40 protein-coding genes, 1 tRNA gene and 1 pseudogene are annotated in these 40,734 nt (G+C 46.7%); 12 read left to right on the forward strand and 30 right to left on the reverse strand.

Annotation, left to right across the window (positions count from 1 at the left end; translation table 11 throughout):
- Window positions 1-92 precede the first annotated feature (92 nt).
- The 4 genes from O3C43_13775 to O3C43_13790 all read right to left on the reverse strand — a co-directional run bounded on the left by O3C43_13775 (window position 93) and on the right by O3C43_13790 (window position 2,421).
- Window positions 93-497 (reverse strand): BlaI/MecI/CopY family transcriptional regulator, encoded by a 405-nt coding sequence (locus O3C43_13775; GenBank protein MDA1067561.1) that lies wholly within the window; start codon window positions 495-497, stop codon window positions 93-95.
- Window positions 498-617: 120 nt separating this feature from the next.
- Complete coding sequence (locus tag O3C43_13780) at window positions 618-866, reverse strand: hypothetical protein (GenBank protein ID MDA1067562.1); 249 nt, start codon at window positions 864-866, stop codon at window positions 618-620.
- 691 nt (window positions 867-1,557) lie between these two features.
- The gene (locus O3C43_13785; GenBank protein ID MDA1067563.1) at window positions 1,558-2,073 is read right to left on the reverse strand and encodes a fused MFS/spermidine synthase; all 516 of its coding nucleotides are present in this window, start codon (window positions 2,071-2,073) and stop codon (window positions 1,558-1,560) included.
- A 6-nt stretch (window positions 2,074-2,079) separates the two neighbouring features.
- Window positions 2,080-2,421: a hypothetical protein gene (locus O3C43_13790; protein MDA1067564.1), complete on the reverse strand. Its 342-nt coding sequence runs from the start codon at window positions 2,419-2,421 to the stop codon at window positions 2,080-2,082.
- A 291-nt stretch (window positions 2,422-2,712) separates the two neighbouring features.
- Here O3C43_13790 and O3C43_13795 point away from each other — a divergent pair, with 291 nt between their 5' ends.
- Window positions 2,713-2,946: a hypothetical protein gene (locus tag O3C43_13795; protein MDA1067565.1), complete on the forward strand. Its 234-nt coding sequence runs from the start codon at window positions 2,713-2,715 to the stop codon at window positions 2,944-2,946.
- Between the two features lie 16 nt (window positions 2,947-2,962).
- Here the strand turns inward: O3C43_13795 and menB are convergent, their stop codons facing one another.
- Genes menB through metG form a run of 4 tightly spaced genes read right to left on the reverse strand, consistent with a single transcriptional unit; the run spans window position 2,963 to window position 8,505 of the window.
- Entirely contained in the window at window positions 2,963-3,790 is an 828-nt protein-coding gene (menB, locus tag O3C43_13800; GenBank protein ID MDA1067566.1) for a 1,4-dihydroxy-2-naphthoyl-CoA synthase, read from the reverse strand.
- Window positions 3,791-3,817: 27 nt separating this feature from the next.
- The gene (gene menD, locus O3C43_13805; GenBank protein MDA1067567.1) at window positions 3,818-5,533 is read right to left on the reverse strand and encodes a 2-succinyl-5-enolpyruvyl-6-hydroxy-3-cyclohexene-1-carboxylic-acid synthase; all 1,716 of its coding nucleotides are present in this window, start codon (window positions 5,531-5,533) and stop codon (window positions 3,818-3,820) included.
- A 5-nt stretch (window positions 5,534-5,538) separates the two neighbouring features.
- Window positions 5,539-6,966: an isochorismate synthase gene (locus O3C43_13810; GenBank protein ID MDA1067568.1), complete on the reverse strand. Its 1,428-nt coding sequence runs from the start codon at window positions 6,964-6,966 to the stop codon at window positions 5,539-5,541.
- A 9-nt stretch (window positions 6,967-6,975) separates the two neighbouring features.
- On the reverse strand, window positions 6,976-8,505 hold the full coding sequence (gene metG, locus O3C43_13815) for a methionine--tRNA ligase (protein ID MDA1067569.1): 1,530 nt from the start codon (window positions 8,503-8,505) through the stop codon (window positions 6,976-6,978).
- 230 nt (window positions 8,506-8,735) lie between these two features.
- Here metG and ispH point away from each other — a divergent pair, with 230 nt between their 5' ends.
- A complete protein-coding gene (gene ispH / locus O3C43_13820; protein ID MDA1067570.1) occupies window positions 8,736-9,602 on the forward strand; it encodes a 4-hydroxy-3-methylbut-2-enyl diphosphate reductase in 867 nt (288 codons plus the stop codon).
- On the opposite strand, the gene rdgB is transcribed toward ispH, so the two are convergent.
- From rdgB to O3C43_13835, 3 genes are read right to left on the reverse strand one after another with little or no spacing between them, the layout of a single operon-like run.
- Window positions 9,599-10,204, reverse strand: a complete 606-nt coding sequence (gene rdgB, locus O3C43_13825; GenBank protein MDA1067571.1) for an RdgB/HAM1 family non-canonical purine NTP pyrophosphatase — start codon at window positions 10,202-10,204, stop codon at window positions 9,599-9,601. The genes ispH and rdgB overlap by 4 nt on opposite strands.
- A complete protein-coding gene (ribD, locus tag O3C43_13830) occupies window positions 10,201-11,307 on the reverse strand; it encodes a bifunctional diaminohydroxyphosphoribosylaminopyrimidine deaminase/5-amino-6-(5-phosphoribosylamino)uracil reductase RibD (GenBank protein ID MDA1067572.1) in 1,107 nt (368 codons plus the stop codon). The genes rdgB and ribD overlap by 4 nt, the downstream gene beginning before the upstream one ends.
- The gene (locus O3C43_13835; protein MDA1067573.1) at window positions 11,304-11,942 is read right to left on the reverse strand and encodes an MBL fold metallo-hydrolase; all 639 of its coding nucleotides are present in this window, start codon (window positions 11,940-11,942) and stop codon (window positions 11,304-11,306) included. Before O3C43_13835 ends, ribD begins: the two co-directional genes overlap by 4 nt.
- A gap of 140 nt (window positions 11,943-12,082) precedes the next feature.
- On the opposite strand from O3C43_13835, the gene leuB reads away from it, so the two are divergent.
- Together leuB and alaS are read left to right on the forward strand one after the other, a co-directional pair.
- Complete coding sequence (gene leuB / locus O3C43_13840; protein ID MDA1067574.1) at window positions 12,083-13,183, forward strand: 3-isopropylmalate dehydrogenase; 1,101 nt, start codon at window positions 12,083-12,085, stop codon at window positions 13,181-13,183.
- Between the two features lie 106 nt (window positions 13,184-13,289).
- Window positions 13,290-15,941: an alanine--tRNA ligase gene (gene alaS, locus O3C43_13845; protein MDA1067575.1), complete on the forward strand. Its 2,652-nt coding sequence runs from the start codon at window positions 13,290-13,292 to the stop codon at window positions 15,939-15,941.
- 3 nt (window positions 15,942-15,944) lie between these two features.
- Here the strand turns inward: alaS and O3C43_13850 are convergent, their stop codons facing one another.
- Both O3C43_13850 and O3C43_13855 read right to left on the reverse strand, forming a co-directional pair.
- Window positions 15,945-16,271 carry a zinc ribbon domain-containing protein gene (locus O3C43_13850; GenBank protein MDA1067576.1) on the reverse strand — a complete coding sequence of 109 codons (327 nt, stop codon included), beginning with the start codon at window positions 16,269-16,271 and terminating at the stop codon, window positions 15,945-15,947.
- 18 nt (window positions 16,272-16,289) lie between these two features.
- Window positions 16,290-17,528 carry a GTP-binding protein gene (locus tag O3C43_13855; GenBank protein ID MDA1067577.1) on the reverse strand — a complete coding sequence of 413 codons (1,239 nt, stop codon included), beginning with the start codon at window positions 17,526-17,528 and terminating at the stop codon, window positions 16,290-16,292.
- Between the two features lie 345 nt (window positions 17,529-17,873).
- On the opposite strand from O3C43_13855, the gene O3C43_13860 reads away from it, so the two are divergent.
- On the forward strand, window positions 17,874-18,428 hold the full coding sequence (locus O3C43_13860) for an NUDIX hydrolase (GenBank protein MDA1067578.1): 555 nt from the start codon (window positions 17,874-17,876) through the stop codon (window positions 18,426-18,428).
- Here the strand turns inward: O3C43_13860 and O3C43_13865 are convergent.
- From O3C43_13865 to O3C43_13900, 8 genes are all read right to left on the reverse strand, one after another.
- A complete protein-coding gene (locus O3C43_13865; protein MDA1067579.1) occupies window positions 18,413-19,051 on the reverse strand; it encodes a phosphoribosylanthranilate isomerase in 639 nt (212 codons plus the stop codon). The genes O3C43_13860 and O3C43_13865 overlap by 16 nt on opposite strands.
- Complete coding sequence (locus O3C43_13870) at window positions 19,048-20,148, reverse strand: DegT/DnrJ/EryC1/StrS family aminotransferase (protein MDA1067580.1); 1,101 nt, start codon at window positions 20,146-20,148, stop codon at window positions 19,048-19,050. Before O3C43_13870 ends, O3C43_13865 begins: the two co-directional genes overlap by 4 nt.
- A 140-nt stretch (window positions 20,149-20,288) precedes the next feature.
- Window positions 20,289-21,818, reverse strand: a complete 1,530-nt coding sequence (cobA, locus tag O3C43_13875) for a uroporphyrinogen-III C-methyltransferase (GenBank protein MDA1067581.1) — start codon at window positions 21,816-21,818, stop codon at window positions 20,289-20,291.
- Entirely contained in the window at window positions 21,815-22,669 is an 855-nt protein-coding gene (hemC, locus tag O3C43_13880; protein MDA1067582.1) for a hydroxymethylbilane synthase, read from the reverse strand. Before hemC ends, cobA begins: the two co-directional genes overlap by 4 nt.
- 91 nt (window positions 22,670-22,760) lie before the next feature.
- Complete coding sequence (gene ilvC, locus O3C43_13885; GenBank protein ID MDA1067583.1) at window positions 22,761-23,786, reverse strand: ketol-acid reductoisomerase; 1,026 nt, start codon at window positions 23,784-23,786, stop codon at window positions 22,761-22,763.
- 39 nt (window positions 23,787-23,825) lie between these two features.
- Window positions 23,826-24,320: an acetolactate synthase small subunit gene (gene ilvN / locus O3C43_13890; GenBank protein MDA1067584.1), complete on the reverse strand. Its 495-nt coding sequence runs from the start codon at window positions 24,318-24,320 to the stop codon at window positions 23,826-23,828.
- Between the two features lie 18 nt (window positions 24,321-24,338).
- Window positions 24,339-24,416 (reverse strand) — tRNA-Val (locus O3C43_13895).
- Between the two features lie 103 nt (window positions 24,417-24,519).
- The gene (locus tag O3C43_13900; GenBank protein ID MDA1067585.1) at window positions 24,520-25,548 is read right to left on the reverse strand and encodes an aspartate-semialdehyde dehydrogenase; all 1,029 of its coding nucleotides are present in this window, start codon (window positions 25,546-25,548) and stop codon (window positions 24,520-24,522) included.
- Window positions 25,549-25,942: 394 nt separating this feature from the next.
- Here O3C43_13900 and O3C43_13905 point away from each other — a divergent pair, with 394 nt between their 5' ends.
- From O3C43_13905 to O3C43_13920, 4 genes and pseudogenes are all read left to right on the forward strand, one after another.
- Window positions 25,943-27,103, forward strand: a complete 1,161-nt coding sequence (locus tag O3C43_13905; protein ID MDA1067586.1) for a HAMP domain-containing sensor histidine kinase — start codon at window positions 25,943-25,945, stop codon at window positions 27,101-27,103.
- A 609-nt stretch (window positions 27,104-27,712) separates the two neighbouring features.
- The gene (locus O3C43_13910) at window positions 27,713-28,084 is read left to right on the forward strand and encodes a hypothetical protein (GenBank protein MDA1067587.1); all 372 of its coding nucleotides are present in this window, start codon (window positions 27,713-27,715) and stop codon (window positions 28,082-28,084) included.
- Window positions 28,085-28,307: 223 nt separating this feature from the next.
- Window positions 28,308-29,015, forward strand: a pseudogene (locus O3C43_13915) (IS4 family transposase).
- Between the two features lie 195 nt (window positions 29,016-29,210).
- Window positions 29,211-29,561, forward strand: coding sequence for a hypothetical protein (locus O3C43_13920; protein ID MDA1067588.1), 351 nt, complete (start codon window positions 29,211-29,213; stop codon window positions 29,559-29,561).
- Window positions 29,562-29,586: 25 nt separating this feature from the next.
- On the opposite strand, the gene O3C43_13925 is transcribed toward O3C43_13920, so the two are convergent.
- Window positions 29,587-30,177 (reverse strand): DUF4202 domain-containing protein, encoded by a 591-nt coding sequence (locus tag O3C43_13925; protein MDA1067589.1) that lies wholly within the window; start codon window positions 30,175-30,177, stop codon window positions 29,587-29,589.
- A gap of 59 nt (window positions 30,178-30,236) precedes the next feature.
- Here O3C43_13925 and O3C43_13930 point away from each other — a divergent pair, with 59 nt between their 5' ends.
- Together O3C43_13930 and O3C43_13935 are read left to right on the forward strand one after the other, a co-directional pair.
- On the forward strand, window positions 30,237-30,554 hold the full coding sequence (locus O3C43_13930; protein MDA1067590.1) for an SUMF1/EgtB/PvdO family nonheme iron enzyme: 318 nt from the start codon (window positions 30,237-30,239) through the stop codon (window positions 30,552-30,554).
- A gap of 48 nt (window positions 30,555-30,602) precedes the next feature.
- A complete protein-coding gene (locus tag O3C43_13935; GenBank protein MDA1067591.1) occupies window positions 30,603-31,175 on the forward strand; it encodes an SCO family protein in 573 nt (190 codons plus the stop codon).
- Window positions 31,176-31,238: 63 nt separating this feature from the next.
- Here O3C43_13935 and O3C43_13940 read toward each other — a convergent pair whose 3' ends face one another.
- The 4 genes from O3C43_13940 to O3C43_13955 all read right to left on the reverse strand — a co-directional run bounded on the left by O3C43_13940 (window position 31,239) and on the right by O3C43_13955 (window position 34,534).
- On the reverse strand, window positions 31,239-31,406 hold the full coding sequence (locus O3C43_13940) for a hypothetical protein (GenBank protein ID MDA1067592.1): 168 nt from the start codon (window positions 31,404-31,406) through the stop codon (window positions 31,239-31,241).
- A 375-nt stretch (window positions 31,407-31,781) separates the two neighbouring features.
- Window positions 31,782-32,984: a hypothetical protein gene (locus O3C43_13945; protein ID MDA1067593.1), complete on the reverse strand. Its 1,203-nt coding sequence runs from the start codon at window positions 32,982-32,984 to the stop codon at window positions 31,782-31,784.
- A 227-nt stretch (window positions 32,985-33,211) separates the two neighbouring features.
- Window positions 33,212-33,691 carry an MOSC domain-containing protein gene (locus O3C43_13950; GenBank protein ID MDA1067594.1) on the reverse strand — a complete coding sequence of 160 codons (480 nt, stop codon included), beginning with the start codon at window positions 33,689-33,691 and terminating at the stop codon, window positions 33,212-33,214.
- Between the two features lie 15 nt (window positions 33,692-33,706).
- Complete coding sequence (locus tag O3C43_13955; protein MDA1067595.1) at window positions 33,707-34,534, reverse strand: inositol monophosphatase family protein; 828 nt, start codon at window positions 34,532-34,534, stop codon at window positions 33,707-33,709.
- Window positions 34,535-34,733: 199 nt separating this feature from the next.
- Here O3C43_13955 and O3C43_13960 point away from each other — a divergent pair, with 199 nt between their 5' ends.
- On the forward strand, window positions 34,734-35,930 hold the full coding sequence (locus O3C43_13960) for a DNA polymerase IV (GenBank protein ID MDA1067596.1): 1,197 nt from the start codon (window positions 34,734-34,736) through the stop codon (window positions 35,928-35,930).
- 44 nt (window positions 35,931-35,974) lie between these two features.
- On the opposite strand, the gene O3C43_13965 is transcribed toward O3C43_13960, so the two are convergent.
- The 4 genes from O3C43_13965 to O3C43_13980 form a co-directional block, all read right to left on the reverse strand.
- A complete protein-coding gene (locus O3C43_13965; protein MDA1067597.1) occupies window positions 35,975-37,210 on the reverse strand; it encodes a transporter substrate-binding domain-containing protein in 1,236 nt (411 codons plus the stop codon).
- Between the two features lie 127 nt (window positions 37,211-37,337).
- Window positions 37,338-37,556 (reverse strand): hypothetical protein, encoded by a 219-nt coding sequence (locus O3C43_13970; protein ID MDA1067598.1) that lies wholly within the window; start codon window positions 37,554-37,556, stop codon window positions 37,338-37,340.
- A gap of 352 nt (window positions 37,557-37,908) precedes the next feature.
- The gene (locus tag O3C43_13975) at window positions 37,909-39,114 is read right to left on the reverse strand and encodes a hypothetical protein (protein ID MDA1067599.1); all 1,206 of its coding nucleotides are present in this window, start codon (window positions 39,112-39,114) and stop codon (window positions 37,909-37,911) included.
- A gap of 43 nt (window positions 39,115-39,157) precedes the next feature.
- Window positions 39,158-40,734: Ig-like domain-containing protein (locus O3C43_13980; protein MDA1067600.1), on the reverse strand; the 1,577-nt coding region annotated here is incomplete at its 5' end.

Consider the following 40,734-nt stretch of genomic DNA (forward strand, 5'->3'; position numbering starts at 1 on the left):
TCAATTGGCAGTTCACCAACGAAAAAGCCCGAATCAAACTGACTCGCCTTTATCCGAATTTATAGATGGTACAGGGTACTAGTGGATATAGGTCATTCATGGTTATCGCCTTTCACCGGCTCAGCTCGTTCTGAAATCAACTGCTTGATTTCATCCAACTCTTCCCTGCTTATTTTCTCAGATTCAACCAGGTGCGAGACGATGGGACTCGAGGCACCATCCAATAGCGTGACCAACTCATCTATCATTCGGCTTACGATGCTGTTTCTTTCCACCGCCGCTTCAAACAACCAGGCATTGCCCAGTTTCTTTGTCTTTTTAAGGGCTCCCTTTTTCTCAAGCCGACCGGCAATCGTTTGGACAGACGAGTATCCTGGATCATTCTCATTTTTCGACAGGATCTCGGCTGCTTCCCGCACGGTTAGCTTACCTTTGGTCCAGAACGGCCGCATGACCTGCAACTCGAGTTTCGATAAGGTTTGGTTTTTTCGCTTCATACAACAATTGTTGTAATCAATAACAACAAACGTTGTATTTCAAGAAAAATATTTAGTTTACGGAAAAAACGTCACGCTTCCAGATACCCAAATAGGCCGGATCCATTTCGGTGCAGTTGGTCAGAAGCAATAAGGGCCCTGGCTCAGATTTCGGGAATGGCCTTTTTCGATGGGACAAGTCAGGCACAGTCCGACAGCCCGGCCCTTATGGTCTTTGACGACCTCCACTTCCAGGAGACGGGCGGCGGCGCAATACTTGCCCGGCCAGCGTCCGATCCGCCGTTCCTGTTTATCCGTGTCTATGGTTTTGTTTTTGTGCCCGCGCAATGCCGTGTCGATAGTGACCAGTTTCTCTGTCAGACGGTTCATTTGGCGCTCCCAAAAACAGCTCTGTTTCGCACTCGACGCACGTCCTACCAATAACGCCTCGATGTCCTCGTCGGTGAGTTTTCCCAGGGAGGCGACAACGCGCTGGCGGGGTCCGCGCCCGGTGCGAAAGCTCTCGCACAGAGTCCAATACTCATAGACTTTTCCATCCATGCGCTGGCGATTCTTGCGAAGAAACATGCACGCAATTTAGCACAAAGAATTACCACCCGAAAAGAGGCTGTTCTCCACTACAAGTGCTCAAACCCTCTCCACACCAGACAATCCCAGCTTTCAAAGAGTGGACCCAAGCCATAACGCTTGAAAAAACCTTTTTTTCAAGACAACTGCGGAACTTGGGCTAAAAATGGAATGGTGGATTGCACTATTTGCGAGGGGGATACTTACCTGGATCATTGCCTTTTCTGTAACGGAGATTCCGATGGAGTTTGTTCTGAATGCAAAGGGAGCGGAGAGTATTTTATCGGTGAAATATGCACTTCTTGTTTAGGTTCCGGAAAGTGTTTCATGTGCTCAGGAACAAAAATGATGATGTGCCTGGTTTGTAATGATGGAACTATTGATCTGGCACTGCCACCGCATTACGAATCCATAAAGCTTTTTTAATCGCTGATAAAAAATTCGATCAGATTTCTATCACCATAGAAAGTAGCAGCTCTAGCCTGCGGTGGATCTATCGAATTATTACACTAAACAAGTCGCTAAAATCATCGGTCCACACAATCAGGTTTTTATATGCGGGAAAGGGAGTCAGTGAACGAAGAACATCCTCATCGAGGACAAAGGGCTTGTTGTCCGTCATAAGGATCCAATCCGAGGAGTAAGCACCGAACTGATCGTCATCTTCGTTGACTACAAAGACTGCAAATTTCTCTAGCTCCTTGGTCAACCCCATAACGACAGGTTTCAAATCCAAATGCCGATTAGATACGTGGATGGCCAGAATGCCGTCAGGATTCAGATGACGTAAATAGAGCTGGAAAGCTTCGACAGTCAACAGATGCACAGGAATGGCGTCGCCACTGAATGCGTCCAAAACCAACACATCAAAATTCTGTGGCTGTTCATTTTCCAGACTGGTACGGGCGTCACCGATACTGTATTCCAACTCGGCCTTACTGTTTTTCAAATAAGCGAAATGGATTTCCGCTATTGTTTTTACGTCGGAATCAATTTCATAAAACCGCATGACGTCCTATTCCCATCCATAGGTAGCAATTGTACCAATACCCATTCCGATGACGCCTATGCGCATCCCAGGAGCGGCGGTGTTTCCGTCCTCACGGGCTAGCCGTTTGGGATGATGACGAATCGAAAAATCCACCCCGCTCCCCAGGCTATAGTATGTCGTCGGACGATACCGACGTTTCAGAGTATGAAACTGTAACCCATGCACAATATCGCCATGATAGAGCTCGTTTCGATGGGTCGGAGCACCGGACTCGAGGCAGACAAAACCAGATACGGCAGACAGATCGTAACGAACAGCAACAGGAGAAGCCGAGTAGTTGGAGCGTCGCCGCCTACCGGCTTCCATGATTCGGTGGGCGTAATCGGGAGAAAGAAAAAAGCCGCAACAATCAGGGCAAAATGAAGAAAAGCAAAGTTTCGAACCGACATTTTTCGCGAGACGAAATGCGCGTAGGCATAGCCAGCTACAAGCATCATCTGGAAAAAAAGCATACAAGTAGTCCAAACCGATGGACTACCCCCAAACCATGGCAAGATTGCCTTACTGATGATCGGCTGTACCTGAAAAATCAGAAAGGCACTTAAGAAAATAGTTATCCCGTAGCGCGCCATCGTTTACGTTGAAGCCTTCAAGACAGTGCAACATTTCTGGAGGAAAGCGAAAGTCGACTTTCCCGGCGACCGTTCTATCAAGCCGAACCTGGCGGTTCGTCTCGAAAATAAATCTGAAAAAGTGAATACGCCTGAACCAGGGACAAAAAGATTGGCCGGAATAGTCACAGCTCCAAGCTCACTCGGAAACGTGCAAATCATTGCGGCCATAAATGAAGAGCAACAAACAAATGGCAAAAACAAACCTGCCATACCATGAGCCAATCTGCGTACTCTCAGGGGAGCCAAGGGAACTTTTCAAAAGCAGGTTTTCTTTTCTCAAGAAAAGCCTGTTTTCCTTCTGAACCCTCCTCGTTCATGTAGTAAAGTAAGGTTGCATTGCCAGCCAGTTCCTGAATCCCTGCCTGTCCATCAAGTGCTGCATTGAAGGCAGACTTCAGACAACGAATAGCAAGCGGACTTTTTTCCAAAATTTCTCTGGACCATTGAACACCCTCAGCTTCGAGTTCTTCAATTGGCACGACCTTGTTTACCAGGCCCATATCAAGCGCCTCTTGAGCATTATACTGACGACATAAATACCAGATCTCTCGAGCTTTCTTCTGTCCAACGATACTCGCCAGATAACTCGACCCAAATCCACCGTCAAAACTCCCTACCTTGGGTCCGGTCTGCCCGAAGATTGCATTGTCGGCAGCAATTGTCAGATCGCAGATCACATGCAATACGTGCCCACCCCCGATAGCGTAACCGGCAACCAGGGCAATAACCACTTTAGGCATGGAGCGAATAAGCCTTTGCAGATCCAGCACATTCAAACGTGGCACGCCAACTTTATCGATATACCCGGCCTTCCCACGGATGCCCTGATCGCCGCCCGAGCAGAATGCAAACTTTCCATCCGTGTGTGGTCCAGCTCCTGTGAGTAAGACTACACCAACCTTGGGATCTTCCCGGGCATCGGAAAAGGCTTCGTACATTTCAAAAACGGTGGTCGGCGTAAATGCATTCCTCCGGTGAGGACGATTGATCGTCACCTTGGCAATGCCATCGGCCTTTTCGTAAATAATATCTTCGAAGTCTTTAACACGTTTCCAGTTCATGATTAGTAAAAGGTGGGATTAATTTTGTTACAAAGAGGCACTGATAGTTTTAAAAAGCTCTAGACGGAATTCAGAATCTTTTTTTCGATTAGTTTCAATTTCAATAACTCTAATTCCCGAATCAGGGAGTAGATCTAGATGATCCTTCAGCTCGGTGATAGACGATAATTTTTTGTAAGTGCAACCTGTGCTTTCAACCAAGGGCTTGAAATCGACTTCCTGCGGGGTGGCAAAAAACTCTTCGAACGGAGGTTCAAATTGCGAAATGGGAAGATGATTAAAAATTCCCCCACCCTGGTTATTTATCATTATTACAGTTAAGTGCCCTTTAAACTTAGGTCGAATTAGCAAACCATTGGAATCGTGCAGAAATGCCAGATCTCCGGTGAGAAGAATCGACGGTTTGTTCTCATAAGCTACACCCAAGGCGGTGGATAAGGTACCATCAATGCCGTTCGCACCCCGGGATGCATACACTTGGAACTGTTTATCGTTTGCAGACCAGAAGTATTCTACATCCCGTACCGGCATACTGCTGGCGACAAATATTGGAGTATTGTTTGGCAGCAATTGCGGGAGTAACCAGGCGACGACGCCTTCAAAATCCTTCGCGACGGGCTGACCAACGGTGTTATCAAAAGCCATCCGGATCTTAAAATCAGCGCTGAGCCAATTATCTGAATAATCCGAACTCTCAGACTTTATAAAATTGAAACACGCATTCACATCTGAAACGGGCACATCAAATACGCGCTCAACCGTTCCTGTTGGATCAAGGTTCTTGCCCGTACGATGAATATGATACATTGAAGCCTTCGATTCGGTTAACCAGGCACGGAGCACTTTACTGGTTGGCAAAGGACCGAGAGCGATTACCTGTTCGGGCCTTAATGAATTCCTTAAATCTGTGTTTCGCAGCAAAAGGTCATAGGTAGTTACCAGGCGACTTTGTAAGCTTGCAAAATTCCTTACCGACGAAAGTCCATCTGCCAACACGGGCCAGCCAGAGGCTTCACTCAATTGAGCTACTGCCTCGCAATAAGCCAATGGATTTTCGGGAGTATCAGTTCCACAAATGATAATTCCGCGATTTGTAGAAACCTGAATGGCTTCGACTTTAGATCGAGGCGGCCGTGGTGAAACACAAATACCGTCAAAAAAAGATTCTTCAATTTCAACAGCACACGCAGAACCATCTTCGATGGGCGGAAGAGGATCTCTGAAGGGACAATTCAGATGGACCGGGCCCTTGAGAGCTTCAGAAAAAGCATGAGCCAATTCTATTTTCATCGAATTCAAATCTTCTAAATCCGGGGATGGAATTTCCATTTCCGTCTGAAAAACCGGAAAGTCTCCATAGAGGCGGATCTGATTAATAGTTTGTCCCGCGCCACAATTTCTAAGCTCTGGTGGCCTATCGGCGGTAAGTACTATTAAAGGAACACCCGCTTCCGAGGCCTCAATGAAAGCCGGAAAATAATTCGCACCAGCGGTACCCGAAGTGCAAACAAGAGCAACAGGCTTGTGAGTCTTCTTGGCTATCCCCAATGCAAAAAAACCGGCTGACCGCTCATCAAGAATGGGGATGGCATCTATTCCTTCGTGGGCTGCAAATGCCACTGTTAAAGGAGTAGATCGCGAACCTGGCGATATGACGACATGCCGAAGACCGCAGCGATACAAAGTTTCAACCAAAACGGAAGACCACAGAGTATTTGTATTCGCTGAGTTGATGCTCGTCATATTAATCAATCCATCGTTTGACGCATCGCATTAAACTTAAGATCCGTTTCATCTTTTTCGCTTTTGGGTTCTGATCCACGGACAATCCCTGCTCCCGAGAATAATCGCAAGGTGTTCTCCCTTAAAATTCCTGAGCGAATCCCCACAATAAATTCACCATCACCTAGTGCATCGAACCAACCAACCGGTCCGGCATAGGGCCCACGCACAAACGATTCATAATCACTTATTTTCCCACAGGCACGTTCACGTGGAGTTCCACCAACAGCTGGCGTCGGGTGAAGTACTTTAATCACATCAAGAATATGCAATTCTTTTGGCAAGGACGCCTCAATGGGCGTAAAGAGGTGCTGAACATTGGGCAACTTGAGTAAACGCGGACGGTTTGGAACTTCGGGCTCAAGCCCAAGACTTTGCAGCCGATTGGTAATGGAAGTAACCACGGATTGATGCTCCCGCGCATCCTTGTCGTCCTTAAGCAAATCCGCACCCAAGGCAGCATCGATCGTTGCGGAATCACCCCGACCTCGAGAACCAGCGATAGCATCGGCTCTTAAGCGACCATCCTTAACTCTAATTAATAACTCTGGAGTTGAACCGAGAAATGTTCCTTCCACACCGGCTGAATAAGAAAAGGTGTAACAACTCTGGAAACGATTCCGCAGCCGTTCAAGAAAACGCATGGGATTGAGATTTTCCTCACTCTTAAAATCCAATGCACGGGCTAAAACGATCTTTTCGAATTCTCCTTCTCTTATAGCCTCCGTTGCCTTGAATACCGACAGTTCAAAGGAGTCACTTCCTCCTGCTTCGGCATTCAGTTTTATTTCAATCTTGGTCGGCTTGGAATCAATGCCCCTATTCTGATAGGGAAATGAGGCAAAACGCTGATGCGCTCCCAGGATCTTTTTAGCGATCATCTCGACCGGGGTATCTGCATCGATCATACAGTTGGCAATAGCCAAACTGTATTGGTCTTTCTTACTCACCTGCCAAATAGGAACGAAAGCCTGAGCGGCAGGAAAGCCTGTCACATCCTGACCTTCATCAAAGAAATTAAAGGCACAGAAAAAGTGGATACCACAGTAAGGAGAGTCCGTATTTCCCGTAAAAATAGTTTGGTCCAACAATCCCGTAGCCCAGTCCTTTATGGCTTCAAAACGTCCAGGACCTTCCGCGGTTGTCTGCATGACCTGTTCGATGGCAGCAATCGATTCATCCAACCCTGGGTTTTCTAAAAAGAAATGCTGACTCGCCGACTCATAAACCGCCTCCAAAACGGCGAGCGGATCGATGTGGAATACGTCGAGCGAAATATTTACCAGTTGCGGTTTACCAACTTCGATCGAGCGCTTTTGACAGTCTTTCAAGAATGTTACCAAACCTGCGGGGTTATCCTGCCCCCCGTAATTACTTATCGGTAGATACTCCATGCACGCGGACTACTTTTCAGGTCGAGGAAAAAGGATGGTCTTTTCACCAACCGACTTACCTTCCAGTCGAAAATCCCAAACGAGGTTTCCTTCAAAAACGTCTACGGGATCAGAACCCAACAACTCAAGAATCCTCGCACTGATACTTGGCATAACCGGGCTGAGGACGATCGATGCAAGACGAAGCCCTTCTGAAATAACTGCCAACGACGTTTGTAACAAGGCCTTGTCCGCGGCTTCTTCCGATTTGGCAAGTTTCCAGGGAGCTCTTTGCTCGATGTAGCGATTGATTGCGCGAATAAATTGAAACGTCTCTTCCAGGGACTGGTGAAACTGAAAACCTTCGCCCAAATTGAGAACTTTAATTGCCGTTTCCGCCCAGAGTTCCTTCAATTCTTTTTCTTCAACTTCTTCAACTTCCGCCGTAGGGATCAGGCCGCAGTTGTAGCGCGTTACCATATTCTGGATACGACTAACCAGGTTGCCGAGGTCATTGCCCAGATCACTTGTGTACCTCCTCAAATATTGTTCTTCAGAAAAATCACTATCCTGCCCAACATTCATTTCGCGGGTTACAAAATAACGAAAAGAATCCACGCCAAACTTTTCGGCCAGATCCAGGGCATTCACCGTGTTGCCTGTAGACTTGGACATTTTCGAACCGGAACTCGTCCAAAATCCGTGCACCAACAAATGTCTGGGCAAGGGAATATCGCAGGCCTTTAACATAATTGGCCAGTAGATACTATGAGCCGGTATAAGAATGTCCTTACCAATAACATGATAGTCCGCAGGCCAACGCGATGTGTCGCCTTCCATAAAGTTGGAAGCTGTTAAATAGTTTATCAGTGCATCGAACCACACATAGGTAACGTAGTCTTCATCAAATGGGATGGGAATCCCCCACTCCAACCGAGACTTGGGCCTGGAAATGCAAAGGTCATTCAGGGGCTCTTTAAGAAACTCAAGAACTTGCTTTTGCCTAAATTTCGGGAAGATGAAGTCTTCATTTTCCTGCAAGAACCCAACCAGCCAATCCTGGTACTGGCTCAGTTTAAAGTAGTAATTCTCTTCAGCAATTTCTGAGACTTCACCAAATATTTCCGGCCAGCTCCCGTCTTCGTTTCGGTCCTTTTCCTGTAAAAATTGCTCCTGCCGAGCACTGTAGAAACCATTATATTCGCCTTTGTATATTTCACCTTTGTCGAAGAGCAATTGCTGGATATCACGAACCACTTGCTTGTGATGGTCCTGAGTAGTACGAATGTAAGCGTCATTTGAGATATTCAGATTCTCACAAAGAAGCTGAAACTCGCTGGCAACGGAATCTACAAACGCCTGAGGCGAAACCCCTTGTTTCGCAGCACTTTGTTGCACTTTTTGCCCGTGTTCATCCAATCCGGTAAGGAAATAAACCGAATCACCTTGTGCCCGGCGAAAGCGAGCCACCACGTCGGTCAAAACCTTTTCATAGGCATGACCCAGGTGAGGAGAGCCATTGGCGTAATCAATAGCGGTAGTAATGTAGAACGATTTCATGAATGCAGGAAAAGGGTAGCAGAGTACGGTAAGATCAAGGAAAGGAAACTGAAAAACAGGCTATGTAAAGCGCCCTCTTTGAAATCCGTAAACTGATTGTTTAAGCCTCTCAGAGAAATTCTGGCACGCCTGCAATCCTTCTTCCTATGCTTTCTCGTCTTGAGGCCCTACCCTGAGTCATTCGACGGAGGTCGTTGACAATTTGAAACTGCATCCCAATAAGTGGGGAAATGAAAGTAATTCGATCACAAAGCGCCGGTTTCTGCTGGGGAGTGGAGCGCGCCATCGACATTGCCGCCAAATTTGCAGATGAGGGGCGACACCCTGTGTATACAGACGGTCCGCTGATCCATAATAAGCAAATGATGGAAAAACTCACCCAAAAGGGTATTCGTGAGGTTGGAGATTACCAGAGTACTACTGCCGTAAAAGTCTCTCACAAGGAGGAGGACGAACCTATCATGGTTGTTCGTGCGCACGGCATTTCTCCAGAACGTCGTAAATACCTGAAAAGCCTCGACATGGAATTTCGCGACGCCACTTGCCCGGATGTGGGAATCATTGCCGGAAAGATTCGCATGCACGCAAAAAAAGATTTTTCCACCGTGATTTTTGGCGATCCAAAGCACCCGGAAGTCATGGGGCTTATGGGTTATACCGAAGGCAAGGGACACGTGATTCAGTCAACTGAAGACATCGACCAACTTCCAACCATGGATAAAGTCTGTCTGGTTTCCCAATCGACAATGTTCACGCATGAATTTCACGAACTCTCCGTTTACTTAAAGGGTAATTATCCCGATGCGGTTGTCATCGATACCATATGTGGAGCAACTAAAGAACGCCAAACGGGTGTTGTCGAACTTGCAGCACAAGGAGCCGAGGCGATTGTTGTTATTGGTGGTAAGCACTCTGCCAATACACGAAAACTCGCCCTACTGGCAAAACAACAGAAGCTTCCAACCTACCATATCGAAACGTGGGATGATTTGGATATCGAAGAGATCATGAATTTTCAAACCGTAGGAGTAACAGCGGGAGCTTCCACACCAGACTTCATCATTGACGACGTCTGCACAAAGCTGGAAGCGGTTTAAAGATTATCTTTCAGCCAACTGACTAATTGTTGCAGTGCTTTTGCGCGGTGACTGATTCTTGATTTCACTGACCAATCAAGTTCTCCGAATGTCTCGTCATAACCCTCAGGAATAAAGGCAGGATCATAGCCAAATCCCCTTTCTCCACGGGATTCAGGAATCAATCTTCCGCGACAAATATCCGAGAATGAAAACCGCTCACCCTTTGCATTTACCAACACCAGGCTACAGGCAAACTGCGCACCTCGATTATTCTCAGGGACCTGAGAAATTAAAATCAACAGCTTGGCAAGATTGGCTCCATCCGATGCACTTGCGCCTGCAAAACGAGCTGAATAAATACCGGGAGCTCCATCCAGGACATCTACCTCGATTCCACTATCATCAGCCAATGCATACTCACCTTCACCAAGACGATCCGCCAGGGCCATCACCTTCAAAGTGGCGTTCCCTACAAACGTGCTTTCGGTTTCTTCAACCTCAGGCATACCTCCAATTCCAACGGCACTTTTCACCGTTACGGGAAGATTCTCTCTTTCAAACATAGCCGAAAGTTCCTCAACTTTATGCGCATTGTTTGTCGCTAAATAAATGGTACTCATTCTTCCGGGTATTTAAGAAATCCTCGCATTAATTGGTCGTCCCCAAACAGGGCATGCTGCACCTGGCTGAGTGAATAAGCAGCTTCCATTATTGCAATTTCCTGCCCTTCAACAAACGAAGGTGCTTTTGCATCTCCCAAAAACTTTGGAGCACGGTAGGCGAAAAGATAATGCAACTGGCGGTTGAGCAGAAGATCGCTCAAAAGCCCAGGTCCTCCTTCAAAATAGACTCCCGAAATTTTTTCCTGGATACACCGGGTATTGAAAGCCTTCCAAAACTCGTTGGCTTCCTTCGGTAGAGTCCAAATGGAAACCCCATGCGCCAGGAGCTCTTTCGAACCTTCTACATCATCATGCGTAACGACTATCGTTTTCTCTTTAAATTCATCGTTGTAAACCTTGAGATCCCTTAGACCAGAAAGAGTCGTTAACCTACGATCGAAAATGAGTCTCTTCGAACATGAAACAACATCTCCAATCCGAATTGTCAGACTTGGATTATCGGCCAAAACGGTACCAGCCCCCACTGCAATTGCCGGGAAATAGCGGCGCCACAGCATAACATCCGTGCGCGCATTTTCACCGGTGATCCACTTTGAGTTTCCCGTACGCGTGGCTACCTTTCCATCAAGGGTTGTCGCTGTTTTCCCTGCCAGAAAGGGTCCCTCATGCGTAGCAGTATGATTAAAGATTAAGTTTAAATCCTCACAGGCTTCCTTTAGAATACCAGTTGTAACATCCAGCCCTGCTTCCCGAATTAGGGCTACGCCACGTCCACGATGTCTCTGATCAGGGTCAATAGCACCAATCACAATTTTCTGTATACCACTTTCAAGAATTACACTCGTGCATGGACCCGTTTTGCCAGTACTGCTGCAAGGTTCGAGAGTAACATACATGACCGCATCTTCAGCTGGTTTTCGCTCCAGGTTTTTTAGTGCATTTACTTCTGCATGGGGTCCTCCGAAAAATTCATGATGTCCGCGACTAACGATTTCCTCCCCCTCAACAATCACGGCTCCGACCATCGGATTTGCTCCAACATTGCCCCAACCTTTCCTGGCCTCGACCAGGGCAGCTTCCATGAAATGAGAATCGGTCATAACAAGCGTCGTACGTAGGGATTTGAAACTTTTTCCCGCCCCACGGTCGTAACAGGACCATGGCCTGACAACAGTTGAGTGTGGTCGGGCAAGGTATAAATTTGAGTACGAATTGAGTTTTCTAAAACCTTCATACTTCCTCCGGGTAAATCGGTCCTTCCAATGCTCCCGGCGAAAATCGCATCTCCAACCACAGCCAGTTCTAATTCGGCGATATAAAATAATACATTACCAGCGCAATGGCCTGGAACATGACGGACTTCCGTTGATTTACCAAGTAGGGTCAAAGATGAACCGAGTTCCAACCAATGATCGATTTTTACGGAACGAAGATCCAGGTCACCAAACAAAAATGATTTTTGAACTTCGGCATCTTCAAAAAGAGCCTGATCGTCTTTGTGACCGTAAACAGGCACGCCGGCCTCAGAAAACCTCCAGGCATCATACATATGGTCCCAGTGGCCATGAGTAAGATAAAGCGCTTCCAAATCGAAGGGTGTTTCTTTTCGAATATGTTCCACCACATCAAACGCCCTTTCCGGCGCATCGAACACAATCGCTTTACCGGTATCCTCATCGAGAAAGAGATACATATTCGTTGCGGCCATGCCCAACTCTTGGCTGAAAAACTTCATTCCTGCCACATTGTGGACGGAAGTGCCTGAATCAATTTAAAAGCTGTCCTGGCTCTTATCTATTATGGAGTAATTCCTTGATTTCGTTTTCGGAACTTGCGAGGGTCCCACGCTTTTCCAAAAAGACACTTACAAATCCTATGAGTACTCTCAAATTTGCCGTACTAGCTGGCGATGGCATTGGCCCCGAAGTCATGCAAGTCGCCTTAAACGTGCTACAAGTCGTAGCCGAGAAACACCAGTTAAAGCTGGACTTTGAACAGGCAGACGTAGGCGGAATCGCCATCGACAACCACGGCGAGGCTCTGCCGAACTCGACTTTGGAAATTTGTAAAAGAGCCGATGCCATTCTTTTCGGATCCGTGGGTGGACCCAAGTGGGAGTCATTACCTCCGAAGGAGCAGCCTGAGCGGGCGGCTCTGCTACCTCTTCGAAAAGCGTTCTCTCTTTTTGCCAACATTCGTCCAGGCCTCCTTTACTCCGAACTTACCGAAGCCTCACCCTTGAAGACGGAACGCATTCCCAACGGGATCGATATCGTATGCATCCGGGAACTTACAGGAGGTATCTATTTCGGACAACCCAAGGAAACGGTGACTCTCGAGGACGGTGACATTCAGGCGATTGACACTATGGTTTACAAAAAATCTGAGATCGAACGCATTACTGACGTGGCAATCGCAACCGCACGATCAAGAGCCAAGCGTCTCTGTTCAGTCGATAAGGCCAATGTTTTGGAGACCTCTGTGCTTTGGCGGAAAACAGTCACTGAGTATGTGGCAGCCAATGCACCCGAACTCGAACTCTCCCACATGTACGTGGACAACGCCGCCATGCAATTGGCTCGAGATCCAAACCAGTTCGACGTGCTCTTCACTGAAAACATGTTTGGAGACATTCTTTCAGATGAAATGGCGGTAATTTGCGGCTCATTGGGTATGTTGGCATCCGCCAGTCTAGGGGCAGGGAAAAACAGTTTAGGCAATCCATTTGGACTATTTGAACCAGCGGGTGGAACTGCACCCGATATCGCGGGTAAAAACTTGGCCAATCCCTGTGCTCAGATCTTAAGCGCGGCATTGATGCTGCGCTACAGCTTTGGACTCGATGCCATAGCCACCGAAATTGAAAAAGCCGTCGAAACCGCCGTAAAAGGAGGCACGCGGACAGGCGACATCTCTTTTGGAGCCAAGCCAGCTTCAACTTCGGAAATGGAAGCCGCGATCCTTGCCGCTTTTTAAAAAAATACTAAACCTTTGCTCCAGGCTCTCAATCTCCCGAGGCGCTAAAATAATGTTGTCCTCATGCTCGGTCTAAATCTGAGTTGCCAGGTCAATTGCAGCTAACATGACATCTTCAGAAATTCGCCAGTCATTCCTCGATTTCTTTCAATCCAAAGGGCACGAGATAGTTCCTTCGGCACCCTTGCTACCGACAGCACCGAATTTGTTGTTCACCAATGCGGGCATGAACCCGTTTGTCCCTTACTTCCTCGGTGAAAGAACCGCTGTGCATACACGCATTGCGGACAGCCAAAAGTGCATTCGTGCCGGCGGAAAACACAATGACCTGGAGGACGTCGGATTCGACACTTACCACCAGACCTTCTTTGAAATGCTTGGCAACTGGTCGTTCGGCGATTATTTTAAAGAAAAAGCAATCACCTGGGCCTGGGAATTATTGACCGAGGTTTGGAAATTTCCAAAGGAACGTCTTTACGCTTCCGTTTACAAACCCGGTGAAGATGAGCCTGCTAATTTCGATCAGGAAGCTTACAATTACTGGAAAGCTATTTTTGAAAAGGAGGGATTGGATCCCGAGGTCCACATTGTCTACGGCGACAAAAAAGATAATTTCTGGATGATGGGTGAAACCGGACCTTGCGGACCCTGCAGCGAAATCCACATAGACCTAACTCCCAACGCGGATACCAAGGGGAGCTTGGTAAATAAAGATTCTCCCCTTTGCATAGAGATTTGGAACCTGGTTTTTATACAATTCAACGCCACCCCTTTAGGAACCTTCATTCCTCTCTCTTCAAAGCATGTAGATACGGGCATGGGATTCGAACGGGTCTGTGGTATCATGGGGACGACCAAGAATTTCACGGACTTTTCCCAACCACCGGCAAATTATAACTGCGATCTTTTCCTCGATGTATTTGTCGCACTGACTGAATTATCCGGGAAAGTTTACCAAGCCACCATTCCAGTTTCTCCGCAAAAAATGACGGAGCAGGAATCCATAGATGTGGCATTTCGAGTGATCGCTGATCATATCCGGACTTTGTCCTGCTCGATCGCCGATGGAATCCTTCCAGGCAATGAAGGTCGCAACTACGTGCTACGTCGCATTTTACGGCGGGCGATCATGTTTGGTAATCAACTGGGACTAAGGACTGGCTTCTTCGAAAAACTGGTTACACCGGTAGTCGAGAAACTGGGACCGGTTTATCCAGAATTGGTCGAGCAAAAGGAAATCATCGAAAGGATCATTCGCTCTGAAGAAGAATCCTTCGGAAAAACACTGGATCGAGGTTTGGCTTTATTAGATCGGGTTACCCGGGATGGCTCGGGTGTTATAACTGGAAAAGCCGCGTTCACTTTATACGACACCTACGGATTTCCACTCGATCTCACGCAGCTAATTGCACGTGAAAGAGGACTGGAAGTGGATATTCCCGGTTTTGAAAAAGCGATGAAAGAACAGCGCAAGCGGTCGCAGGATGCGCAAAAGAAAAGCATTATCGAAGTGGCCGGTAACTCGGATGAAGACGCTACTGATTTTGTTGGATACGACATCAAAAATTTAAACGACTACGAAACCACGGTTCAGAAAATTATCTCCCAGGATGGCGACTCAACCATTCTTCTGGCACGTACACCGTTCTACGCCGAAATGGGGGGACAAGTCGGCGACATTGGAATTCTAAAAGCAGGACCCAAAACATTTAAAATTGTCGACACTACCAGAGACGCTCATGGACACATCCTTCACAAGATCGAAGGAGAGGTGAATTTTATTCAGGATGAGCAAGTAATCGTATCTGTGGATGCTGAACGTCGCCTGGCTATTCAGCGCAATCACTCCGCGACCCATTTAATGCACCATGCGCTCCGGGAAGTGCTGGGCACCCATATCCGCCAAGCAGGATCTCTAGTAGAACCGAATCGCTTGCGTTTTGATTTTAACCACTTCGAAGCTGTAACCGCTGATCAATTACATGAGGTCGAACGGATTGTAAATGAGCTGGTCTACAAGAACAGCCTCATTAATTGGTACGAGGTTCCCTTTGATGATAAACCGGAAAACGTTATCGCTCAATTCGGTGAAAAGTATGGCGATATTGTTCGGGTTGTAGATATCGGCCAATACTCCCTGGAACTTTGCGCAGGAACCCATGCACGTGCCACGGGTGAAGTAGGCTTTTTCAAAATCCTTTCGGAATCCGCCATTGCTGCCGGAACGCGCAGAATCGAGGCCATCGTAGGCGAGGCATCCTTTAACTTTATCGAAGAACAAATTGGTTCGCTGTCCGAAGTATCGCAAAAGCTGTCCTGCCCTCCGGCTGAAATTAATCAACGACTCGAAAATCTACTGAAAGAAAAAGCAGCTCTGGAAAAGGAGCTTAAGAAATTTCAGCAAAAAGCATCGGCCAATAAAGCAACTGATTTGGCCGATAATGCCACGGATCGTGATGGCCTTAAATGGGTCGTCAAAAAAGTCCAGGCAGGGAATCCTAATGATATGCGGACTTTAGCGGTGCAAATTTCCAAATCCATTGGAGAAGGCGTAGTCGTGCTTGCGGGCGTATTTGGTGACAAGATCACTATCCTCGCACTCAGTACTCCTCAGGCCATTGAGGCGGGCCATAAAGCCGGCGACATCGTTATGGCCCTAACCGGACAACTCGGAGGCTCAGGCGGAGGAAAACCCGACTTTGCGATGGGTGGAGCGAAAGATATCGAGGGACTGGATGCTGCTTTGAGCAGTATCTAGATGCTACCCCAAATTCTGCCGAATCGTATTTGTATTTAAGGTCGAGGGCAGATTCTTATTCGTGCCCGCTGTCTTATGGTACTTTCCGGTGAGCTTGTCTTTTTCGTATTTGGTAAACCCGGCTTTTTCGACATTTTTGTTGTCGAGTTTTTTCTCTGTACCGCCGGTGGTGTGTTTGATGCCCAAATTCGGAGCGCTCATGACTTTAATCGCTTTCTCTCCAGTAACAGGATGCGTATCCAGGGCGGGTTCGGACATGGAATGCTCCACTTCGAAATATTCTCCCTTGGACCCGTCCTCATGGATGACTCGGTAGGTGTAAACTGGCATAGGTTGTAAGGTTGATTTCTAGGAAAAATCTTCAGCCTGCAGTTGGCATGCGTCAAGTCCACTCCTGAGTGCCTCTTCATCCATCCCAATACCAATAAATACAATTTCTTGACGTCTGTCCCCAAATGGCTCCTCCCAACTTCGCTCAACCTCCTCAGGGAATTGATCGCGCTTCACTTGCCCTTTTTCAAAACGTGTGGCCCACCAGTCACCAATAAAATCACAGCGATTCACGTCCCCGGCGATTGAAACCAAGGCAACCTGCTCCGCTCGCTCAGCAATCCAGGCAAACCCTTTCACTCTGAGCACTCCCGGATGGGTTTGCTCCAAAAAAGGACTCAGTTTGGTTGCTTTAAATGGAATTCGACTTCGATAAATGAAAGTTTTCAGACCGTACTTACTGGTGAAATCCGTTTCAGGTTCTTTAGCCGACGGAGACAAAGTATCAGGAACTATCTTGGGGGAATGACTACTCGCAGGTTGAAAGCGCGAAGAAGGTTCCTTACTTTCCTGCTCGAGCTCCTGCATCCACCGGGGGGCACCGATGGTATCTTCCATCTTAAAGGCCCGGCTATTCAAAAGAGCAGAAATATCCGTTCCGCTTTGTGTAACCAAAAGACATTGAGCCCGGGGATTTAGGCCGGAAACAATTCCCAATAGCTGAGCACCCTCTTCCTCGGTCAGTAAATCCTTTTTATTAAGCAAAACAAAATCGGCACACTCTATCTGCTCAACCATCAATTCAAACACAGGCTGTTCCTCAGTAGGCCTTAAAAGCCCCGCCGACGTAGTTGAACTATGTATTCGTTTCCATTCCTTGATTAAAAGAGGAGCATCAATCACGGTTACTAAAGCGTTTATGGGCGCGATTTCGACCACAGATTTACCAAACAAATCGTGGGCATAGAATGCTTGAAGCACCTGCGTTGGCTCAGCAACCCCACTGGCTTCGATAACGATATGGTCGGCACCACTCGTTTTCACCAGTTCTTCAACAGCTTCAGAAAGATCCCCCGAACTGGAGCAACAAATACAGCCGTTGGAAAGCTCCACCATTTGAGTTGCAGAATCATCGAGCTCCCTCAGTTGTGTTTTAACCAGCGCAGCATCCACATTGATCTCACCAACGTCGTTGACCAAGAGGGCAAGTTTCATGTCACCGCACTCGGATAGCATGCGGTTGAGCAAAGTAGTTTTCCCGGATCCAAGAAATCCGGATAAAAGGGTAACAGGAACAGGTTCGATTTTAGAATTCATGTGCGGAGGTGAACAGTGATAGGAAACACAAACCACAAACGTCAATGGCTATGGGAAATAATTACCTGAGCATTTTCAATTAGCGAACCAGGTTGGGAATAATTTACCAAATCCGACGATCGAAAATTTCTAAAATACCTAACCCATTGTTAGACCTTCAGATAGAAACCTGTTTTTTTGGCAAGAAATATGCATAGCCAAAAATGGAGTTTTTATAAATTCCACAAAAATAGATGCCGGTCCAACGTGGAGGACCGGCATCGCCTTTTAGCATTCAAATTGATTGTTTAATCAGTCTTCAGGGAGTTAGGGTGATTTCCTAATCCTAATTCCTGACTATCTCTTATGGATAAAAAAACAAAGTACGAAGGCAAATGGCTCAGTTTTCATGAAGTCAGTTTCACAAATTCTCGTGGGGAACCACGTATTTGGGAATACGCTGCTCGAACAGGAACGGTCGGCGCAGCTGCCATAATAGCCATAGAGGAAGGCGAAATTCCCAAGCTTATTGTGGTTAAGCAATTTCGACCGGCGATCGATAATTTCTCATTAGAGTTTCCTGCGGGATTGGTAGATCCGGGGGAATCAATTCAAGCAGCCGCACTACGTGAGTTAGAAGAAGAAACAGGATACATCGGGCAGGTGACTCATGAGAGTGCCCCGGTATATAGTTCTCCGGGTTTAACGGACGAACAGGTTTCATTAGTAACCGTAAAAATTATTGGCAAAACCGAAACCAAACTTGAATCGGACGAGTCGATCGAGGTGATTACTTTACCAATCAATAACTTGATGGATGAACTAATTCGTATTCAGGACACAGGACCTGTAATCGACGCAAAGCTTTGGACTTTTGCCCAGGGCCTCAGATTGAAGATTCAAGCTCAAGCAGGAAGGTGACTAAAAAACGCCCGTAATTTTTCGGAACTCTTTATTCCTGGACTCAGCTCAACACCGCTACTGGCATCGACTATTTTAGGATCTGCCAATATTAATGCCGCACCCATATTTTCGGGATTAAGTCCACCGGCCAAAATCCAGCATTTTTCCGGATAGTCGATATTCAGTTGTTTAAAAGCGGCCCAATCTCCGGTTTCCCCACTCCCACCAAAACCTCCGGCGTGGTAAGTATCGATCAAAAATGTGTCCGCGTATTGAAACAGAGATTCTGGAAATAACATATCCGGTGGAAGTTTTGGAGCTAACCAAAGTCGATCCCGACCAACCGTCTCGGACAATTCCAATAAATAGGCACTATCGTGGATCTCTGAAAAGTGGACCTGAAAAAAATCGAAACCTGCGGACATCTGCTTTTTAATTTCTTCGATACTCGGTCGAACATCCACAGCGACTCTGAAACTATCGGGCAGGGTTTGTTTGAGTGCTTCAAAATCATCCAGGGAGATGCCGCGTGGGGATTTTGGATACAAGATGAATCCCAGGTAGGTGGCTCCTAAAGAAACTGCAAGTCGCGCATCCTCTCCACGGGTTATTCCACAAATCTTTACTCGCGGTGAGCTCATCCTCTGAAGCTGTTACAACTTTCAATAATGAAATCAACCTGCTCGTCTTCCAGTTCGGCGTAGATCGGAAGATTAATGATCTCTCTACAGGTACGTTCGGCGACCGGAAAACTTCCATCTTTGTGACCCAGATTTTCATACACAGGCTGCAAATGCAGGGGCCTGGGATAAAACAGCCCGGTAGCCACACTACAGTCATTTAAATGAGTAACCAAAGCATCGCGATTCGGATGACAAACGGAAAACTGATGATATACACTGGGAGCGTTTCCAAAAACGGGAGGCAAACGAAGCCCTTCGAGATTTAGACCAGACAAATATTTGGCGGCGATCGCTTGCCGACGTTCAGTCCAGGCAGTAAGATATTTTAATTTCACTTTTAAAAGCGCACCACAGATACCTTCCATCCGATAGTTGTAGCCGACATCCGAATACGTATAACGATCAGGCATGGCATGGTTGCGCAATAAACGAATCTTGTCCGAAATGCCCTTATCCTTCGACACACACAATCCACCTTCCGTCAAGCCACCCAAGTTCTTGGTAGGGTAAAACGAAAGAGCTCCGCAATCTCCAAACAGCCCGGTAGATTTCCCATTAAACGTCGCAAGGTGGGATTGAGCACAGTCTTCGATTAACTTCAGATTGTATTTTTTTGCCAATGCGACAAAGTCATCCATAGGAGCGGACTGACCGAATAGATGAACCACAATTATCGCTTTGGTCTTCTCGGTGATCGCCGCTTCAACTTTTTCAGGATCCAGAATATAAGTCGATGGATCGATGTCGGCAAAGACCGGCACGGCTTTCTCGTAACTGATACACCAGGACGAAGCCATAAACGTGAAAGGGGTCGTAATAACTTCATCGCCAGGAAGAATCCCACACGCTCGCACACAAAGATGCAAAGCAGAGGTACCATTATTTATTCCAACCACTTCTTCAGCACCCATCAACTCAGCATAGGCCTTTTCAAACTCGGCAACCTGGTTACCCAGAATAAATTGACCTGAATCCAGTGTTTCTTCAAACGCCGCCAAAAAGTCGGGTTTTAACTTTTGATGCGTTTCGTGAAAATTTAAAAATGGAACATTCATTGAAATAGTAGCGCTAATTCTTGACCACAGATGACCACAGATGAACACAGATTCACGTAGATAAATCCTGATTTGATTTTCCCGCAATTTGATTTGTGTGAATCTGTGTTCATCTGTGGTTAAACTAAAAAGGGTTTGTTCTAACTTTTATTACCTAGTTCCTCCACGATCGCGTCAATCAATCCATCCAGCGAGGATTTCCTAGCTTCTTTATCAAGTGGAATATGGACTTCTTTCATTACTTTGCTTGTCTGAGGACCCATACTAAACGTCTTGGGTCTTACCGCCCCGTCCGCCAATTGAAACGCCTTGGCTTGCTTGACAAAGGACCGAGCTGTAGAGCCGCTGGTGAATGTGATACCATGAGCACCAAGCTCTCGAAACTTGCCTGCAGCTTCATTCACAGAAAGATCGGTTGGCTCTGTCTTGTAGACTTCGAATCGATCCACAATAGCCCATTGATCTTCAAGTGGTTTAATCATGTCCTCAGTCCCAAGGTTACCTTTAACAACCAAAACTTTTGCATGCTCTATGCTTCCTGTCTCGAGAAGGGCTTTTGCCAACTCAGGCCCTGTGTGGATTTCAGGCATGATCTCTACTTCTAGGCGAAACTTTTCAATTTCTTTAACCGTGGCAGGGCCAACCGCAGCAATCCGCATAAAGCCCATGGAGCGCACATCCTTGAATTCATTAAAAAACGCCTCGAAAAAGAACCTTACACCGTTGGGACTCGAAAAAATAATCCAGTCATACGATCCAAGTTCTGCAAAGATTTCTTTTTTAACTGCTTCGTTAACAGCTGAGCTCACCTGAATAAGTGGAAGCTCCAACACTTCAGCCCCCAGACGAATAAGGCGGCGCATCAACTCACTCGATTGCTCCCGGGTGCGGGTAATTGCGATTCGTTTCCCAAACAGCGGTTGTCGCTCAAACCAGGAATGTTTGGGCGCGTCCTTTACGACATCTCCAACTATAATCATTGCAGGTGGTTTTATTCCTGTCTCCTTTACCGTTTTTGAAATAGTGCCCAATTTACCGATACAGCTTTCCTGATTTGGCAAAGTCGCCCAGCGGATAATGGCAACGGGAGTTTCGGGGCTCATTCCTGCTTTAAGTAATTCGGCAGATATGTGATCAATCTTGGTCAACCCCATATATATGCAGAGGGTAGCATTTAGTTTAGCGTAATGCTTCCAATTAACAAAGGTATCGGGTTTCTCAGGATCTTCGTGGCCAGTAACCAATACGATGGCGGAGCTATTGTGTCGGTGAGAAAGCGGAATACCCATGGAAGCTGCTGCTCCCATGGATGCAGTTACACCAGGAATAATCTCAAAAGTAATACCAGCGTTTGAAAGCGCATCGGCCTCTTCTCCTCCCCGACCAAAGATAAGAGGATCTCCACCCTTAAGCCGCACGACCATCATACCTTCCCTGGCATAGTTTATGAGCAGTTTCTCAATATCTTCTTGAGGCTTGGAGTGGTAACCGGACCGCTTCCCAACATAGATCTTTACACAATCGGGCTTCGTCCAGTTCAACAGCTCATCGTAAACCAGGTAGTCATAAACCAAGGCATCACATTGTTTGATAAGCTCTTTGCCACGAACTGTAACAAGATCGGAAGCACCGGGCCCTGCGCCTACCAAATAGACCATGCCATTACTCATAATCGAAACTCTCCCAAAACGGTTTTGATGGCCTGGCGAATTTCATCCATATCCAATGAATTGAAGGAGAGGGTAAAGCGACCGGCGGACTCATGGAAGGCAAGCAAGGTATTATCCATGAAGTGAGCGGCAAATGCAGTCTGACAACCTCCATCAACCAAGGTAAGAAACTCGCGCTCGATGCAAACCGCTTGATTCGTAACGGGATCGGTTAACGCTCTAAAACGTTCTTCTTCTCCTGCCCGGCATTGCAATGCAATAGCGCCCTGCCCTACCGCCGGAATCATTTGATTCAGGCTGAGATATTCAAATTCGAGGCCTTCCCATTCGCTTATCCCCAAGCGTTTTAATCCCGCGGAGGCCAAGATGGTTGCATCCGCCTCACCTGACTGAATCTTACTGAGCCGCGTACCTACATTACCACGAATCTCAACGAACTCGGCGTCGGGTAAAAACAATTTTGCCTGGGCCCTTCGCCTAGGACTACCTGTAGCGAGTTTGCTGATGCTTTCTATACCAACCCTCTTTACCAAAACATCCTCCACCGTCTCACGCGGAAGGAAGCCGACAATAACCAAACCTGGTTCCATTTCAGTGGGCATGTCTTTGGCAGAATGAACGGCTAAGTCAGCTCGACCTTCCAACATGGCTATTTCCAACTCCTTGGTAAAAAGACCTTTCCCGCCTTTTTCTTCCAAAGACCACGCCAAGCGCTGATCCCCCGTAGTCGTCATTGGATCCTGAACAACCTTTGTCCCGGGAAACGCCTTAAGAATGGCCGATTCAACCAGTAAGGTTTGCGCCAACGCCAGAGGACTCTTTCGAGTAGCTAATGTGATAGTTTGAGACACGTGAATAGCAGTAGGGTAGCTTGAAGAAAAAGAAAAGCGCGAAGACCTTTGAGAGTCTCCGCGCCAGTATTAAAAAAACTAAAGAAAGACCTTAGTAAGCAGCTTGAACTCCTTTAATGTTCTTCTTGGAAACCCAAGGCATCAATCCGCGAAGACGACCACCCACTTTTTCGATGTTGTGCTTCTCGCCGGCCTTCAGCAATGCTTTGTAGTTTGGAAGACCTGCTTCGTATTCGGCAACCCACTGTTTGGCGAATTTTCCGGATTGGATTTCCTTCAAAATTTGGCCCATGGCTTTTTTGGTCTGTGCGGTAATAATACGGGGACCACGGGTGATGTCACCATATTTGGCTGTTTCAGAAATTGAGAAACGCATGCCTGCAACTCCGGACTCAACCATCATGTCAACGATCAGCTTGAGCTCATGAAGACATTCAAAGTAAGCCATTTCAGGTTGGTAGCCTGCTTCAACCAGCGTTTCATAGCCTGCGGTTACAAGAGCGGAAGCACCTCCACAAAGAACGGCCTGCTCTCCGAATAGATCGGTTTCGGTTTCTTCCTTAAAAGTAGTTTCAATAACTCCGGCGCGCGTACCACCTATACCCTTGGCCCAGGCCAAAGCTATTTTCTTCGCATTCTTGGTAGCGTCGTTATGGATCGCGATCAATGCAGGCACGCCTTTACCTTCGAGGTACTGAATACGGACCGTGTGCCCAGGACCTTTAGGGGCAACCATGATAACATCGATGTCCTTCGGAGGAGTTATAAGTCCAAAGTGGATGGCGAAACCATGCGTAAACATGATTGCCTTGCCGGCAGTCAGATTTGGTTCAATGTCCTTTGTATAAACAGAAGCCTGCTTCATATCTGGCACAGCAATCATGATCACGTCGGCACGTTTCACAGCTTCAGCTGTTTCGAACACTTCGAAACCTTGCTTACGGGCTACTTCAACTGACTTGCTCTTGGCATAGAGTCCGATGATCACATTGAGACCGCTTTCCTTCAAGTTCAGGGCATGGGCGTGTCCCTGAGAACCGAAGCCAATAACGGCCAGAGTCTTTCGTTTGATAGAAGCGATATTGGCGTCTTTATCTTTGTATACTTTAGCTGGCATAATTTACAGAGGCTGTAAGTTGCTTTTTATTAACCGGGATTATTGTACCGGAGGATTATTTCTTGCTCGTTCCAACGCTAGTTTTCCTGTGCGGGAAAGTTCTAGAATTTCAAACTGTTCGATCATATCGAGAAAGGCGCGGACTTTACCTTCATCACCTGTTAGCTCAAGAATCATAGAATCCTTGTGCGCGTTGATGATCTTGGCCCGAAAAATGTCACAAATCTGGATAATCTCAGAACGGTTTTCGGAGTCGGCGGCGAGCTTTACTAAAAGCAATTCCCGCTCAACTGCTTCGTCCCGTTTGAAATCGGTAACTCGAATAACATTAATGAGCTTATTAAGTTGTTTGATAATTTGATCCAGCACCAAGTCGTCGCCAACAGCCACGACGGTAATTCGTGAAAGGGAGCTATCATGGGTGGGAGCAACATTAAGTGAATGAATGTTGAAACCGCGGCCACTGAACATGCCTGCCACTCGGGCCAGCACTCCAAATTTGTTTTCAACTAGGACCGATATTGTGTGTTTCATGAAGTTCAATTTTGGGGATGGTGGGCGAAGACGGACTCGAACCGCCGACCTACTGGGTGTAAACCAGTTGCTCTAACCAAACTGAGCTATTCGCCCCCATAAAGGGTGGATAGGAAGCCATCTGTGCTATGGGTAATCAAGCACTAAATCCAAAAAACTGACGACCCTGGAAAGAGACAGATTTCACAACAAAATTCACTCAGCGGTTACCCCTTACCCAACCACGTTCATGGAGAAGCTCTGCAATCTGAACAGCGTTCAATGCAGCACCTTTCCAGAGTTGGTCTCCACTGACCCAAAGCGAGAGTCCGTTATCAAATGCGGTATCCTTTCGAATTCGCCCAACACCGCAATTTACTTTGCCGGAATAGTCGATGGGCATAGGATAGTGAAGGTTCTCAACATCGTCACATAGTTCACTTCCAGGGAAGGCATCCACAGCGGCTTTGGCTTCGGCGACGTCCACCGGTTTTTCAAATTCAGCCTGAATTGAGACGGAATGCGCACGATAGACTGGAACGCGGACACAGGTACAACTTACTCTTACATCCGGAAGGCTCATTATCTTTCGACCTTCATTCTGCATTTTCATTTCCTCTTTCGTATAGCCATTATCCAAAAATACATCCACATGCGGCAGAACATTGAATGCGATTTGGTGAGGGTATACGTTTTTTTCAACCGGTTCCCCGGCCACAAGGGCCTTAACCTGGTTCTCCAACTCGATGATCGCCGCCGCACCTGTACCCGAGACAGCCTGATAGGTAGAAGCGAAAAATCGCATTAATCCAAATTTCAAATGGAGCGGATATAATGCCATCAACGCGACGATAGTGGAACAATTGGGGTTGGCGATAATGCCTTTGTGATCGCCAGCTGCATCTGGATTGATCTCAGGGATGACTAAGGGAACATCCGGATCCAAGCGAAAGGCAGAGCTATTGTCTACCACAACACAGCCTCGACGGGCCGCTTCCGGAGCCAGAATCTTGGTAGTACTCGCACCTGCGCTAAACAAGGCAATGTCCAAGCCGTCAAATGCCTCGGGAGTAGCTTCTTCAACGATCCAGGAATGGTCCTTATAACTTATAGTTTTACCTTTCGAACGAGCCGAAGCCATAAGCTTGAGTTCCTTGATCGGAAATTGACGTTCGTACAACAGGTGTATCAGTTCCTGACCCACTGCACCTGTAGCTCCCACAATACCGATAGAATATCTATTAACCATAGCTGAAAAATTAACCGTGAGAAATTGGTCATTAGTCCACCAGAAAGCAAGCGAGGATTCCAAACTGTGTTCAGCGGAAAAATCTACCCAAACTTAGTCTCCAAGTCATTTAATCCAAAATTCTACCCATTCTCGTTTACACCACATAAATGCGCTGAAAAATCAATTTAATTGAACAAAATCTGTTTTTCCCCATTTGAATAGAGTGCAATTACGATGGTTCCTTTAGGGGAAACCACTAAAAGTATCCAGGAAACGCCTTTATACGAAAGAAGGCGTTACATCTCAATTAATTTAGTATCCATTGTGAATTACCTTACTGCTTTTGAGATCCGCAAAATCTCACCCAACGACAGAGACGCTACCAAGTCTTACCACTCAATCCTTACCAACCATGTCCCTACCACCTGTGTTAACTCGTGGCACTACCGGAATAGAATTCTTTACGAATTCTTCCGCATCTTTGGTTTCAAACTTGCCGGATCCTTATTTAAACGGACTGCCTGACCCTGTTTTTTTGCTACGGCGAGACGGCCGAATACTAAAGGCAAATGCGCGGGCTCTCAGTTGGCTCAACAGGCAATTCAATTCTCAAGTTGAAGGTTATTACCTGCACCAACTTATCAAGGCTCACGAATGGCAGGGCTGCATTGGCTCAATTGAAGGCAAATTATTGAGTCACTTTTTCGGTACGGGTATTTTACCAAGAAATGTCAACTTGCATCTTGGGATCCAAGGCGAATGCGAATACATGGATCACGAGGATCACAGTCACGTGTTAAAAGTTTCTCTGAAAAAGATCTTCTCGGAAAATCAGACACAACTCATGCTAACGATTGAGGAGATCACAGAAGCCAAAAAAAAGGAACTCTTGCAGAACCTCTTCATGCATGATTTGGCAAATCGTGTTACTGAAGTCATCGCCAATTCAGAGTTACTCAATCAGTTTTGCAAAAAAGGCGAGAACGAGCCAGAGAAGCTGACTCGTTGGACAGAAAACATTAGTATGATTTCCAGAGAACTCGGACTGGAGGTGTCGGCTCAACAAGCAGTCGCTTCCATGGAAATGAAAAAAATGTCAGCGAAACCAACCGAGGTAAACGCTCTAACAGAAGTGGAAAAACTGGCAGCTCACTTTTACCCGGTTGAAAAAGATCATGGCGTAAAGCTCGAGATCAGCGAAGACGCCACGGAAATTATCCTGTTTACAGATCCGGTTTTACTTCGTCGGGTTCTAACTAATCTGGTCAAAAATGCCATTGAAGCATCCAAACCAGGCCAAGTAATCACCTTAGGTTGTCGACTTGGAAAGAGGTCCGGACAGGTAGAATTCTGGATTCACAACCCGGGTTACATAGAAGAAGAAATAAGAGCCCATTTATTTAAGCCCTATTTCTCGACTAAAAACAGCATGCGAGGGCTAGGCACCTACAGTATTAAGTTTCTGACCGAATTCTTTTTAAAAGGAACCGTCGAGGTGCAATCAAGCAAGGAAGCAGGCACCTGTTTTAAAGTTACTTATCCCGTTTCCTTGGAGACAAAACTGTCCGCATAAACTTCCAAACAGACCTACTCTTCAATTACCTTACTAATACTTTTAGCAGTAGGTACTTCAAAAGTGTAATCTTCGAAATGAATTTGGTGGATGCACGCACGTTTCGTACAGGAGGGTAACGCTTTAAGTGAAACATCGCAGTCAATTTCTATGCTACCAGGCAAACACTGCCGAGGCTGACTCTTACTGTAGCAAAGATTCGCAGTTGAAGCAAAATCCAGCACCCAACTCTCATACTTCTCATTGAGGCATAAGGTACGTGTAACGGTATCGGACTTATTCGAAGAATCAGGCTTAGCCTGGAGGACAAAGGTAAGCTGAAAGCACTCCGAATGCGGATTGAATACCAATCCGATCCACGAAGATTCGTATAAGCCAGGTCCTAGGTTTCCAATATCCATAAATACTTAGGACATTGAAAGCCCCTTCCAATTTCCAAGTCAATGCAAGGCAAAGATTATTTTTATAAATCGGTGAGCTGACAATTTTACCCTTAGCTGAATTGATCGCACAGTTAATACGGAGAATTTTTTAAATAAGCTCGATTTAACGAAAATCTATCTACTGGATTGCGTGATTTGGACTGCTGAATACACATTATTACTGAGAATGTACCTTAAGAATCGCAAAATAGTTATTCTTCATAAAACGACGCAGAAAACTTTCAATGATACAAAACTGATAAATTTGTTACGACAGCATTGGGTAAAGGCTGGAGCTGACATTGAAGATCTTTTTGGTACAGACACTTTCGTTCCGGCAGACTTGGTGATTGTCCATGTGGATCTCTCCGTTGTTCCAACCGAATACCAAAAGTTTGCGGCTCGATATCCAAGCCAAATAAATGCTAATATCTTCGACATTCGTAAATCTAAAGTTTGCAAACATTTACTTTCACAAGAGGACGTATATAATGAGCCGGTGATTGTAAAAACGGATCTAAATTTCGCTGGGATTCCAGACCCACTAGTGTCCAGTTAAGGACAGTTTTAAAATATGTAAGTTAATGTTATAGAGTATAAAAGGAGATTTTTTGCATGTCACGCATTTGAATTTGGTTTTGCTGAATTGGAGTCTTATTGAGACTAGCCAATATGAATATTGGCCATCTTGTCTTTTCTCAAATTACAGACATTCTCGGCCGGAAGCAGTTTGATCGTTGCGTATCCAAATATCCCATGCCTAGAAAAAGCAGAAGCTTCACACTATGATAGACCTGCGGGGCTCCATCCCCGTATTCATAGCCATCACCGAGGGAAAGGTTCACGACGTCAACGCTCTGGATTGGATCGTCTTGGAGGCCGGAGCCTTCTATGTAATGGATCGTGGATACGTCGATTTCAGGCGGCTCGATCGGATCCGCTCGGCATTGGCTTTCTTCGTGACCAGAGCCAAATCCAACATGAGCTATTATGTCAAGGAGTCCCCAGCGGTGGACAAATCCATTGGTTTGAGGTGCGATCAAACGATCCGTCTCAACGATCCGAAAAGCAAGAGGCACTATCCACGCGACCTCAGACGAATTAGCTTTTTCGAAACAGAGACGAGCAAACTGCTCGTGTTCGTAACCAACAACTTCGAAGTCGACGCCATCGTGATAGCGAAGATCTACAAAGCTCGATGGCAGATCGAACTCTTCTTCAAATGGATCAAGCAAAACTTGAGAATCAAGGCGTTTTACGGGCTTAGCGAGAACGCGGTGAAGACCCAGATATGGACTGCTACGTGTGTTTATCTGATGGTGTCCTGTCTCAATAAGACACTTGGAATTGACCAAAGCATGAGCCGAATCCTGCAAGTGATCAGCGTTAACGTGTTTTCTAAAGATCCTCTCCAACAACTATTTATGAATAATGATACAAGCAATCACGGTTATTACAACCCTAACCAGTTGATACTCAACGACTTTTAACTGGACGCTAGTGGTAACGACCGATTAAAAATTCGAAGCGGAATCCAGGGCTTCCCTCCAATAAATTACATTTTTAGAAAACTCCAAGGCCTCAAGAGACGTTTATCTAAACACCCGGATATAGAATCAAAATACCAATATCAGGTTTTCGAAAATCTCAACAAGGTCCCCAAAAAATATTTCAAAAATGGATTGGTGGTGCAAAAGTTTTTACCCGAACGCTTAGGCGAATATTATGTCGTCCGTGAGTGCTACTTTCTCGGTAATCGTTACTACATTAACGTAGAATCTAGTTTCGAACCTGTATTCACTACGGGAACCCAAATTGAGTTTGGTCCAGGAACTCCTCCAACAGAGATAGTTGAGATTAGGAATGCAATGCATCTGAATTATGGCAAAATCGACTATGCAATATGTAATGGAGAAACAGTAATTTTCGATATTAATAAAACCGTTGGAACCATTTCTGATCAATCAATTGCAGCTGGTAAAATCGCAGAATACTTAGCCCCGGCAATCGAACAATTCTTAAACTCAGAGGATTGATTCCAATAATCTCCTGAATGTGGAATTAAGAATTCAACGCCAGTTTTAATAGCCGCTGAGCGTTATCAGATAGAATCAAAAATGAAGCTATTTTTTTCGCTTTGTCCGACATTTTATTCCACGTCTTTTGCAGAATTGAAATCATCTTTTCGTCAGTAGTTTTCGCAATTAGATCATCAAACTGGTTTTCAATAAAAATCAGACACAGCGCATCTTCAATCACTTGCACTTCGGGATCACTCTCGAGGTTTTTTTTGAGATTAATATCACGCACACGGTCGATGGTTGATTGGTCGAATCCAACTTCTTTGAGCACTTCAGCACTCTTTCCGGCATGAAACGATTTTAGATTTTTTCTCCAATTGAGATACCCTACTCTCCCTTCCGGATAACTTGATCGAGGAATTTCCCAGCGACAAAGGTGCTGACAACGAGCAGCCAAACGTACCACTTCCGATGCATTTGAATCCAATTGAAATACCCAATCGGTCATCTTGTTCGCAAAGAACAATTCGAACGGAACAGCTTCACCATCAACAAGGCGATGATTCGGATCCTGCGCGTTTAGCATATCGAATTGAGCAATTGCTCTGTTAAAACGATCTGGTTCATTCATTCTACAAGACAAACACCACCTTTCATCCGTGACACGAAGAAAATCGTACTGCTCGATTATTGGAATGGTATGGGAAACCTAATTCGGAGTTTCTGGAGTCAGTAAAAGAGGCCACACCCAACGTCTATGGAGTTAGAGCTTTGCATGGCTACACGTGGGAATGGGTTCGTGATTTCAACAATTCTATGGTTACCGGCGAGTCTCGTGCAGATTCCGGTTTGGACCGGGCACTCTATTGTGCAGGAGGAGCCCTTGGCACTGCCGACCCACACAATTATGCCGCATTCATGCGCTATGCATTTCGTTCAAGCCTGAAAGGAAACTATGCCGTTTCAAATCTTGGTTTTCGAGGGGCACGCAGCATCGAAAGCAATTAGACACTCGCCATGAAATCATTATTCTTTTTTGCTCTAACGTTAGCAGTAATGACCTGTTCTTTCGCTGAGAATTTGCTTCTGACACTGCCACCGGCTCAAGCTTTGGAAGGCTCACTTTACGACCTCGAATCCAAATGGTGGACCCAGGATAACAAACCCATCAAGTTGAGCGATTTAAAAGGGAAAGTGCGCGTGGTGGCTATGGGTTATACCTCGTGTCAGTATGCCTGCCCACGTATTATTGCAGACCTCAGGCGAATCGAAGCCGAACTCAAAGGTCCAGAACAAGATCCCGATAAGGTAAGTTTCTCATTCATCTCAATTGATCCGAAGAACGACACGCCAGAACGAATGAAGAGCTTGGAACAAAACTATGGATTCAATCCAGACCGATGGCTACTTCTCACAGGCGATGAGGACGGTGTACTCGAACTGGCTGTTTCACTTGGGATGAAATACCGAAAAACCTCCGCTATGGATTTTGCCCACTCTAACATTATCACCATCCTCGCATCGGATGGCAGAATCGCCTATCAAACATCACAAATTGGAGCAGATATATCCAACGCGCTTGCAGCGATCGGTGCATGCCTTCAATCTCTTGAGGCCGAGGCAAATTGACCTGATAAACCAATAGACTGTTTACCGATGATTTTAAAAAAGCCCCCATGTTCGATTCCATAGTCAACCCAGACGAAGCTTCTCATTGTGCATTTCAGCGAATCCGTGGATTACTCGTAGTCGGAACAATGTTATCAGCTTGTTGAGTCCATTATCGAAGGCACTAAACCGGGATTTACGGTGATCACCGATCTTGGTAAATTGAGACACATGGACTATGAATGCGCTCATTTTGTCAGTGCCATTATGGACCTATGTAATAAGGCTCAGGTGGCACATGTTTATCGCGTTATCCCGAATGCTCAAATTGACATCGGTTGGAACATCATGTCCAAATTTCACTACGATACCAGCAAGGTTCACATAGAAACCTTCCCAACATTTTTTTTGGCCATAAAGAAATTCTTAGTCGAAAAGTCCATGGCATTTGCTCCAAAAAACTATTGAGTTTTTTTGATCTGAAAAGGTTGTGGTCTAAACGCGGTTTCTCAGGATCTGATTCGAATAGACGGATCATTAATCGAGATTTTGAATCCAGAAAAGTTGAAGTTGTACATGGATGGTTAAATTTTTTCGGAAATATTTTTCCAGTTTTTAATCCGTAAGTTAAAACGTAAAGTCAGCTTCCAGCCAAAGCTTGTCGCTTCCGGGTATGCCGCCACCCCCCTGGTAGAAGGCGGCCTTGGCAATAAACTTGAGCTGCTTGTTGACCGGCAATACGGCTAATACATCAATCTCACTGCCAAAGTCCGTTCCTCCTTTGTCCGCAGAAAAGTTGTGATACACAGCTGTTAGTGCAACCTTATCCACATTGGTTCCTACTGAGAAATACAAGTCTTCCAGTCCCGCACCCGGAGTTCCAAGAAACGCATCGGCCCAACCATTAAAGGCATGAAGCGTGGCAAGAGGAGTCTTAAACCCCACTCCATTGTCGCTTCCCAACACTTCGTAGCCTCCTTTGAAGGTGAATCCTTCGTAGGAAGTTCCAAGAATGAGGTGCAGGTAGTCGGTATTATAGCTCGGTGAGATCTCACCCGCATCATTCTGAACCGCATATTCAGCATGGTAGGTAAAATCGAAACCATCCTCTACTTCACTCACCCCAGAAACGTTGAAGCCATAGGTATCGGTAGAATTGGGATGCGAATTGGAAAAATCCAGAAGGTAGGCATACGCACCCAATTTTACTCCACTTTCCAGCAATAAAGAACCATTAAACAAATGGGAGTCGGACTTAAACTCACGCATCGCAAGAGCTGGTGCGTCGTCTCCGAATATTCGCTGAACCTTGTCGATGTATCCATAGAATCCGGTTAATCCACTTTCAGTGTCAGCGTATTTGAGCGTAAACGCATCATACGTTTGTTCGTTTTGCCTCCAGCCGACATTGCCAACAAATCGGGCATTATCGAGAATGATTCGCTGCCGTCCAACGATGCCCGTAAATCCATTTTCTGAGTATGAAATTTGAGCGCGATTCAGCTCAGTTCCTACAGGATCAGCGATCACCGTTTTTCCAGCAACCGGATAAGGGTTGTAGTCGTCTTCGTCCAAAGCGCGGACATCCTCGCCTTCGATAAAGAATTTAATTCCATTAAGATCGACAGATTCAAAACCAACTCGAGATCGAAGGGTAAAAGCTTCAGAGGATTCACGCCCATCCTGGTCAGCGGTTTCAAGTCGAGCCCGAAAGTCGCCCACGAATTTTCCCACCTCCTCAATGTCCTGAGCATTCAGACCGTTTGACAAAATAGCCAGGGAAAGACCGGCAAAAGAGATAGCGTTAAGGTAGTTATTTTTCAGCTTCATAGTTCCAAGGTTAAAAAGTTTTTCGAAAGCATTCCTGCAGATGAGATGCCACCAATGCAACTTTGACCATAAACAAACCCGGTATTTTTAATTAAGTACATGAGTCAATTTCATCCACCTCCGCATAACCGTGTACGCACCAAAGTTAGCGAATTATGGATTGAATATACTTACTTTACTCCCGACCGCCTTGACTCATATCAAGAACAGAAGGGAACATTTGAACTTTAATCCAATATAAGTAAATCTGACTCGCCTAGCTCAAGCGTACCAGAGGTCAGGATACGCGCTCGCAATCCACCCTTTCCTTTAAGGAAGCCATGGGCATCCGGTGCCACGGCTGTTTCCATCCAAACACAGGGAGTCGCTTCTTGAGTACCCTCAAATTCAACAGAGCCGATTTTGAACCGTTTACCGATCAGGCTGTTTAAATCCACTCCACGGGTAATGATGTTTCTACGAAACGCGGAATTATCAAAAGGAGAATGCTCCAAAGTTTCTCGAAGAGAATCTGCCACTTCTGCAGCAAAGAAGGTCACTTGACCTTTAAAATTTTCCTGGTAATCGAAGAAACGATCGCCTTCGATTCCTTTTCCGGCGACGCAATTTGCGGTAGCGGGTGCCTGTACGCCATGGTTCAATCGCTCCATTCCAAAACGACCAAAAAAATCATGCCCGGGAGATATGTAAATCGCTTCAATTTCCATGATTCAAGTTGATCTCTATATAGTTGAGGGAAAAACGCCGGCTTCATTCCATATTCGCTCCACCATTCTGCAAAAATGAGAGGTACCCGCATAGTAATAAAGTTTAGGAGCTTTTAAATTGAATTCCTTCATTGGAAATATCGGGGAATCGAAAAAATGGAACTCGGTTCCCACCGCTTCACATAACGCATAGGACGCAGCAATGTCCCAAACACTTACCCGGTTGCTAAAAGAACCATCCATCAACCCATTTGCGGTGTAGGCGAGGTGCAGGGTACCGGTACCCATGTTGCGCATTTTAAGGCCCCTCCCTTTTAGCGCTGCAAGCAACTTGAACAATCGTTCAGCCGAAAACCCATCAAATGCCGCAAAAAGCTCATTCGATTCTGTTCGAGTACTCGGCCGCATCTCTGCCTCGCCTTCAAACGCACCCCGATTTTTTCCTCCATGCATGATCAATCTCCTCGAGGCGTCATAGATGATTCCATAAACCGGCACACCGTTTTGAAGCAGTCCCAAAGAGATGGCACACATCGACATACCCAGAGCAAAGTTGTTGGTACCGTCCACGGGATCGATAATCCATACAAACTCCGAGTCCATCGGCACCGGCTCGGTTTGGTCCTGCGTTTCTTCCGAAAAAAACTGGTCATCCGGAAAAGCTTCCAGGATACGAGCTTCCGTCTTACGCGAAATAGTTAAGTCAGCTTCCGTCACCCTTGATCGATCGGCCTTCCATTCACTGTCGACCTTCCCAAACAAACGTTGAAAGAGCGGAATCTGCTCCTCGACCGCCGCAATCCCCACAGTGATCCGCTTTTGTATACCTTCCTCCCCATGCATGATCGCAGTGCAATTGGGTTCATTTCCAAGGTCAAGTGCAAGCTGCCCAAGTTTTAGCTATTCCCCGATCTCTACCTTCAACAAACCTGCACCATGGAAAGTTCATAACTCCCGTATCAAAATCGATTAAAGAATGATTGATAATAGTGAACATATGTATACTTATTTACATTTTTCCAAAACTTTTGGACAACACAAAATGACACCGTTCGTACATCTAGATGCCGACGCCTTCTTCGCGTCGGTCGAGCAGGCTGCCGACCCGCGCCTGCGCGGCATCCCCATGGCCGTAGGCGGACGCAAACGTGGCATTATCGCCGCAGCTTCCTACGAAGCACGGCGGCTCGGTGTCTATACGCCCATGCCAACTCAGCGAGCGCTGCAGGTTTGCCCGGAGCTGGTCGTTGTACCCGGCAACTTTGAGTTGTATGAACAATTTTCCGACTGGATCTTTGGTATGTGCGAGGAGCTTACTCCCCTGGTTGAGCGCTGCTCCATAGATGAGGGCTACATGGATTTATCCGGCACCTGGAACCTATCGCAAGAGGGTATGATCACTCAGGTTCAGAAACTTGATAAGGAAATCCACTCCTGGCTAAAGATCACTCTCTCCGAAGGATTGGCCACCAACAAAATCGTGTCCTCTGTAGCCAGCAAGCTGCACAAGCCCAACGGTTTTCTCGTCGTCCCGGAAGGGTCAGAAGCCGAGTTCATGGGTGCCCTCCCCCTAGGTCGTATGCCTGGTATCGGCCCACGCACTGAAGAAGCGCTTCGGGCTATTGGAGCCCGTCGTATTAAAGACTTGATTACTCTGGGTGCAGAACGTCTCCACCCCTTCCTCGGAAAGACCACTGACTCCTTTCTTCAACTTGCACGCGGTGTTGATGATCGGCGCATCGTACTCGAACGCGAACCGGCCAAGTCTTACTCCCAACAACACACCTTCAAACAGGATATCGGTGACGATGACGAAATCATCCGACACCTGAAAACCATGATAGACGACGAAATGATCCGTATGCGTGATGACGGAAAACAAGCCCGGACCCTCAGCATCAAGATTCGTTACACCGACATGGAAGAAAGCGAATCCTCTCGTAGCCTGCACGAACCCAGTAGCCTGGAAAACGATTTCTATCCCTTCGTCGAACCCATGGTCAAAAACCTCTGGCAACGCCGAGTTCACCTGCGCCTCGTCGCCGTCCGTTTCTCTCGCCTCTACGACGCTTACGAACAACTGGAGTTCTTCGACCGTAAACGTCAGCGCCTCCGACAACTCAGCCACGTTATCGATAAGGTCAACGAAGACTACGGCAAATACACCGTGCAGCGCGCTTATCGTTTAGGCCTGACCAGCCGCGGAGGAGGCAAACGCAAAACACCGTTTAATCCTTAGGAAAGAATTGAAGGAATTTCAGGCTATTCGCAGTTTACTATTAATCAATGAGAGTTCTTCCCAAGCTCAAAAATAGCGGAACCAATTGCAGAAAGCTGTTCTTGAGTTAGCGCATGATTTTCTAGAGCCGAACTAACTTCCGACTGAAGAGCCGATAGATCCTTCAGCGCTTCTCCCCGCCGTAACTCAAATACCAAGCGATTAATCCGTCCACTGATTCGACCAAGCGCAGGACGGAGCTCTTCGACCAGATCGGGCGGATCGGTCATCGTAGCTGGGCCTTCGAGCGTTTTGAATTGGATCGCCTTGGCCGCCTCGATCTGTGCTTTGAAAAAAGCCTCCACTGCGGAAGTATCGGGCGGACCCACGCTCTGACGCTGGGATTCTTCGATTACGCCCTTCACAGCCGCCTCAATGACACGTGCTTCCTGGGCCAGGTCCTCGACAGGTTTTCCAAGAACGCGTTTACTTTCGGCCACCGCGACCATCAAAGACAGGCGCTCATCCATGGCGGCAAGTAATGCGGGTAGCGGAGTTGCGGTTTTGAATTCGTTGCCGGGAGGAAGATAGGCTTGCCGGAGATTCCCCAAGGTTCCATCCGCTTCTTTGGCCAGCAACCAGGCATCCAATTGATCGGCCAGTTCGACCTTCTCCGGGTGAACGAGCCAGGCCTTGTTATCCCGGGAGAATGGAGCCAAAGCTGTTGCATCCGGCAACCGTCGCAACCAGTGAGGCGCTTCCATGGTATCGGTTACTATGGCATCTACCTTGTTCTCAGTTAACAGGACCGGGACCCTTTGGTTGTCATTGGAAGTTACAATGAACGCATTTGGAAATGTCTTGCGGGTAACCCGTTCCAGATGGCCGCCGTGATTTACCCCAATCCGAATTCCCGGATGGTTGAAAGATTCAAGTGGTGGATTTTTCCCACGCTCACCCACAATGACCACGGCACCGCTTCTTGCGATGGGGACGGTAAACCGACCGACCATAGACCTGTCTTCCCTCACGGTTACACCACTCATAGCCACATCAAATTTTCCCGTTTCCAGGTCTTTCAAAAGATCAACCCACTGGAAGATCACGAATTCCACATCCATCCGGCGATCGGCAGCAAAAGCTTTCGCCAATTCGATTTCGAATCCTTCCAATTTGTCATTCTCCTTGGTTGAACTGAAGGGAGCGTAGTCACCGGACATTCCAACCCTTAGGATCTTTGTGGCTTCAAGGTCGGTTCCAAGGAGGCCATCGCTCAAGCCAACGAGTAGACTAGAAAGCAAAAATAATCGCGTAACGAAACTAAAGCACTTCGATATTAATCGACAGGGTTTGGACATGGAGTAAAATTCTCTTCATCAGACCGTGCAGTCTAGTCTTTATTTTCGGACTAATTTTCGTAGGGTGTAACTAACTATGCGGGGAATATTGAAAGTAGCCGTAGGGCCAGTTGCTTGCAACTCGGCCTACGCGGTGCACAACGGTCCCGGACAAGGCGTCGATGTATGCCGTAGCGTCAGTTGCTTGCAACTCGACCTCTGCGAGTCCCCCGACACCTTCGACAAAGGCATCGATGCGAGCATCGAGCCCTACGACGGGTGGATTTGTATTCCGGAAATTGGAACGCACAATGGATTTCCGAGGTTACCCGTGGAAAAAATAAAACCGAATTTCGTAATCTCAGACACTTCTTCCATTCCGTTGTGACCTTCACTCAAATATGCCCCCGCTGTAAAAGCCCGAACGCATGCGGTTTTACCGAGGACCCGTCTATCTCGGGATGTTGGTGCACGAAAATTAACATGCCAGCGGCGGTATTGAATTTTATCCAAAAAGAATACAGAGAAACCAGTTGCCTTTGCAAAGCATGCCTCCTCGATTTGATCGCCGACCTCGACAAGGAAGCCGCTGGTCAAAAATGAAAAGGCCTGCTCGCTTTGCAACGAACAGGCCTAGTAAAATCCGCTAATATTTAAGGTCTTTAAGCGTCCGGACGAGTCCAGACAAAGACCTTGGTTTGGGTATTGAGTGGGAAAACAACATTCACCGCCTTGGACGCGGGATTATTGCTTGAGGAGTTATCGATACTGTCTTCGTAAATGATGCGATCGCCATTCACAGGTTGTAATACAACAGCAATATTCACCACCTTGTTAAAGTTCTCGGCACGAACCGTAACTGTCTTGTTTGGATCTTCATTAAAATCTAAGAGCACAAACTCAGATGTTGTTGTATCCAATGCCACATTTGTCCCAGCAACCTCCGTAATATCCAAACGCGGTGTAGGAGTGGGAAATACAACCAGATTTGAACCCACACTGGTGAAAGCAGAAGGATCAAAAGTAATGCTGATACCGGACCGATCAATAGTATCCACACGGATTCGACCAAACCCTGCAAAGCTATTCCCCAAAGCAGCATAATCATTTCTGAGGCTTTCTGCTCTTATTGCCCCTGAGCCAAAAACATGGGGCGCGACTAGACGAACCGCGCCGCCACTACCTCCGTTATAAGCACCAGCAAAAAATCTACCTCCCTGAGCTAAAATTACCCCTGTCGAAGCGAGCTCAACCTGTGTATTGGAAGCGATCAATAGAGCACCACCTCCACCGCCTCCTCCATTTCCCGGAGTTCCAGAGGTACCACCCCCTCCCGATCCGCCAGTCAAGGGTATCAACAGAGGCGAACCGTAGACAGCTCCTTCACCAGTACTGGAACCACTTACAGATTGATCCCCGTAACTTCCAGATCCCGCTCCTGTGCTACCAGTACTATTGCCGCCCGCTTTTCCTCCACCAGGACCTAAACCGTCTCCGGGAGACACCCCGGCACTTCCAGGAGCTCCACCATCGAAACCACCAGGACCAGGTTGGCCACCTACACTAGTGCTTCCCTCTCCTCCTGATACATTGATAGTTCCGGCAATCGTTACATTACCGGTCGCCAAGAGATACACCGGGGTGTTGAACTCATTTTTCGTGAATGCAAGAGTGAAACCTGCGGCAACGTCTATGGTCGTGGCATGTATGATACCATCAGGAGGTAAAACCATAGTTGTGTTTGAGGTAATATTAATTGCACCATCACTCTCGTCACTTCCTGAATCAAAGTTGATCTGGGCAAGAACTTGCGCCATGCAGAGAATTAATGAACTCCCTGTAAGAATTATTGTTTTATAGGTTTTCATATTATTAGCGGATTTGAATTAAAAACATTTATTGAAGTTAAGATCAGGGTTCAACGGGATCGGTTACTTCCACAGGTGGATTAGCCAAGGTGACTCCAGAAGAAAGATCTCCTGAAACGGAACTGTAGAGCATGACACTCGCCGGAGGATGAGCCACAGTTACGCCAGGAGGCAGATCCCCCGTATCAGCCGATAAGGTCAATACACTCACGGGCGGTCGGGCCAATGTTACGTTCGCCGCCAAATCCCCGAGCCCGGCAGAGACGAAAAGCATCACACTGGTCCGTGGATTTGCCAGGGTGACTCCAGAAGAAAGATCTCCGTTATTGGATGACAATGTAAGTACTGAAACCGGTGGTCGGGCCAGGGTAATTCCAGGGGACTGGACTCCAACGTTAGAACTTAAGGCCAGAACGTTTACTGGAGGATTCGCAAACACCATTTGGAATGGTATCGCATTAGAATCGATGGGACTGCTGCCAGAAATAAACTCAGCTTCATCTGAGAATCCATCTCCATCGGAATCAATTAAATTGATATTTGTTCCCGCCAGCACTTCGCGGAAATCGGGAAGACCATCCATATCGGCGTCTTCGAGGTTGTCATTAATACCGTCCATATCAGAATCCTTCTCACCCAGATTAAATCCCAGGAAGGCTTCCACATCGTTTGTCACTCCGTCACCATCAATATCCTCTTTACCATCAGAAATTCCGTCATCATCTGAATCGGGATCGTTCGGATCGAGCCCGACGTTCAATTCGATCACATCGCTCAGACCATCCTGATCCGTATCGGCATCACCCAAAGCGAGAAAAACCGAAACAAACTTTTGCCTGAGGGCATTTCCAATATTGTCTGTAACAGAAGTTTCAACAGTGATGCGGAAATATCCAGAATCGAGCACCTCGTCCAAAAGGTAGCTGATAATGCTACCATCTTCACTGAAGGAGAAAAGACCACCGGTAAATAGTAGATCATCAGGTGTGTTAAATAATCCATCCTCGCCCACTCCAATCAGATAAGCGCTTAACTCATCAATTGTGTTAGGATCAATCGCCTCAGAGAAAAAGAGAGTAAACCCATTGGTATCACCTATGATGGCATTTTGGGATGGAAGTACTGAATTTACCCTTGGAGGCGTTGAATCAGGGGTAAGGTTCAGAGTAATCGGATCGGAAAACGAGGCGTTCCCACCCGTATCACTGGCCCGGGCAATTACTTCAATTGAGTTCGTCACATCCAAAGAGCCAGCAGGTAAAGTCACTTCAAAGGGAAAATTGCCATCGGTTTTGATCAGTTGATCATCCACATAGAACTCAACATTACGCACCTGGACATCGTCTTGCACATCTACGCGCACCAAGAAAAGAGATCCTTCTTCGATTGATGCTCCATCTTCAGGTTCTACAATCGTAACGGTCGGTGGCTGACCTAGACTGTCAAAAGCGAGATAGTTCACGACATGCAGTCCAGCGGTGTGGTCCGCCACATAGCCAATGCCGTTATAGATAGACCCTGTTCGAAAAGCCTTCCGGAAGGAAGGTTTTCTTTTTTTGGTTCGTAGTTCAGGCTTGAGGACTCTCCGGGAGAGGTTTGAGAAGGAGTCGAAAGCTGTCG

It is taken from the genome of Verrucomicrobiota bacterium, assembly GCA_027622555.1.
Taxonomy (GTDB): Bacteria; Verrucomicrobiota; Verrucomicrobiia; order Opitutales; family UBA2995; genus UBA2995.

Coding starts and splice junctions, on each gene's coding strand:
- O3C43_13775 (MDA1067561.1), bottom strand. CDS start 497: ATGAAGCGAAAAAACCAAACCTTATCGAAACTCGAGTTGCAGGTCATG.
- O3C43_13780 (MDA1067562.1), bottom strand. CDS start 866: ATGAACCGTCTGACAGAGAAACTGGTCACTATCGACACGGCATTGCGC.
- O3C43_13785 (MDA1067563.1), bottom strand. CDS start 2,073: ATGCGGTTTTATGAAATTGATTCCGACGTAAAAACAATAGCGGAAATC.
- O3C43_13790 (MDA1067564.1), bottom strand. CDS start 2,421: ATGGAAGCCGGTAGGCGGCGACGCTCCAACTACTCGGCTTCTCCTGTT.
- menB (MDA1067566.1), bottom strand. CDS start 3,790: ATGAACTGGAAACGTGTTAAAGACTTCGAAGATATTATTTACGAAAAG.
- menD (MDA1067567.1), bottom strand. CDS start 5,533: ATGACGAGCATCAACTCAGCGAATACAAATACTCTGTGGTCTTCCGTT.
- O3C43_13810 (MDA1067568.1), bottom strand. CDS start 6,966: ATGGAGTATCTACCGATAAGTAATTACGGGGGGCAGGATAACCCCGCA.
- metG (MDA1067569.1), bottom strand. CDS start 8,505: ATGAAATCGTTCTACATTACTACCGCTATTGATTACGCCAATGGCTCT.
- ispH (MDA1067570.1), top strand. CDS start 8,736: ATGAAAGTAATTCGATCACAAAGCGCCGGTTTCTGCTGGGGAGTGGAG.
- rdgB (MDA1067571.1), bottom strand. CDS start 10,204: ATGAGTACCATTTATTTAGCGACAAACAATGCGCATAAAGTTGAGGAA.
- ribD (MDA1067572.1), bottom strand. CDS start 11,307: ATGACCGATTCTCATTTCATGGAAGCTGCCCTGGTCGAGGCCAGGAAA.
- O3C43_13835 (MDA1067573.1), bottom strand. CDS start 11,942: ATGAAGTTTTTCAGCCAAGAGTTGGGCATGGCCGCAACGAATATGTAT.
- leuB (MDA1067574.1), top strand. CDS start 12,083: ATGAGTACTCTCAAATTTGCCGTACTAGCTGGCGATGGCATTGGCCCC.
- alaS (MDA1067575.1), top strand. CDS start 13,290: ATGACATCTTCAGAAATTCGCCAGTCATTCCTCGATTTCTTTCAATCC.
- O3C43_13850 (MDA1067576.1), bottom strand. CDS start 16,271: ATGCCAGTTTACACCTACCGAGTCATCCATGAGGACGGGTCCAAGGGA.
- O3C43_13855 (MDA1067577.1), bottom strand. CDS start 17,528: ATGAATTCTAAAATCGAACCTGTTCCTGTTACCCTTTTATCCGGATTT.
- O3C43_13860 (MDA1067578.1), top strand. CDS start 17,874: ATGGATAAAAAAACAAAGTACGAAGGCAAATGGCTCAGTTTTCATGAA.
- O3C43_13865 (MDA1067579.1), bottom strand. CDS start 19,051: ATGAGCTCACCGCGAGTAAAGATTTGTGGAATAACCCGTGGAGAGGAT.
- O3C43_13870 (MDA1067580.1), bottom strand. CDS start 20,148: ATGAATGTTCCATTTTTAAATTTTCACGAAACGCATCAAAAGTTAAAA.
- cobA (MDA1067581.1), bottom strand. CDS start 21,818: ATGAGTAATGGCATGGTCTATTTGGTAGGCGCAGGGCCCGGTGCTTCC.
- ilvC (MDA1067583.1), bottom strand. CDS start 23,786: ATGCCAGCTAAAGTATACAAAGATAAAGACGCCAATATCGCTTCTATC.
- ilvN (MDA1067584.1), bottom strand. CDS start 24,320: ATGAAACACACAATATCGGTCCTAGTTGAAAACAAATTTGGAGTGCTG.
- O3C43_13900 (MDA1067585.1), bottom strand. CDS start 25,548: ATGGTTAATAGATATTCTATCGGTATTGTGGGAGCTACAGGTGCAGTG.
- O3C43_13905 (MDA1067586.1), top strand. CDS start 25,943: ATGTCCCTACCACCTGTGTTAACTCGTGGCACTACCGGAATAGAATTC.
- O3C43_13910 (MDA1067587.1), top strand. CDS start 27,713: ATGTACCTTAAGAATCGCAAAATAGTTATTCTTCATAAAACGACGCAG.
- O3C43_13925 (MDA1067589.1), bottom strand. CDS start 30,177: ATGAATGAACCAGATCGTTTTAACAGAGCAATTGCTCAATTCGATATG.
- O3C43_13935 (MDA1067591.1), top strand. CDS start 30,603: ATGACCTGTTCTTTCGCTGAGAATTTGCTTCTGACACTGCCACCGGCT.
- O3C43_13940 (MDA1067592.1), bottom strand. CDS start 31,406: ATGAGCGCATTCATAGTCCATGTGTCTCAATTTACCAAGATCGGTGAT.
- O3C43_13945 (MDA1067593.1), bottom strand. CDS start 32,984: ATGAAGCTGAAAAATAACTACCTTAACGCTATCTCTTTTGCCGGTCTT.
- O3C43_13950 (MDA1067594.1), bottom strand. CDS start 33,691: ATGGAAATTGAAGCGATTTACATATCTCCCGGGCATGATTTTTTTGGT.
- O3C43_13955 (MDA1067595.1), bottom strand. CDS start 34,534: ATGCATGGGGAGGAAGGTATACAAAAGCGGATCACTGTGGGGATTGCG.
- O3C43_13960 (MDA1067596.1), top strand. CDS start 34,734: ATGACACCGTTCGTACATCTAGATGCCGACGCCTTCTTCGCGTCGGTC.
- O3C43_13975 (MDA1067599.1), bottom strand. CDS start 39,114: ATGAAAACCTATAAAACAATAATTCTTACAGGGAGTTCATTAATTCTC.